Source organism: Prochlorococcus sp. MIT 1303, from assembly GCF_001631965.1.
GTDB classification, from domain to species: domain Bacteria; phylum Cyanobacteriota; class Cyanobacteriia; order PCC-6307; family Cyanobiaceae; genus Prochlorococcus; species Prochlorococcus marinus_D.
This window is the reverse complement of the sequence record NZ_LVHK01000037.1, coordinates 1-56,841: the sequence shown is the minus strand read 5'-3', so window position 1 is coordinate 56,841 and position 56,841 is coordinate 1. Positions and strand designations below refer to the sequence as shown.

The following is a 56,841-nucleotide window of genomic DNA, read 5'->3' as shown; positions in this document are numbered from 1 at the left end:
AAGGTCAATTTCGTTTTCTGCAACGACTTATTCGTCTGATTGATAGTTTTGCATGGCCTAAGACTGATGGTGACAATGCCTCCATCTCTTCGGCAAACTTGATCATAGATTCAGCTGATCTCAGTGAAGAAGAGATCAACATGAGAAGAGCTACTCACAAGGCGATAGAAGCAATAACTGAGGATTTAAGTGGTGACATTCAATTAAATACAGCCATCTCCGAACTCATGAAGCTATCCAACTCCTTGAGTGGAAAACTAGATAAGGTTCGTACTGAAGTGGCTGCAGAGGCTCTTTCAGTTTTAGTTCGATTAATGGCACCCTTTGCTCCTCACCTTGCAGAAGAGTTCTGGCTGAAGCTTCATGGGCATGGAAGCATCCATCAACAATCCTGGCCTGTAATCGACCCAAGCGCACTAGTACTCGAAACGATTGACCTCGTCATTCAAGTCAAAGGGAAGGTACGTGGAACAATCCAGGTTCCTGCTAACGCAGACAAAAAGACATTAGAAGAATTGGCCTTAAACAGTGACATCGCCGTCAAATGGTTAGATGGTCAACCGCCTAGACGGATCATCATTGTGCCAGGTAAGTTGGTGAACCTAGTGCCATAGAAATGATCAGCCTTTACTGAAACGTAGTGAAGTCGGAATTCCCCAATCACCTTCTGCAAGGTAACCACGCTTATTGGCAGTTAAATGCCTCATGATCCAAAAGATGGCTTCTTCTGACCCATCTCCAATCACTTGATGGATTTCTCCAACTGAACGGTCGACACCATCAGCAAGCAAGGCTTCAACTCGAGACTGCAAGTTAAGGATGGCAGCGGCCGCTTTCTTACCTGATTCCACTCCAGGCTGGTGATACGCATTAATATTGACAAGTTCACCATATAAACCAACTGCCCTCTCAAACAAAGCAACTAATGCGCCGAGTCGACGAGGATCAAATCGACGCATCGAAATACTGAGACTCTGACGACCTCCCTGACTGAGCGCTGCGCGAGTGCCTTGCAGGAAGCCATCGAGAAAATCACCTGGATGCTCATTGTTGATCGCCGGTATGTTCTCAACATCCTCAAGCACCTCAATAAATGTGGCGAAGAAATTGTCAACACCATCGCGTAATTGCTGCACATAAGCATGTTGATCAGTTGAACCTTTGTTGCCATATACAGCAAGGCCTTGATGAACAACATTGCCATCCCGATCTAGACGCTTGCCTAGCGACTCCATTACCAGCTGTTGCAGGTAACGACTAAAGACCTCAAGGCGATCTCTATATGGAAGTACAACCATGTCACGACGTCCAAGCCCATCTCCTGCAACAAACCATGCAGCGGCCATCAAAGCTGCTGGGTTGCTGTGCAGATCAGACACACGTGTGGCCTCATCCATTTGGGCAGCACCAGCAAGAAAATCGCGGGTATCACAACCAATCAATGCAGCCGGCAAAAGGCCAACAGCACTCGTGATGCTTGTTCTACCGCCAACCCAATCGAACATGTCAAAACGCTTAAGCCAGGATTCCTTCTGTGCAAGCTGATCTAACTGGCTATTGAGCATCGTCACGGCAACGGCCTGACCCGCCCAACGACCTCCCATCTCTTCGAGACGTTGACGAGCCTGCTCCATGCCGAGGTGTGGTTCAGGAGTCGCACCAGATTTGCTTACCGTGACAACCAAAGTCGTGCTCAGGGCATCTCCAAGATTGGCAAGAACGCGACTCATGCCATCAGGATCCACATTGTCGAAAAAATGGAATCGCAATCCCTGCTCTGCATTCTGAAGAGCACGAATCATTAATAAAGGTCCTAGGCCACTGCCTCCAATCCCGATCCAAAGCACATCGGTGAACTGTTTGCCATTGGGGGCTTTGATGAGGCCATTGACGATATTGCTGCCAAAGGTCTCAATCAGGTCAATTTCTTTGGCAATGTGATCACGGACCTCTTGATCAGGCGCCAGATGCGGCTGCCGCAGCCAGTAGTGGCCAACCATCCGCTGTTCATCAGCATTAGCGATAGATCCCTGTTCCAAAGCCTTCATGGCCTTGAAAGCCTGATCAAAGCGTGGCCCTAGCCGCTCAAAATCTTCTGCATTGATATGCATTCGGCTGATGTCCAGCCAAATTCCAAGATCGTTGTGATACCAAAGCAAATTGTTAAAGCGATGCCACTGAACCTGGGCATCGCTGGCGCTGAAATCCGGGAAACTCATCAGCTGATGCACGTCGCTCACAGCTCGAAACTATCCACGATCAAAACGCTTGCCCATTTTCTCAGACACTCAGGCTAACCTCGCGCGATGATCAAGACTCTTTTCAGACTCCTACAAACGCTCAAAAGAGGTCTTCGACTAACCAACTTTGTAGTCCTGGCTTCGCTTTTCCTGGTTCTCATGACAGAGAATCATGGCCGGCATGCAAGCCATACACGGCAAGCACCACCGCTGAATATTGCAACCGTTAATCACCTTGATCCAACCGATTTCACAGCAGAAGAGCTCAGATATCTTCAAAAGCGTTTCGGGGTCCATGGCCCTCAGACGCCTTTAGCTCAGTTGTTCACACGAGGAATTGATCACCTCCAGCCACTGCGAGCTCAGACAGTCAATCGACTGGATGGATTAAAACCTGCGATCGTGCGCGAGTCCAAGCGATACCGCATCAACCCAATGCTGGTCACAGCGATCCTTTTTGATGAAATTCAGCATTCAAAACCAGGCGAAGACATCCCTTTTGTGGCTCATTCCGGTCTAGTGAAGACCCATGGGCCAGCCCAATTAGGCATCTCTGAACTCATCCATCAAAAACGTTTGCCTCAGCATCCAACGGCAGAACAGATTTCAAGTGCACGTAACTTGCTCCTCAATCCAGAATCTAATATTGAGTTACTTGCAGGAAAGATTGCGCGTCTAAAGGATGACTTAGGCTTACCTTCTAATGCCTTAATCCAAGCTAGTCGCTCTTATAAACATGCCAAGGCGATCGCTACACTGGCTTATCTCCATAATGGCAAGCTTGACTATCCCGCAAGAATTCTTCGTTATATGCAAGATCCTGAACTACATGGTCTGATTTATTCCCAACGTTCTTCAGCCCAACTGCCCTTAATCTGAGGGACTGCTACTTACACAAAGATAACCAATCGCTGCCAGTCTTCGCTGTAGATTTGACCAATCAAAACTACGGGGATCTGATCGCTCACCTGCCAGATCAACATGCTGATGAGTAGTGATATTTTCTGGGGGAATATTGAAACGATCCATCCAGTCTGCCAAGACTAAAGCAAGAGAATCATATTGATTTTCGCTATAACCACTATGATTTAAATAGCCATTGCGACCATCCCATGGTGTCTCTAGGCTGACATGCAAAGCGAAGTTATTGACGGATCCGTTGAAGCGTGGATTTGTCACAACCCACTCACCAAGAAAAGCAGAATTCCCTGCTCCATAAGCTCTATTAATTGGGTCTACAACATCAATGATTCGTCCATCCAGGGTAATTAATGTGTGGTAGCTAACTTGATCTTCATCCTTCCGATGATAATCTTTAAATGTATAGAGTGCAGAATGATACGAATCCGTAGTCTCATGCAGAATCACGACACTAGGTGTTGGATCAATTCGACGACCATAAAGATCCCAGCGATATCTTTTACCATAATTGGATGAATCAATGACTACATTATGACGCTCAGTTGCTAGTTGCTCTTGACGGCGTTTAAGACTTTTCTTAAGGCCTTGATCGATATCAGAACATTGTTTTGAAAGTGGCGATGACCATGATATTGCCCGCGGCGGTTTTTGTTGACTTGTTGATGGCAGGTCTTTAGTTTTCTGATTGTATTCATCAGAGAATTGCCCAAGTCGTTCTAGACGACTTTGTAGGCTTTGACTTAATTTTGGCTGATTATCACGAATACTCTGCTTTGCATGCCAGATGAATATTGTCAAACCGCTAAGCGTAAGCATGACTACAATTAGGAATCGTTTAGTTTTGCTGCTCATAGACATAACCAGAGTGGTTAAATAATCTGAAACCATCGATCCCGTAGATTGCTTAACTCAGATGGTGCCTCAGAATCAATAATAATCTCCCAGTGATCAACTTGGGGCAAACCACTCGAAAGTTCAGTTTCACTAAGTCGTCCTCGTCTTGAATAGATTATCGATACAGGCTCTTCATTTGAGATAAGTTTGCATAAATCATCGACCTTACGCAATCGAAATCCACCGACAGCAAGCAATTCATCTCCAACGACAAGACCTGCATGATGGGCGGGACTAGACGGAGAAACTCGTGACACCAAAACAAGACCCTCTCGTTCAACTAAGGTAAGCCCTGTTTCTCTTTTGTTTGAATATCTCTCTTCAAACCTCAGTCCAAGATCTTTAACTATCGAAGTCAACGGGAGAGAGTCAGGTTGATCAAGCCATGCATCAACCTCATTCGCAGTATTGGGATCGAACTTGGCGATGGCAGCTTTGATGTCTAACCTTGAATAGCCTCGATGACTACGACCAAACTTCCGCCAAAGGTCACGGAGTACTTGCGTTAATGACGAGTTTTGTTGACGCAGGCGAACATCCAGGCAAAAGGCCATCGCAGCACCGAGCTTGTAATAGCTGACCTGTGAATCGGCACTAGCCGGTGTTGCTTTATATAATTTCACCCAGGCTTCACGTGAACTGTCAGCCAAGCTCTGTAATTGACGACCTGGGTTGATTAATAGTGGTGAAAACTCTAGAGATAAATCTTTTAGTAATGCTGAGCGATCGCTCAACCCAGCAAGGAATGGCAGGGTGAGGTCAAGGTAGCTAGTGATTCCTTCAGCGAACCAAAGTCCATCACTAATTACAGCTTGGGAATAATCATAAGGTCGATATTCACTGGGTCGAAGACGTCTCACATTCCATTGATGCAAATACTCATGCCCTATCAATTGTAGGAGCTTCCGATAACCATCAGGTTCAGTTAATTCACGCCAGGAATAATGCAAAACTGCGCCATAATCATGCTCAAGACCTCCATAACCAGTTTCTAACATATGAATCACTAATTGGTAGAGATCTCCAGCTGGGGGAGGTTCATCCATTAGACAACAGGTAGCTTTACAAACAGCGCTCACATCATTTACAAGGTTTGCCGGCCATCCCATAGGAGGATCGCCTATGCAGAGAAGTTGATGAGAATTTTTTTTGACAACAAAGGGCTGAGAAACGAAACAGCCAGCATGAACAGGAGCATCGACAAGATGATCAAAATCCTTAGCCCAGAGAGTTTCCTCTCCAGCTAGAGGAACGTAGGCATTCCAACCCGCTGGTAGGGCAAGGGTGAGGCAATGAGGAGTCCAACGCTGACCATCGATTTCCATCACAGCAGCCGCAAGACAAAGGGATGCAAACTCCGGATCTAAGTAGCAGGTCCGCACAGTGAGCTGTCGAGCCTCAATGACATAGCCAAGGGTGACAAGATCAAGAGTGTCTAGATCAGCCTTCCAACCACTTGGACCGATCCGTTGCACTTGACAATCATTTGAGGGTTGAGAAAGGCTCAGACTGTGGAGATGCTGAACATGGTCTCTAATGGTGTATGAGCCTGGGGTCCATATCGGCAGAGACCAGCTCTGACGATGTGTTCTTGGCTTCCATTTCAGGCTGACCTTAAAGGTCTGACTTGCCTTGTCACACAGATCAAGATGGACTTCAACAACCTCGACCACCTCACTCAACCTCAAAAACAAGCTCAGACGTTATGCAACAACTGTAATGGTCGTCGTAAAGGGTATCTTGACGGAAGATGTTCTGGATCATGGCCTTGAGCCATCTGCATGCTTGACTTTGTCAAAAAAAAATCATGGATCGCAGAAGGGGTTCCAATTGGAGGCTGAATATAGGAATTAGGTTGTTAATTGGATGTGCTTAGAGCATGCAGCTGGTCTTCTCGATCGTCAACAAGATGAACAACTTAGATAAAAAGGAGAATTGTCTGACCAGCGCTTCTTCGCATCCTCGTCAGAACAGTTGCTATGAAAAGGATGTGAAGCGATCGCTGATCTGGCCCCCCCCCCAGGCCAGCCCAAAATTCAACCCTCGCTTAAACCTTGGCGTGATGGCATCAGGGAATGGCAGCAATTTTGAAGCCCTGGTTAAAGCCATTCAAAATTCTCAACTTGATGCTTCTATTTCCATATTGATAGTTAACAACCCTAATTGTGAAGCACGTCGTCGAGCTCAACGACTAGGTGTGCCGTGTGTCATCCACGATCATCGTGAATTTAGTAGTCGAGAAGAACTGGATAAGGTCTTGGTAAAGACATTCACCAACCATGCTGTAGAAGGCGTGGTGATGGCCGGCTGGATGCGAATCGTCACCCCAGTCCTGATTACTGCTTTCCCGAATCGCCTTATTAATATTCACCCATCTCTGCTACCTAGCTTTCGCGGTTTAGATGCAGTTGGGCAAGCACTAAAAGCGAGAGTTCCTATTAGTGGTTGTTCCGTTCACCTGGTTACACCTCAAGTAGATGACGGTCCGGTGCTTGCGCAAGCTGCAGTTCCAGTCTTGAGCTCAGACGACCATCAGAGCCTCAGCGAAAGGATCCAGCGCATGGAGCATCAACTGCTTCCACTATCTGTTGCTCTTGCAGGCCAGAATTGGAGAAACGAAGCTCAAAATTAAGGGTAGAAGGTTAGTAAAGACATCCCTGTGGTTGGTGGCAATCCAGCCATCAGGTTTAGACATTGAACCCCTTGACCAGCTTGTCCTTTAATCAGGTTGTCGACAGCGCTCATCAAGACAAGCCGGCTGTTGCGGTTGTCGACCTGAACAGAAAGAACAGCTTTGTTGGAGTACTTCACCCACTTAGTCGCTGGATACGTTCCCACAGGAAGAACATCGATGCAGGGATGATGTCGATAGACCGCTTTAAGCACAGTTGTGCAGTCCTCAGCGGTCAATCCAGGATCTCTCAAGCGTCCATAAACCGTCGCAAGCAGTCCACGCACCATCGGTATGAGATGGGGTGTGAACTGAAGCTCAATCGGTTGTCCGGCAACCTCACTAGCAAGTTGTTCGATTTCTGATGTATGTCGATGCCCAACCACGCCATAAGGCATGATCGACTCCGAGGCCTCTGACAGAAGAAATTGTTCTTTGGCCACCCGCCCTCCACCAGAGGTGCCAGTCTTTGCATCGATAATCAAACCATCGTTTTCGATCAATCCCTGTTTTAGAAAAGGCAGCAAGGGCAACAGACTTGCGGTTGGGAAGCATCCTGGTGCAGCTACAAGATTTGCAACTGCAATGTCAGGTCCCTTCCATTCAGGTAACCCATAAACAGCCTCTCTACAAAGCTGAACATCATCTCGATTGAGGTTTTGAGCTTCATGGACATAAACTTGTTTCCATTGTTCCAGTGAGCGATAGCGAAAGTCAGCAGAGAGGTCTACAACCCGAACATTGCGCTTCAGCAGTTGCGGTGCTAACTGGCAGGCAAGTCCATTGGGAAGGCTGAGGACTGCGTAATCGGCGAATTCAGCGATCTTGTCAGGATCGGGAGATTGAACTTCAGGATCATCAGGGATGGGTAAAAAAGGGCAAAGCTCACTCCATCGCCTGCCGGCACTTCGTTCGCCGCCCAGGTAGGTGACATGGAGCTGAGGATGGTCCTCAAGCAATCTGATGGTTTGAAGACCGCCGTAGCCCGTAGCGCCGATAACCGCTACTCGGCTGCCTCGAACCTGAGAAATGTCAGAGGCTGGAGAGCGATGGGTACTTTCCATTGCCTTCATCGGACGCCGGCTGATCGTACTGGTGTCGATAATGAACCCAGTACGATCAGCCCTAAGGCTCTGAGGACTTTTCCTATACCCGCTGAATCGGTCGATATCCGCTTCGACGACATTTCTGACGCACTTGCCGCGATCCGAAACGGTGAATGCGTTGTGGTTGTTGATGATGAGCGTAGAGAAAACGAGGGCGACCTGATTTGTGCTGCTCAGTTCGCTACGCCTGAGCAAATCAATTTCATGGCAACAGAGGCTCGTGGTCTGATCTGCCTTGCGATGCAAGGCAGTCGCCTAGATCAACTTGACCTGCCACTGATGGTTGATCGCAACACAGATGCCAACCAAACGGCATTTACCGTGAGCATCGATGCAGGCCCTGAGAAAGGGGTTTCTACTGGTATTTCAGCGGAGGATCGAGCGCGCACGATTCAAGTTGCACTGCATCCGGAGACTCGTCCAAGAGACCTGCGCCGCCCAGGACATATTTTCCCACTTAGAGCGAGTCAAGGAGGTGTTCTCAAAAGAGCTGGGCATACCGAATCCGCCGTGGATTTGTCACAGCTGGCAGGACTTGCTCCAGCTGGCGTGATCTGCGAGATCCAAAACTCAGACGGATCAATGGCAAGACTGCCGCAATTGCAAAACTATGCGCGGCGTTGGGGACTAAAGCTCATCAACATCGCCGATCTCATTCGTTACCGTCTTGAGAACGAACGCTTTGTATACCGTCAAGCCACTGCCGAGTTACCAAGTCTCTTTGGCAGTTTTCAGGCAATCGGCTATTTAAATGGTTTGGATGGATCAGAACACATTGCTCTAGTCAAGGGCGATCCACGAGAACTGAAAGAACCAGTTTTAGTACGCATGCACTCCGAATGTCTTACGGGAGATGCTTTTGGATCACTGCGCTGCGATTGTCGCCCCCAACTTGAAGCAGCGTTGGCTCGCATTGAACAGGAAGGTGAAGGCGTAGTTGTTTATCTCCGCCAGGAAGGTCGCGGCATTGGTCTAATTAACAAATTAAAGGCCTATAGCCTTCAGGATGGTGGTCTAGACACTGTTGAAGCCAATGAAAGTTTGGGTTTCCCTGCAGATCTGCGCAACTACGGGGTTGGTGCTCAAATTCTCACTGACCTTGGCATTCACCGTTTACGCCTACTTACAAATAACCCACGCAAAATTGCTGGACTGGGTGGATATGGCTTACAAGTCGAAAGTCGTGTTCCCTTGGTGATCTGTCCTGGAGATCACAACGCCGCTTATTTAGCTGTAAAGCGGGAAAAACTTGGACACTTGATGGATGTTGGTAAATCAGAGCATCAAGCTCCAGAAGTTGGACCTTTTGTTGTAGTTGCCTGGGACGGTGAGGTGAACGCAGAGACGCTGGCTAAGCTGAGGACCCGTGCACATGATTGGGCCACAAACAATGAACTGGAGCTCATAGCAGAAAGCTCACCCCGTTTACTTGCCCTATGGGATCGCCCCCTCTTTGTATGGCGTGTATGTCCACGAGTCAAAACCTCTTCTGAGGTTTCATCAAATCCACTTAAAAAAGCATCGCTGGAGTTACTGCTTCAAGAATTGATTCAATGGTCAGGGAGCCGTAGGATTGGTCTTCTGCGTACTGACCGCGCTGAGCAAGCAATGCATCCTCCTCAGGATCTAAAGAGAGAAGAGCGGTCATTGGCAACACTATTTAAAGATGATTTTTCCCCACTAAAAGATTGGGATGCCTCTAGCTTTCCCAATCTGATCCTTTGGTCGTGAAAGAGACCAACTATATATTTCAATTCTCTTGAATGGTTACTTTATTGATCCTAGAGCCGTTCTTTAAGGCTAAGACCACATCGATGTTGGCAGCCTGACCGAAAACGGTATGCACACCATCTAGATGTGGCTGAGCATCATGGACGAGAAAGAATTGACTTCCACCAGTGTTCTTTCCTGCATGAGCCATAGAAAGAGAACCGGCGAGATGCTTTTTGCTATTTATTTCACAATTAATCGTATAGCCAGGTCCACCGGTTCCAGGCATCCCCTTTGCTCCCTCACGTGTATTTGGGCAGCCACCCTGTGCCATGAAACCATCGATCACACGATGGAAAGACAGACCATCATAGAAACCCTCTTTAACCAGCTTTGTGAAATTGGCCACCGTATTGGGAGCATCATCATCAAAGAGGTCCAACTCAATCAAACCAGCATCAGTGTCCATCAGGGCCTTGGTCACAGTTGGATGCTCAAAAAAATAGTCTAGTCAGTGAAGCCAACTTTCGCGACATCTCCTAGAAATATTAATTAAATCAAAGCAATAGAGTTAATTAAAATATTGACAGCATTCAACAAGGCATGGAACGATTCATGGGGAAGCTATCTATGCCATGTGAAGATATTCAATGCGCCTCGAATCTGTTATTGATTGCCATCTTCAACTTACCGAGTAGAACGATCTTATTATCTTGCTTTTAGCGAAGACTCAATTAAAATCAAGCAATGCAATTACCACAACTCGCCAAAGCTGTTCGCAATTGATTGTTTTGCTCAATCAGGAGTTTCTTGGCAGCCTGCGCATCTAAACTGCAAGTATGCATCAGTAGAGCCACTTTTACAGAGCCATCGCTTGCTTGAAGCAGCTCAGTTCCACGATCTCGATCAACATCAGCTAAATCATGCAGGATTCGCAAGGCACGATCCATCAGCTTGATATTGGTAGCAGCAACATCAACCATGCGATTTCCAAAGACTTTGCCAAGACGAACCATCGCACAGGTTGATAGAATATTTAGAGCCATCTTTGTTGCGGTACCGGCCTTCAAGCGCGTGGAACCTGTGAGTAATTCAGGGCCAGTCAAAAGACGAATATCAATGCTGCATGGCAACTCAGCTTGTTCTATAGGCACACATGAAATTGCAATCGCCAAAGCATTGATTTCCTTTGCGTAGGCAAGTCCTCCTTTGACATAAGGAGTCGTTCCCCCGGCCGCAATACCGACAAGACAATCAGCAGAGCTAAAGTCACGCTCCTGAAGATCCTTTTGCCCTGCCTGTTCAATGTCTTCGAGTCCCTCGGAACTTTTCAGCAAAGCTGCGCTCCCACCTGCAAGAACACCCTGAACAAGATCAGGATCGCTGCAAAAGGTTGGTGGGCACTCTGCAGCGTCAAGAACTCCTAGTCGTCCTGAAGTGCCAGCACCCAAATAAAAAAGGCGGCCCCCGCTTCGAAGCCGGTCCGTAATCGCTTCAACTGCCTCAATAAGTTCAGGTATAGCCGCTGCGACGGCACGTTGTGGCTCTCGGTCCTCTTCGCAGAAGAGTGTCACTAAAGACTCTGTGGTTAGTTGATCCAAGCATTCACTTTTGGGATTGACCTGTTCAGTCAACAGATGCCCTCGATCATCTGAAGGATGCAAATTGAGGTCTTCAAATACATTGGTCATGTTTAAATCAACCCTTCAAGCCGCTTGCGAATCTCTTCAAGATCTGTTGATTCAACATGCTGATCCAATCGATTGCCGTCTGCAACGGAACGATCCTCATCCTGCCAGTGACTCACATCTCGATTTGATTCTGGTGGAGCAAATAAAAGACGCTCCTCATCAGTTTTTGGCATAAAGCCAACCTCCACAAAACGAGCTTCATATCCGGCCTGGCGGCAGAAATCTTCCATCTCATCACGGCCAATCTCTTCAACAGTCGGTAAAGGAAAGTCTTGAGCCTCAAGAAGACCGGCATAACGCTCGGCATCATCAGCGTTTTCGAACATCAGCACAGCTGTCTTACCAGCAAGTTCGAGGGAATGAATACCCTCGTTGTCTTTACCGGCGTCATAGAGAAGGACGAACACGCGCATGTGGATCAGGCCAGACCGATGGGATCTCTCACTTGATTATCTAATTCAGCTTTATAGATTATCCGGATCAAGAGCCAATTCTTGAAGTCGTCGGTAGAGGGCTCGTTCGGCTTCAGCAAGTTCAGCAGGAATAACCACCACAATTTCAACCAATTGATCGCCTCTGCGTCCATCAAGCTCAAGTCCCCGTCCGCGAAGGCGCAATAAACGACCACTTGATGATGCTGGAGGCACTTGGAGTGTGACAGGACCAGACAGAGTTGGGACATCCACAGCACAGCCAAGCGCTGCATCAGGTGGAAACAACTCAAGGCGATAAAGCACACGAAGTCCGTCAATCCTCAGTCTGTCTTCTGTTTGAACCCGTAACTGAAGGAAGTGGTCACGTCCTCCAGGGGCTACGCCCACAAGACGTAACCGCCAACCATCGCCAGCCAAAGGCGGTGTATCAACCTCTACAAGAGTGCCGTCATCGAGCTCAAGATCCACTGAAGTTCCATAGAGGGCTTGCTCAGGGGTCAACTCGACCAACGTCTCGAGATCATCACTGGCCTGTACGGGAGGAGGAGGTGGTGGTGGAGACGTCGCAGGCCAGTCGACTTGTTCTGAGGGGAAAGGATCAGCAACGTCAACAGGCTGTTCATCTGTGCGCTCCAAACCGAGGACCACTTCGAGATACTCATCGAAAGTTGGAAAACCAACTGCGAAAGGATCAGCAATGGCTTGCTCTGTCGACATCGATCCCTGCCATGCAGCGCGACGTCTTGGATCACTGAGAACCGCATAGGCCTCATTAACCAATTTGAAGCGTTCCTCAGCGTGGCTGTCATTGCCATTGAGGTCTGGATGCCATCGCCGTGCTTCGCGACGGAATGCCCTTTTGAGCTGGGAGGCGTCACTGTCTGGAGAGACACCTAGCAAAGACCAGTAATCCGGTTTAGCGGTAGAAGTCATCGTCCCAGGGATTTAGCTCACGTCCCCTGTAGCTGCGTCGGCCGTCGGACGACCGGGCAGGGCTATTCCAAGGATCTTCATCCCAGTCATCATCAGAGAAGAGCTCATCTTTCAACGAGCCAAGAGTGTTGCGTATGCCCTGGAGTGGATTGGCGTCAGTACGCCGTTCTGATGAAATGCGTCGGTTCAAGCCAAAAAGGGCTTCCTGAAGTGAAGCAACAGCAAGCTCAAGTTCCTGTAGATCGTTCTGCTCAAGCAGGTCTTGCACATCGCGCATCGCTGTCTCTACAGCCCGCTGCTGCCGCTCAGCCCCATAGGGGCCGAGCTCCAATGCTGCATCGCGAAGTCTTCGTTCAGCTTGACCAACAAGTGTGAGTGCACCATTACGACGATCAATTGATGCACGACGACGACGATCTTCTCCTGCCTTCGCTTCAGCTTCGGCGAGCAAGGCTTGCAATTCCTCTTCGTTAAGGGTGGAACCTCCCTGAATATTCACAGATTGCTTGCGGCCTGTGGTGCGATCAGTTGCACTCACTTGCAAGAGACCATTGGCATCGATATCAAAGGCCACCTGCACCTGGGGAACACCTCTTGGTGCAGGTGGAATGCCAGACAAGCGAAAGCGACCCAAAGACTTGTTATCTGCTGCCAACTGACGTTCACCCTGCCAGACATGAATTTCAACAGACGATTGGTTGGCCTCTGAGGTGCTGAACACGTCGGATTGGCGCACTGGTATTGGTGTATTTCGTGGGATCAGCACTTTCATCAACCCACCAACGGTTTCAAGCCCTAGTGAAAGGGGAGTGACATCGTTGAGCATCAGATCTCGAAGCTCACCGGTGAGGATTCCGGCCTGAACAGCTCCGCCAACAGCAACGACTTCGTCAGGGTTGACTGATTGGCAAGGTTCACTGGCAACGAGAGTTCGCAGCAATTGCTGAACCATCGGCATTCTGGTGCCACCCCCAACAAGCACAACATCATCAACATCATCAGCAGACCAGCCAGAATCACGCAGAGCTGTCTGCACAGGATTCAGAAGACGGTCGAGAAGGTCGGGGCAAAGGCCCTCAAAAGTGGGGCGATCAAGGCTGGTCTCGATATGAAGAGGGCCATCAGGCCCCGTTGCGATAAAAGGCAAAGAAATCGGAGTACTAAGCACACCAGAGAGTTCCTGCTTCGCTTTTTCTGCTGCTTCAATCAAGCGTTGCAGTGCCTGGCGATCACGGCGTAAATCGAGGCCATGCTTCGTCTTAAAAGCTTCAGCGAGCCAATCAACAATGCGTTGATCAAAATCATTGCCCCCTAGTTGTGTATCACCACAAGTGGCCTTGACATCAAAAACACCATTAGCGACACGCATCAGTGAGACATCAAACGTCCCGCCACCCAAATCGAAGACAAGAACACGGCGTGCGGCACTGCGATCAAAGCCATAGGCCAATGCAGCAGCAGTGGGTTCGTTGAGGATCCGTTCCACTGTGATTCCAGCGAGCCTGCCGGCGTCACGAGTTGCCTGACGTTGGGCATCATTGAAATAGGCAGGTACTGTCACTACAGCAGCCTCAACAGGCTCTCCTAGATATGTCGCCGCATCATCCACAAGCTTGCGAATGATGCTGGCCACAAGTTCTTCGGGTGCATATTCACGCTCCGTTACTTGACAGGAGACACGCACGTTCCCCTGTTCATTGGCCCGGACGGTGTATGGAACAGAGAGACTGCTGTCCTCCATTTCATCCCAGCCTCGTCCAACGAAGCGCTTGAGATTGGCAAAGGTATTTCTTGGATTGAGCACCAACTGGCGACGTGCCAACTGACCGACAAGTAGCTCTGCATCTTTGCTGTAACCCACCACTGAGGGTGTGGTGCGACTGCCCTCCGCATTAGCGATCACTTGAGGGCGACCAGCCTCAAGTACCGCCACAACGGAGTTTGTTGTCCCTAGGTCTATGCCAACAATCCGCCCCATGGCCGCGTTTACTGAAGCTCCAAGGTAACGGCGAAAAGCACCCTAAACCAAGCCTTTTTAGCAATGTGGATGGCGGACTGTTAATGGCCTGTTAATGCAAAAGCACCCCTCTCAGGATTAGGTTTCTTATGTCTGTATTGCAGTGGTATGCCAACTGGTGTGCAGAAGGAGCTGTACGTGCTCAGAAGACGTCCAGCTTATGAAAAATTCGTCGACAGCAGCTTTAGAACTATCGCCATATCAATGGCATCGATGGTTGCACTGATACTTGTAGCGATCCTGATCGTTGTCTTTTGGGGGTCACTTGAGTCGATGGGGCGCTACGGGTGGAAATTTCTAGTGACATCAAATTGGAACCCTGTTGATGATGAGTACGGAGTGTTAACCGCCATCTATGGAACAGCGGTAACCTCATTGCTTTCACTATTAATTGCTATACCCCTAGGTGTTGGAACAGCAATTTTTATAACCGAAAGCTTCATACCTACAAGAGCTAAAAACATCATTGGAGTAATGATTGAACTACTAGCGGCCATTCCATCTGTGGTACTTGGCCTATGGGCAATCTTTGTAATGGAGCCGTTCCTAAGACCCTTGCTATCTTTCCTGTATATATATTTTGGCTGGATTCCTTTTTTTAGTACTCAGCCAATGGGGCCTGGAATGACCCCAGCGATCCTGATCCTTGTTGTGATGATACTGCCTATTATTACAGCTATTTCGAGAGATTCACTCAATCAAGTACCAATTAGCCTGCGTCAAGCAGCTTATGGGGTTGGAGCAACCCGCTGGAGCACGATCATTAATGTCATTCTACCAGCAGCAATTTCGGGCATTGCTGGAGGCGTACTACTCGCTCTGGGAAGAGCGATGGGTGAAACAATGGCAGTAACAATGATTATAGGAAATTCCAATAATTTTAGCTGGTCATTGCTTGGCCCAGGCAACACAATCGCTGCGATGCTAGCCAATCAGTTTGGAGAAGCAGATGGAACTCAGGTCTCATCACTTTATTATGCTGCATTTATTCTTATGGTGATAACGCTTGCGGTAAATATCGTTTCACAATGGATGGTCAAACGACTAAGTCTTAAGTACTAACATGAAATCAATCACTAGCGAAGCAACTTCAATAAGAGGGGATTTGTCCTCCAATCTTTACTACAAGCCCCGCTTAAGACGAAATAGAATTAATGCAATTTTTACACTATTATCGGGATTGTTTTCATTTGTAGCCATTCTACCACTAATTCTTGTCTTAGCCTATGTAATTTTCAAAGGAGCAACCAGATTAAGTATCTCTCTTTTTACTATGCTTCCGCCTCCCCCAGGACTCGATGGTGGAGGCATTGGCAATGCCATCTTGGGAACTATTATTGTCACTTGCATAGCCGGAATGATCGCTATACCTGTTGGAGTTGGTGGAGGTATCTATCTAGCCGAATATGCACGTGAAGGAGCATTCTCTAGATTTATTCGGTTTGGCACCAATGTTCTTTCAGGTGTTCCTTCTATCATCACCGGTGTCTTTGTCTACGATATAATTGTCTCTTCACGGGTCATTCTTGGTAGTTCATACAGTGCCATAGCTGGCGGAGTAGCACTCTCAATCCTAATGTTGCCAACAGTGATAAAAACCACTGATGAAGGACTAAAACTGGTACCAGACAATCTACGCAAAGGTGCACTTGGAGTAGGCGCCTCTAAATTTGTAACCATTACCCACATCACATTGCCAATGGCATTTACTCCAATCGCTACAGGAGTCGTTCTTTCAGTTGCTCGAGCAGCTGGTGAAACAGCACCATTGATTTTTACAGCACTCTTTTCATATTTTTGGCCTAGTGGTTCAGATGCTTTCTTCAATCCAATTGCGACACTTTCGGTTTTAATTTATAATTTTTCAACTCAACCCTATCAAGTCCAGAATGAATTGGCTTGGGCAGCTTCATTTATTCTTGTAGTATTCATTCTCGCGATGAATATCCTTTCACGCTGGATTGGCCACTTAACCTCAAAATGAGTCACTTACACAAGACTATTTCTACCTTGACGACTGAATTGCCTTCATTATTAATCGCGCGCTGATCCATGACAGCCACTTCCTCTCCACGGCCAAAGCAGATTTCAACTGATCCCTGCATATCACTTCAGAACGTCACTATAAGTTACAATGAATTTGAAGCTGTAAGACATGTTTACTGCGAGATACCCCGCGGCAAAATTACAGCTTTAATCGGACCCTCTGGATGTGGTAAATCAACAATTCTGCGATCTCTAAATCGCATGAATGACTTAATAGAAGGATGTTCTCTTACAGGTCGAGTGATGTTTGATGGAGACGACTTATATTCCCCAAATATCGATCCAGTCGAGGTTCGCAGACGCATCGGAATGGTATTTCAGCAACCCAATCCATTCCCTAAAAGTATCTATGAAAATATTGCATTTGGAGCAAGAATTAATGGATATAAAGGTGATATGAATGAGCTTGTTGAGCGCTCACTTCGTCAAGCAGCTGTATGGGATGAATGCAAGGATAAGCTTAAGGAGAGTGGCTGCTCTCTATCGGGTGGCCAACAACAAAGGCTATGCATAGCACGAACAATCGCTATTGAACCAGAAGTCATTTTAATGGATGAACCCTGTTCAGCTCTTGATCCTATTTCTACACTTAAAATTGAAGAGACAATGCATGAGTTAAAAAATAGATTTACCATTGTAATCGTCACTCATAATATGCAACAGGCTGTTCGAGTTAGTGATTTTACAGCTTTCTTCAATGCTGAGGCACAAGAGGGTGGATCAGGAAAAGTTGGTTATCTTGTTGAGTTCAATGAAACAGAAAAAATCTTCCATTCACCTGCTCAGGAAGCTACTCAGAATTATATTTCCGGCCGCTTTGGTTGAAGGTGTGATGGTATTTTTAAAGATACAAAGTTTATAGTTGCTTTGAAGTGGCGAGTAATAGTTATCAACTAATCTCTAGAAGCAGATAAAATTAAAACCTAAAAACTAGTCAGACACTACGAGACGGCATCAGACGGATGACAGCCCGAAAATGCTCGAAAACGAGTGCTATAAGAGCGTTCCAAAAGGAAGCCCATACCGCATCGGACGGTATCAGACTTCCTGTGAAACGGAGAGGGAGGGATTCGAACCCTCGATAGAGTTGCCCCTATACAGCATTTCCAGTGCTGCGCCTTCGACCACTCGGCCACCTCTCCAGCGGCTTTCTGGCCATCGCGAATCTAGCAGGGCTCTCCAGTTGTCCCATACATGACACCAAAACACAGAATCCCAGTCCACTAGCAACAAACGAGATGTCCTAACTTTGTGAGCACAAAGCAATCACTCCACTGGAAACGGAAACTCAGGATCAAGATGCGCTCTATGGACTGATGTTCAGAGGATCATTCAATCTATAAATGCCTGATGGCATCCCAAATTGATAGGTAGTGACGCTTGACACCTCTGAACTGTTCCCTTGCTGCTGAGCAAGCTGGCTTGAACGATGAAGATCTGGCTCGCCTTGCAGCGGTAGCGCGTAAGGCCTCTGAATGTGGTGGTGCCATTTTGATGGACCACTATGGACATCTTGAAAGCATCGAAACCAAGGGGCGAACTGGCGACCTTGTTACCAATGCAGATCTAGCCGCAGAGAAGTGTGTACTCGAATTTCTCCAGCATGAAACTCCTGACATTGCCGTTCTCGCAGAAGAAAGCGGATCATTTGCTGGCCAAGGCTCGCTTTGTTGGTGTGTTGACCCACTAGATGGAACAACCAATTTCGCTCATGGCTATCCGTTCTTCGCTACCTCGATTGGCCTCACTTGGCGGCAAACACCAATCCTTGGCGCCATAGCTGTGCCTTTCCTTAAAGAGATCTACTGGGCAGCCCCAAGCCTGGGTGCATTTTGCAATCAAAAACCGATCAAGGTTTCATCATGCAAAAGCCTGGTTGATTCCTTGCTTGTTACCGGCTTTGCCTATGACAGGCAAAACCGCTTAGACAACAACTACGCCGAATTCTGCTGGATGACACATCGAACACGTGGCGTGCGACGTGGTGGTGCAGCAGCAGTGGACATGGCTTTTGTGGCAGCTGGACGACTCGATGGTTATTGGGAACGCGGTCTTGCTCCATGGGATCTTGCTGCTGGAGTAGCCCTGGTGGAGCTAGCTGGAGGGCAGGTGACTGATTACCGCGGTAACACATTTGATCTGAATAGTGGCAGGGTGCTGGCCTGTCCGCCTGGAATGCAGAAGCTGCTTGTTGATCAACTCAGCAAAGTAAAACCCCTTGAAGCAGATTCATTTGGCGCTCCCGAACTCAGGGGCATGGGATCCTGAAGTCACTCCGAGAAAATCAGGGATGGCCCTGCAACCGGCAGCGGGTGCTCGCGATCTGAACCCCCAGCAGGTCGAGCTAAACCAAAAACTTAGCCAGCGACTTGCCGAGGTTTATCAGCTATGGGGCTACGACGAAGTCTCTCCTCCAAGGGTCGAGCGACTCGAAACCTTGAAAGCTGGTGGTGCTATTGCCAGTCAAGACATCGTGCGATTGGTGGCCGATGAACCCCTTGGTCTACGACCAGAGATGACAGCATCAATCGCCCGTGCCGCTTGTACAAGGCTTAGACAAAGACCTCGTCCCTTGAGGCTATGGGCTGCAGGAACAATTTTTGAAAGCCGTACTGCTGATGAAGGAAGCCTTTGCATCGAAGAAAACCTTCAAAGCGGTGTAGAGCTCTTCGGGGTCGAACCCATCAATGCGGAAATGGAACTTCTTTCCCTGCTGTTTTCAGCAGTGGAGACTCTCGAACTGAGTAAACAACACCAGCCTCGTTTACTCGTTGGCCACACAGCATTAATGGATCTCATCACGCTGCCATTTCAAAACGATCTACGCGAAAAAATAAGAACAGCATTGATCCACTACGACCGCCTTGCTCTTGAAAACCTGCAACTGCCGAATGATCAATTCGAGCGCCTCCTCCATCACTTGGAGTGCCGTGGTGAACCCCTAGACGTGCTCGAACGCTTATCAGGCCTATTTGGAACTCAGCAAGCACTCAATAACCTGCAAAGGCTATTTGAGCAGATGGGTCCACTGGCCGCTGATCAGGGGATTGACCTGCAACTGGATCCAACCTTTCAGCCCCATTTTGAGCTCTACACCGGGCTGGTGTTTCAGTTGGTATGTCAAAGCGATGCGGCACCTGTCGTGATTGCTCGTGGGGGGCGTTACGACAACCTTGTAGCTCGTTGCGGTGCCAAAGGGCTTCAAGCAACAGGGGTCGGCTTTAGTTTCGCGATAGACGATATTCGTGAACTGCTTACCAAGGAGATCAAAGCGTCTGAAGCTGTTAAATCAACCCTTGTTGCCTACGGCGAGCAAGCAACGCTGGAACATGCACTCAAGCGTCAGAGTCACTGGCACAAACAGGGTCAGCGTGCCGTTGTTGAACTTGAAGCCTGTCGCGATCGTGAAGAAGCCTTCAGCCGTCTAGCAGATCGGGGCTGTAGCACACTGGACTGGTTAGATCATTAGGATCTCGATAATCTCGTCGTCCGATCTGCAAGGCCATGCCACACAGCATCGTGACAGAAATTTGTGAAGGGGTTGCTGACTGTGCGCAGGCATGCCCTGTCGGCTGCATTCAACCTGGTCAAGGCACAAACGACAAAGGAAGAAATTTCTATTTGATTAATTTCGACATCTGCATTGATTGCGGTATCTGCCTCCAGGTCTGCCCTGTAGAAGGAGCTGTCCTTCCCGAGGAGCGACGTGACCTACAGCGAAGCAGCTGAGTTAATCACTAGGTACGGTCACCCCACCTAAAACCAGCTTGAGACCTGAGGCAAAGACTCCCTAAGGTCAAATCCTAAACAGTGAAACCAATGACTGTGCTGGAAGAAGGTCAGATCCAGATTCACACCGAGAATATTTTCCCGATCATCAAGAAAGCCGTTTATTCCGGCCACGAGGTTTTCTTGAGGGAGCTAGTCAGCAATGGCGTCGATGCAATAAGCAAAAGACGTATGGCAGCGATGGCAGGTGACTGCAGTGAAGGTGAAGAAGGAGTGATTGATATCAAGATTGACCGAGAAGCAAAGACACTCACTATTTCTGACAACGGAATCGGCATGACAACCGATGAAGTTAAGAAGTACATTAATCAGGTTGCCTTCTCAAGTGCAGAAGACTTCCTTGAAAAATACAAGCAGGAAAGTGACGGAATTATTGGTCATTTTGGGCTAGGTTTTTATTCTTCTTTCATGGTGTCGAAACATGTAGAGCTAGTCACTAAGTCTGCTTGTTCCGAGAGTAAAGCTATTCGTTGGAGTTGTGATGGCTCACCAAGATTTAACATCCAAGAGGCCGAACGCAATGAAGTAGGAACCGATGTCATCCTTCATCTAATGGATGAAGAGTTGGAATACATCGAGCCAAGTCGAATCCGTACTCTAATCACAAAATACTGTGACTTTATGCCTATTGAGGTAAAACTCGAAGGCGAGTCAATTAATAAGCGAAATCCACTTTGGAGGCGCAACCCAAGAGAAATCACTGATCAGGAGTATATCGAACTCTATAATTATCTATATCCATTCCAAGGTGATCCTCTCCTATGGGTACACCTAAATACTGATTACCCCTATAACCTTCAAGGTATTCTCTATTTCCCTCGCATTGGTGGTCGCGCAGATTGGGAAAAAGGTGAGATAAAACTCTACTGCAATCAGGTATTTGTCAGTGATTCGATTAAAGAAGTAGTACCACATTACCTCCTTCCCCTAAGAGGTGTGATCGACTCACCTGACATTCCACTTAATGTCAGTCGTAGCGCATTACAAACAGACAGACGTGTTAGATCTATTGGCAATTTTGTTGCAAAAAAAGTTGCCGATCGACTGCGAGGGTTAAAGGCGGATCAACCACTTTTTTATGCTGAAGCATGGGATGCGTTAGCACCCTTCGTCAAAATAGGATCAATGGAAGATGAAAAGTTTGCTGATCAAGTTGCCGATCTAATCATGTTTGGCACGACTGCTCTAGCATCAACAGAAACAGATGGGGCCACTCCAGATCCAATTCCTTGTGGGGAAAAAGCCTTTACTACGCTGAGTGGATACCAAAGTCGTCTGAGTACAGAAGCAAACAATCGCATTCTTTACTGCACGGATGAAGTCGCCCAAGCGAGTGCCCTCAGCTTATGGACATCACAGGGTGCTGAAATTCTTAAAACCGAAACGTTTATAGACAGCCAATTCCTTCCATGGCTTGAAGCTCGTCATAACGACCTCCGATTCCAGCGCGTTGATGCTGAACTGGATGACACTCTTAAAGACGACAAACCTGAACTAACTGATCAGGAAGGAGAGACCAAGTCTGAAAGCCTGAGAACTCTAATGAAGCAAGCACTAAATAACGACAAGGTGACCATACAAGTACAAGCACTTAAGGGAGATAACGCACCTCCAGCAATGATTTTGCTGCCAGAACAGATGCGACGTATGAACGACCTTGGTGCTCTCATGGACCAAAGGCTGCCAGGTCTTCCCGAGCATCATGTCCTTCTTGTCAATCGTCGTCATCCACTTGTCGAAGGACTTTTGAAACTCAAATCTGGATCCGTGCTGGTCAGCACTTCAGGTGTGTCTCCAACCGAAACCTTGGCACAAGGCTTAGCCCGTCACCTATACGACATGGCTCGCCTCGGTGTAGGAGGTTTGGAGCCCAATGAACTTGCTGGTTTCCAAAGCCGTAGTGCTGTGTTAATGGGACAGCTGATGGATCGAGCTTTTTAAACGAGCGGAGGATTTGATAAAATCTTTGTTTGGGTTCAGCACCCTAGCTCTGTAGAGGATCAAGACATGTCCAGGGTGTGTCAGCTCACTGGAACTCGCGCCAACAACGGCATGGCTGTGAGCCATTCCCACATCCGCACAAAGAAGCTTCAACAGGCCAACCTGCAGCAGCGACGCCTCTGGTGGGCTGAAGGGAACCGTTGGTTGAAACTACGTGTAAGCACCCGTGCACTTAAAACCATCCAAAAAAAGGGTCTCGGTGTCTATGCCAAATCGTTAGGGATTGACCTGAACAAGATCTAATCACTAAATAATTCAGCAAACTAGTTACCATCAAGATGCTGGGGCATGGCATTAACTTGTCTGAAATTGCTAAGCATGCATAGAAGTGCAGAAAATAACCATCTGATAACGATTGCTACTGTCGACTCATACTCAGTCAAGGATTGGGCAGAAGAGCAAATGAAAAGTTTGGTTGATAAAATAGAAGCTACGCAACCATGAAGAGAAGGACATTTTGGAAAATAGCTCTTCTGTTCTCTTTGACCAGCGTTGCACTATTTGCAAGCTGGGCCCTGAGCACTCGCCCTATTCAGATCAACATCTTGATGCCAGCTCCATTTGCTGAGTCAACAACTGATCTGGTCCAACAATTCAACAAAGATCATCACGGCAGGATCCAACTTCAGGTGACTCGAGGTCCACTTGAAACAGAAGCAGTATCTGATTTAGCCATCAGCAGTCTGCTTTTAGGTAAAAGTCCTTTCGATGCACTTTTAATTGATGTAACTTGGTTGCCGAAATACGCCGCCGCAGGATGGCTTATTCCCTTGGATCCATGGATCGATCAACAACAGATTGATTCCATTGCTCCGGGGGCAATGCTTGGAAATAATTTCGACGGGAAACTGTATCGATGGCCGCTTGTGGCTGACATGGGATTGCTTTATTGGCGGACTGATTTGATGAGTGAACCACCGCGTACCCCTGAGGAACTCATTAAAGTTAGTCTTAAACTCCAAAAAGAAGGCCGTGTTGCTAATGGCTATGTCTGGCAAGGCCGTCAATATGAAGGCTTAAGTTGTGTATTTCTAGAAGTTCTTGACGGATTTGGAGGACAATGGCTTGAAGCCGAAACTGATAATGTTGGCCTCGACAGCTCCGCAAGTCTTAAGGCTGCAAGTTGGTTGCGTGAACTGATTAGCAGTGGAGTGAGCCCCGAAGCAGTGATCAACTATGCCGAAAATGAAGCTCTTCAAGCCTTTAAGTCTGGAGATGTTGCGCTAATGCGTAACTGGCCTTATGCCTGGGGAGAACTTCAGAAGCCTAACAGTGATGTTAGAGGCAATGTTGGCGTAACCACGATGGTTGCTACCGCAACCAATCGATCCACATCAACCCTAGGCAGCTGGGGCTTCTCGATCCTCAAGGGCTCATCAAATCCTCAAGCTGCAACAGAGGCCATTGCCTTCCTTACATCAACATCTGCACAAAAGAAACTGTTCTTGAACGACAGTTATACCCCAACCAAAGCAGAACTATTCAAAGACCCAGAACTGTTCTCAAAATCACAAATTCTTCCGGAGCTTGCTAAAGCCCTACAAAGCACTGATCAACGTCCAGCAACCCCTCTTTATGCACAGATTAGTGATGTATTACAACGAAGCCTGAGTTCAGTTTTAACAGGCCAATCTAGCGTTAGTGATGCAATGTCTAACGCCCAAGCAAACACCGAGAAGATTCTTATGGCGGCAAGAGAAACTAAATGATCCACTTGCTTCTAGTCCCGGCAGCTCTATTAATTGCCTTCGTCTTTGGTATCCCTCTACTTCGTTATTCCTGGTTGAGCTTCCATGCTGATTCAGTCCTCACAGGCTTAGTTCCGATTCCCAATCATGGTGCGAATTGGATTCGCCTACTGCACGACCAACGCTTCTGGCAAGACACCTATCAGACAGCCCGCTTCGCAACTGTTTCAGTCAGCCTAGAACTATTACTTGCTATAGCGATAGCCCTCTTACTCGATCAGCGTTGGCGTGGTCGAGGTGTAGTAAGGGCCATAAGTTTGCTTCCATGGGCACTGCCAACGACTGTAATGGCTCTTGGCTGGCGTTGGATCTTTAATACACCTTACGGCCCTATTGAACAATTCGCAGAACTGATTGGACTACAACCTCTAAACATCCTTTCGAATCCAAATATCACCTGGCTTGCCACGGTTGTTGGTGATGTTTGGAAGACCACGCCTTTTGCTGCTCTGATTCTTTTGGCTGGCTTGCAAACCATTCCCAATGATCTCTACGAAGCATTCTATCTCGAAGGTGGCCGTCCACGTGCCGCACTATTTCAGATCACCTTGCCGCTCTTGCAACCTTATTTACTCCTTAGTCTTTTATTTCGCCTTGCGCAGGCCTTCGGCGTTTTCGACTTGATTCAGGTGATGACTGGTGGGGGTCCGGCAGGAAGCACGGAAAGCCTTGCTTTATATGCTTATTTAAATGCAATGCGATTCCTCGATTTTGGCTATAGCGCCACCGTAATGATCAGCGGGTTTCTTCTACTTGTTATTGCCTGTTTGCTTGTTTGGCTGATCATCAAACAGGCCAGCCATTGGCGAGAGGCAATGAAATGATTCGTCAGCGAAATCTTTGGATCACTGTTCTCCTGCTTTGGTCTTTAGCGCCTCTGCTTTGGCAGCTCTATACATCTTTTTGCACCCATGAAGCTCTTCTACAACCATTGGCTGAGCATAATCAGCGTTGGACACTTGACAACTATCGCCAGGTATTGACAGCCAGCCCTCCCTTCTGGCGTTATCTATTGAACAGTGTCATCGTTGGCATTAGCTCAACAGGATTAACCCTACTGATAGCCATTCCAGCCGCCTATTCTCTTTCAAAAGTCTCGCAAAATGTTGCCAGAATGGCCAAATTTATACTGCTTGGTGCGGCTCTATTTCCATATGTGCTGCTTTTTTTGGCGTTATTAGAACTTGCAAGGAGTTTCAACCTCGGAAACAATTTGCTTGCGCTCAGTCTTCCCTACGCTGGCTTGTCGATGCCCTTGGCTGTGTTGCTGCTTTTATCAGCCTTCCGTGATCTACCTTCTGAACTAGATGAAGCCGCGAGGCTTGAGGGTTTGGACTTATGGCAGAGATTGCGCTGGGTATTAATTCCCCTAATAGGTCCTGCAACCGCAAGCACTGCCATCTTGGTCTTTCTCTTCTCCTGGAACGAATATCCAATCGCATTGACCTGGATTAGTAGAGCTGATCTGCTCACACTTCCTGTTGCCATAGCAAGAATTGCAGGTTCATCGGTCTACTCAATTCCCTATGGCGCTTATGCAGCTGCCACCGTTCTAGGTGCTCTGCCACTCTTGTTACTCGTGCTCATCTTTCAGCGACAGATCGTTTCCGGTCTGACACAGGGAGCAATTAAAGGATGAATCTTGTTCTACAAAACATCGGTCGCCGTTTCGGTAGAAACTGGATTGTTCGTCATCTAGACCTTGTAGTGGGCGAGGGTGAATGCCTTGCCCTACTTGGACCAAGTGGATGTGGCAAGAGCACCACTCTCAGGCTGATAGCTGGACTAGACCAGCCCAACGAAGGTTCGATCACTATCGCTGGCAGGGATGTCACGACGGTATCCCCTGTCGACCGACGCATCGGCATGGTGTTTCAGAGCTATGCATTATTTCCCCATCTCACAGTTTTCGCCAATCTTGCACTTGGTCTTGAGGTTCGTGGAATAGGTGCCAGTGATCGCAAGCAACGAGTGGCATCTGTTCTGGCATTAATGCAATTAGAGGATCTTTCAGAGCGACATCCGGCAGAACTCTCAGGTGGGCAACGTCAAAGAGTGGCCCTCGCCAGAGCCCTGCTCAGAGATCCTCTGGTGTATTTACTTGATGAGCCAATGAGCAATTTGGATGCTCAACTGCGCGAAGATCTGCGACCTCAGTTACGCCATTTGATTCTTCAAGGCAGTCAGCCCGTTATCTACGTCACACACGATCAACATGAAGCCATGGCCATGGCACATCGAATTGCCGTAATGCGAAATGGAAAGATAGAGCAAATCGGTACTCCCCAAGAGCTCTACCACAATCCATTATCACTCTTTGTGGCCAGCTTTATAGGACGCCCCCAGATCAACCTTCTGCCAGCAGAATCAGGCATTATCAAAGCAATTCGACCAGAACATCTTCAACTAAGTTCAGAAGGGATTCCTTGCCGTCTTGTCTACAGGGAGTGGCTGGGAACATCCCAGTTGCTCATTCTTGAGAGCAACAGAGGTCCACTAAGGATGCTTTGCGCTAGCGATATCGCAATTCCTGAGACCATAAAGCTCAATTGGTCCCCAGAAAAAGAACATCAATTCGATGCCAGTTCAGGAGGAAGATGCAGACAATAGTTCACGCGATTTTATTCGCAAAGGATATCCAGTATTGTGTTGATCAATAAATTCATATGTTATTGCTATGGCTAATAATAATCAAAGAAGTGAAGCGTAAACATTAATTAAAGACCTTGTCTAGTATCTTGCTGTGTTGAGAAGCTTGTTTGCGGATTGCTTCGATCTTTCCAAGGTCAGGAGAAACATCTAAGGCCTGCCTCCATAGTCCAGCAAGCAAACGAATATCAGGCAACGATTGCAAATCAGTAAAGGGCACATTCGCCATCAAGGCTGCAGATGAAACTTTCGGGTCGTAGCTGAGTGCCACTGTGGGACTACCAGCCAATTGGGCCAGGATGAGTGCATGCAGTCGCATGGGGAGAACCAATCTGGCCATCGAGAACTGATTCATAACATCTGTTAGTGAATCAAATGCAAAGCAATGACTTCTTGATCTCAAGCTGGAACTGATCAGTCCTTGTCTATCTAGTTGTCGGAATAGCTGTTCATCCTGACGTTGATGAAAAGCAAGCCAATGAACTGGAGCATCAATATCACTAAGGATCATCTCAAGGGCTTGGAGCAAATGCTGCCAGCCAAAGCGATCAAGCATTGACGTGGGACGCCAACAAAGCACAACTGCTTGGCCACCCTCCCAGCTCCTAGAGGGAAGCTGCCAAACTGGATCTGGTGCCATCAACATCGGTGAGGGTAGGCACCATTGCTGAGCAAGCTCAAAAGACTCTGGATCTCTCCAGCTGATCGCCTGCACCCTACGTAGGACTCTCCTAACCATCCATCGACTAAAGCGATGACGTAATGGCCCCAGGCCCTGGCCCCAAAACACAACAGGAACACCACGTTGTTGGGCGATCACAATCAAGATCAGGTAGTAGATCAGGCTCTTAAAACTCGTGCTGTCCTGCAGCAAGCTGCCGCCACCAAGAATCAAACCTTGAACTTGAAAAAGTGCCCTAATGGTCTCCAGCAATGAGCGTCGGTTAATGACTTGAGCCTTCGGAGCTAAGCCCTTAATCAAATTTGAATCATTTGCCGTGATCCAAGGCTGCAAATGTGAGGGAAGCTCCTGAAGTAAAACCTGCAAAAGAGCATCATCGCCAAGGTTGTGCTCGCCGTAGTAGCCGCATAACAGCACTGCCTTGCATTGCTTTGCCTGAACTGCCATAGCCAAGCAATAGCTGCATCAAACATTAACGGCGACGAAGCCTCCCTAGGCTGCTGCCATCGAGCGAATCACGTGCACGCCCTATCTCTAGGAACTTGGTGGATCCACCTCGCATCCTTGTTCGAATGGATGCTTGCGATTGTGCTGGTGGTGCAATGGGGGAAAAGGAACCAAAGCAGGGCAATGTCCTGGTTGGCTCTAGCAATGCTCCCCAACTTGGTGAGTGCCATGACAGCCATCACCTGGCATATTTTTGACAACAGCAAAGCCCTTAGCGGAATTGTTGTGCTCCAAGCTTGGCTGACGCTGATTGGCAACTGCTGTTTGGCCGCAGCCACCTGGAATTTGTTGCGTTCAGAACGACAGCAATCATGATTTTTGCCACTTCTACTGAGATTTTGAACTCCCTCATTGAGATGGACCCAGGTCCTCTATATGGCCTTTCTTTAATTCCCTATCTCGGTTTCCTGTGGTGGGCTCAACAGAGCAAGAGCTTGCCAAGACTATCCATCTGGGGATTCCGGCTCACTCTTCTTTTTGTGTTTATGACAATCATTTTTGCGATCCTGGCTGATCAAATTTATGGACTTGAACTGGTTGAAGTTGATGCTTTCCATGGGGCAGCAGAAGCCTTTCTGGTGCTAAGCGATGCCCTCGTGGTTTTGGGATTTATCCGTGCTGGCCAACAACAGGTGGTGAAAAACTCTTAAGAGGTATGGCTTCTCTGCCAAGAACTGCGATCAATGTCGGACAATAAGGCGTCGCTTCCACGGTCTAAATGTTCACGCACCTCCTGGCTGCTGCAGCTCCTTCCACATTCACCTGGTCGCCTGCGGTGGGCATGGTGATGATCGCTTGCAACGTGCTCGCATTTGTCATTGCTAAGGCCAACATCGAACACCAAAATGAAGGGTTCGACATGCCTAACAACAAATTCTATGGAGGCATGAGCCACGCCTCCGTTGTCGGATCCCAATGCTTAGGCCACATCCTTGGCATGGGCACAATCCTCGGATTAGCTTCACGCGGCGTTCTCTGAACAGCACTAGGGCTGGCGAATTCATCGCCAGCCCATTAAATAAGGAAGAAGACGGAGTCCGTAGCGCTCAAAGCGGTATTCGAACAACAATCGGCTCAGATCTTCAGCGCTGACTCGCATTGACAGCCCATTAATCAATCGAGCCAAGCGTCGATCGCCTTTTTGATCGCACAAACCCCACCATGTTCGCTTTGCCAAGCGACCTGAAAGATTCCAGCGCCAACCCAAACGAAGACGCAGGAGCCGTTCAAATTGCATCAAGACCTTGCTGTCTTTGTCTTGATTTGAGCTGGATGGATGACAGCAGGCTTCAACAAGCAAAGGAGTAAGCACCTCTGCACTAACGAGAGCATGACGGATGCCTTCTCCGCCGAGCAAATTGGCAGTACTAATAGCGTCGCCAACTCCAACAATCCTGCCAACAACGTGAGCTTCACTGCGCCTTAAGCTGCTGCGCAAGATTCCGCCATGTCTATCGATAACTGGTAGCTGATCAAGCTGGTTCTTGATAAGCAGGCGGTTCAAGATGCTGCTCATCGGTTCGAGGCATTCCTTCAGTGGTGGAGGCAGACGGCAAACTCCTACCTTCAACTGATTACCAGCCATGGGAAAAATCCAGCCATAACCATGTTGGATCCACTGGCATCCCAAAAAAAAACAAACCCGGTCACGCCAAAGAGCTGTTGTTTTTTGATCACCCTGCAGGATCCACTCAACGCCAGCCCCTTCAAGCATGCAATCGGTATCAGAAGGCTTGGATGCTGAAGTTGAACCCAATAAAAGGCGGCGATGACCTGTGGCATCTACCACCCAGCTCACTCTCCTTGTCTGACACAAGCCATTTGGACCAATCAATTCAACGTTTGCGCCGTCATTGACCGTAAGAACGGAGTGAACACGCCAACCCAATAAAAATTCAACACCTGCGTCTATAGCTTGCTGCCAGAGCTTGTGACGTAGCGAGCCGAAGTTGAGAACCACACCAAGGTCATGTTGAGACCACCATTGATGTTGAATTCCATCTGGATCCACCAATTGCCAGCCATTCCAATGGCTGGCAATTGCTTCAACAGGAATGCAGAGATCAGACACCGCCTGGATAGGGATGGCAGCACTAGAGAAAGCATTCTGATTGGCTTCTCTTAAGCGTTCAACAAGAGTTACCGCAATCCCCTGGCTAGCAAGTCGTTGTGCAAGCCGAGCTCCTGCTGGCCCTGCACCTGCAACCAAAACAGTCAATTGATCAGGTTGACAGGGCCTGCGGTGCTTCCTGCCCTACAAGAGAAGGCTTCGAATTCAAGCAAAAGTGTTGTTGAATTCGTTCAGACATCTGTGTTGGGGTGAGCCCCAGCGCTTCCCGGCTCTGTTGGGGACTGGCATGGTCTACCAATTGATCAGGGATTCCAATTCGGAACGTTGGAACCAAGACATCTTGATCACTAAGGGACTCAACCACAGCTGCACCAAAACCACCCGCAAGAGCACCCTCCTCCATCGTGACGACACGACCGATACGACGGGCTAACGGATGAATCAAGGCTTGATCAAGTGGTCTTAGGAAGCGAGCATTGATCACAGTGGCCTTGACACCTGCTTCCTGCAACAGCTGAGCTGTGATCATTGCAGCAGGCACCATCACTCCATAAGCAACGATTAAAAGATCATCACCTTCACAAAGCACTTCGCCTCGACCAATTGCCAAAGGCTCCCAGCCTTCATCAAGCAGAGGCACTCCCTCGCCTGATCCTCTTGGAATACGGAGAGCTGCAGGGCCTTGATGCTGAAGACATGTCACCAACATGCGTTGAAGTTCAGCCTCATCCTTGGGCGCCATCACGGTGAAATTAGGAATAGCGCGGAAATAACTGATGTCGTACTGACCCTGATGGGTCGGTCCATCAGCGCCAACAATGCCTGCGCGATCCATCACAAAGGTCACTGGTAGGTTCTGAATCCCCACGTCGTGGATTAATTGGTCGAAGGCGCGCTGCAGGAATGTGCTGTAAATCGCCAGCACAGGCTTGAGCCCCTCACAAGCCATCCCAGCAGCAAGAGTTACAGCATGCTGTTCAGCGATACCTACATCGATGTATTGCTCAGGAACAGCCTTTTGCAGGAGGTCAAGGCCAGTACCTGTGGCCATCGCGGCTGTGATCCCAACGACAGTGCTGTCCTGCTTACAAAGCTTGATGAGCGTCTCGCCAAACACCTTGCTGTAACTCGGTGGTTTCTTTCCTTTTGAGGGAAGAGCTTTACCAGTAATTAGATCAAACGCTGATTGGGCGTGATAGCCAACTTGATCTGCTTCGGCATAGGGATAGCCCTTGCCTTTGGTCGTAACTACATGAACGAGTACAGGGCCACCAACCTTGTGAGCCGTCTCAAAGGTTCGAACCATGCGTTCAATGTCGTGGCCATCAATAGGGCCCATGTAGGTGAAGCCAAGCTCCTCGAAAACAGCCCCTACCTTCGGGACGGACAATCGGCGCATACTGCCCTTGAGCAGGTCGAGTTCGGCAGGCAGTTCCCCTCCCATGAAAGGCAGACTCTTGACCCTCTCCTCGACGCTATCCGAGATGAACTGCACAGGCGCACTGTGGCGCATGCGGTTTAGATGGGTCGACAACGCTCCTACTGGCGGAGAAATCGACATATCGTTGTCGTTGAGAACAACCAGAAAAGGTGTGTTGGGCATATGGCCGGCATGATTAATCGCCTCTAGTGCTATACCGCCAGTAAGAGCCCCATCACCAATTACAGCTACGCATTTGAACGATTCACCACGACGCTCACGAGCAACGGCCATGCCGAGTGCTGCTGATATCGAGGTGCTGGCATGGCCGGCACCAAAATGATCGAAAGAACTTTCACAACGCTTCAGATAGCCAGCGACACCACCCTGCTGACGCAAGGTATTGAAGTTGCCATATCGACCAGTAATCAGCTTGTGAGGATAAGCCTGATGGCCAACGTCCCATACAACTCGATCATGATCTAGATCAAGAGTTTGATAAAGAGCAAGGGTGAGTTCAACAACACCGAGCCCAGGCCCCAAATGACCTCCACTGGTGGACACCACCTCAAGATGGCGTTCCCGTATCTGACGTGCTACATCCTCAAGCTCGGCAATGCTCAAGCCATGAAGCTGATTCGGATGGGTTAACTCGCTCAGACGCATTCGCGTTCCTGTCCCACTCCAACCCATTCAATCTAGGTCTTCTCAGCTATAGAACGGCGAATGCAACCCTGGCAAGTGCAAACAGTTGCCGGATCTGAATATTGCAAGACTGGCGTGATGGACGATTATCTACAGAGGATTCTGAGGGCGCGTGTCTATGACGTAGCCCATGAAACCCCCCTGGAACTGGCAAAAAACCTCAGTCGCCGTCTTCAGAACAAGATCTGGTTGAAACGTGAGGACCTACAGCCAGTCTTCTCCTTCAAGCTTCGTGGTGCGTATAACCGCATGTCCCTTCTCAGCAAAGAGGAGTTGCTGCGTGGCGTGATTGCTTCAAGTGCTGGAAACCACGCTCAGGGAGTGGCACTGAGCGCCTCTTATCTCAATTGCAGAGCTGTGATTGTGATGCCGATTACCACACCCGAAATGAAGGTACGGGCAGTCCGTGCTCTTGGCGCTGAAGTCGCACTTCATGGAGAGACCTACGACGAGGCCTATCAAGAGGCCATGCGTCGAAGTGAAAAAGATGGCCTCACGTTTATCCACCCGTTTGATGATCCAGAGGTGATTGCTGGGCAAGGGACGATTGCTCTAGAAATCCTGCGCCAGATCCAAGATCCACCAGATGCAATCTATGTCGCAGTTGGCGGTGGCGGACTGATCGGCGGGATTGCCACTTATGTCAAAAGCTTGTGGCCGCAAGTCGAAATTATCGGTGTCGAGCCCCACGACGCTGCAGCAATGACGCTCTCTCTTGAAGCTGGTGAACGTATTCAACTGCCAAAGGTTGGCCTATTTGCCGACGGAGTCGCTGTACGTCAAGTAGGAAAACACACCTTCTCATTAGCTCAGATGCACGTAGACGCGATGGTGACGGTAAGCACTGATGAAATCTGTGCAGCGATCAAAGATGTTTTTGAAGATACCCGCTCAATTCTTGAACCAGCTGGCGCACTGGCAATTGCTGGCATGAAGGCAGATATCGCCAAACGTGATCTTCAAGACCGCACTCTTGTGGCCGTGGCCTGTGGCGCAAACATGAACTTTGAACGGCTCCGTTTTGTCGCCGAAAGAGCAGAGCTAGGGGAAGAAAGGGAAGCAATACTCGCGGTGGAGATCCCAGAGCAGGCAGGCAGCCTGAGAAAGCTCTGCAACGTCCTAGCGGGAAAAAATCTCACCGAATTCAGTTACCGAATGGCAGAGGGGGATAGAGCCCAAATATTCATCGGGGTACAGGTTTTAGACCTTAATGATCGAACCAAACTTTTAACGCGACTGCAATCGTCAGGATTCCCATGCCTTGATCTCAGCAACGACGAGCTGACCAAAGGGCACCTTCGTCACATGGTGGGTGGTCGGCTTCCTGCCTCAGCAAAAACCCTTTGCCGAGATGGATGTCGCGAACTGCTCTATCGCTTTGAGTTCCCTGAGCGCCCAGGAGCTCTTATGACCTTTGTTAGTGCCCTTCACCCCGAATGGAGTATCAGCATCTTCCACTACCGCAATCACGGAGCAGATGTCGGCAGGATCGTTGTAGGTGTGTTGGTCCAGGACAACGAAATGAAAAATTGGCAGCGCTTTCTTGACGATCTGGGCTACCCAAACTGGGAAGAAACCAACAACCCCGCCTACTGCTTATTTCTGGGTGCACAGACCGTTTGATCGCGGTAACTTGGCATATTCCATAGCAGGGCCTGCCATGGCCACCGATTCCCCAGCTCAAGAGAGGGATGAGGTCTCCAGCTTCTCCTTACCAGCACGTTTAGAGGCCATTCTTTATTTGAAGGGTCGCCCTGTAACGCTCAAAGAGATGGCAGAGCTAGCCAATGAGAATGAGGATCTGATTGAGCAAGCTCTACTTGCGCTGATGGCAGGCTATGCACAGAGAGATACAGCCTTAGAGATCCAAGAGAACAATGGTCGATATAGCCTTCAATTGTGTCCAGGCCTTGGAGAGCTGGTCCACCACCTTTTACCCGTTGATCTTTCCATAGCAACACTCAGAACCCTAGCCACCATTGCCCTGAAAAAAAGAATTCTTCAATCGGAGCTGGTCGATTTACGGGGATCAGGCGCCTACGACCACATCAAAGAACTCGTTGCTCAGAACTTCATCGAACGCAAACGACAGAGCGAGGGCAGGTCTTATTGGCTCACGCTCTCTGAAAAGTTCCATCGAACCTTCTCAGTACTTCCTGATTTAGGTACAGCCGAACCTTCTCAGGTTGCATAGAGTTCTATAGAAGCTTGAGTGACTCCATGAACGCGCTGGAAATCCTGTCCGAGGTTATACAAGTGCTCGTCCAGGCAATTGGGATTTATTCGTTCGTACTGATCGTCCGCATACTGCTGACCTGGTTTCCCAATGTCGACTGGTCAAATCCAATACTAAGCAGCATCAGCTCAATCACTGACCCATACCTCAATATCTTTCGAGGTTTGATTCCTCCCATAGGTGGCATAGATCTCTCTGCGATCCTGGCAATATTTGCCCTGCAAATCATGCAGGGATTGCTTACAAACACTTCTCAACTCGCTTTTAATGCTGGAATGAGCTATTACAGCTGATCTAGCGGGTACTCCGCAGGGATCACGGCCTTGGTTCCCCATAAAAGGCCAGGCTCTACAGCTTGTTCAAGCGGTAGCAGCTCATCATCGTCTCCAGCACGAGTACGAACAGGAGCATTGAATCCCTTTACCTTTGCACCCTTCACTTGTAAAGGCTCTGGAGTTCCTGCCGGAATCGCCAACCGCACTGCAAAAGTACTTACGCCAGGTTGGACGTCGCCAATAGAACCAACGCGAGAACGGTTTGGCAAAACAGGTTCACCACTTGGATCCAAGATCTGAGCAAAAACATCACTATCAATCACGGCAGAATTGCCTGGATTGGTCACCTCACCTGAAAGTACATAGCAACTGGCACCGATAGGCCTAGTGAGGATTGGCTGCGCACCTGGATCCTTTTGATCACAAGCATCGATACTCAACTGATCCACACTGAGGGTTGCCGCTAAGGCTTGATCACTGAAAACCAGATTAAAAACCAGTAAAACTGCACTGAGCACTACCTTTAAGATGGAGCTTTGCAAAAAATTCTTCTTCATCGTTGATCACCGCTCCCTGAGATCTGGCCACGTGATGCCCTGCTTGCCAGCTTATCGAGATTGGCTTGTGCCACATCTTCTAAATCAAAGCCCAGCTCACTAGCCAACTGGGCTACATACCAAAGCACATCTCCCAACTCAAGCTTGATTGCTTGGCGCGTATCCAGGTCAAAAACACCTTGTTGATCGCGAAGGACCTTCTTGACCTTGTCCGCGACTTCGCCTGCCTCACCTGTGAGCCCAAGGGTTGGATAAATCGGGTTCTGACCCACATTCGGATAACGGGCCGTAGCTCGAGCTCCATGCTGGTAATGATTAATGTCCATAGAAAATCATTGGCAACGCTGTCAATAACTACGTTTTGAGGCCTGGATGGTAGTTTCCGCGATGTTTCAGGTCCCGTTGATGGCCCAGATCGATCTGACACGACGGACCAAAATCGTTGCCACCATAGGTCCGGCAACCGAGACCGCCGAACGAATCCGAGAACTCGTTCAGGTAGGTGCTACCACCTTCCGGCTGAATTTCTCACACGGCGACCATGACGAGCACGCCAAGCGCATCTCCACCATCCGCCAGGTCTCTGATGAATTGGGGATGCACATTGGCATTCTTCAAGACTTGCAAGGCCCCAAAATTCGCCTGGGTCGTTTTGATAAGGGGCCTATCACTTTGGCCAATGGCGATCCCTTCGCACTGACCTCCAAACAAGTTCAATGCAATCAGTCAGTGGCAACCGTCACTTACGACAAGCTTGCAGACGAAGTCACGACCGGCAGTCGAATCTTGCTTGATGACGGTCGAGTGGAGATGAAAGTCGTAAAAATCGATCAAAGCGAACAAACCTTGCACTGCATCGTCACAGTGGGAGGGGTGCTCTCAAATAACAAGGGAGTGAACTTCCCTGATGTACAGCTATCGGTTCGCGCCCTTACAGAGAAAGATCGCCAAGATCTCGCCTTTGGACTCCAGCAAGGGGTGGACTGGGTCGCACTGAGCTTTGTGCGCAACCCTTCGGACATGAAAGAGATCCGCAAACTCATCGGGGATCATGGGCACAGCACCCCAGTGATCGCGAAGATCGAGAAATTTGAGGCGATTGATCAAATCGATTCAATCCTTCCTCTCTGTGATGGAGTCATGGTTGCAAGGGGGGACCTAGGCGTTGAGATGCCAGCAGAAGAGGTGCCTCTACTGCAAAAGGATTTGATTCGCAAGGCCAACAGCCTTGGAATTCCAATCATCACAGCCACCCAAATGCTCGACTCGATGGCCTCGAGCCCGAGGCCCACCAGAGCAGAAGTGAGTGATGTAGCAAATGCGATCCTTGATGGTACTGATGCAGTGATGCTCTCGAACGAAACCGCTGTAGGAGACTATCCAGTGGAGGCGGTTCAAACGATGGCCACCATTGCCAGACGGATTGAACGGGACTATCCACAGCGTCCAATCGAAACTTATCTTGCCAGCACCATTTCCAACGCGATTAGTTCAGCCGTAAGCAGCATCGCCAGTCATCTCAACGCGGCAGCAATCGTGCCACTAACTGAAAGTGGTGCCACTGCCCACAACGTCAGCAAATTCCGCCCAGCAGCGCCAATTTTGGCCGTAACCAACGAATTGGCTGTAGCAAGAAAACTTCAATTGGCATGGGGTGTCACCCCACTGCTTGTCCCAACCCAGAAAAGCACCACTGCAACCTTCAGTGCTGCAATTGCTGTTGCCCAGGAATTGGGTCTTCTCAAAGAAGGAGATCTAACAATTCAAACTGCAGGAACCCTTGCTGGCGTGAGCGGGTCCACAGATCTTGTCAAAGTAGGAATTGTCAGTGCAGTGCTTGGCCAAGGGGTCGGTATTGGCAATGGAACCGTTAGCGGCAAGGTCAGATTTGCTTTCTCCCCAAACGACTCAACAAAAATTGAACCAGGGGAGATTCTGGTCATTCATGAAACAAGCGATGACTATCTGGATGCAATAAGAAAGTCTGCAGGAGTGATTACAGAACAAGAAGGAGAGGAATCCCACGCAGCCATGATCTCAAAACGCCTAGGGATTCCGTTCATCATTGGGATAGCACATGCCACGAGAAACCTGCTTGAAGGAGAGGTGGTAACAATGCAGCTCAGTAATGGCAAAGTTCATCGTGGCACAGGCGGCAAGCTGCCAATGAAGCTCGACTCAATGCTCTGAGGGTTCATGAATAGCTCACTTCCGCTCATCGAAACGGTGAGCATGGCGTTCTCAACCCTTAAAGCCAATCGCCTACGGAGTCTCCTGACAATGCTCGGCATTGTGATCGGCAATGCTTCTGTCATCACCCTGGTAGGAGTTGGCAGGGGGGCTCAGAATCTGGCTGAGTCTCAACTAAGCAACCTGGGCGCCAATGTGTTGTTTGTGGTGCCTGGCAACAACGACACTCGTCGTCGCGGGGTGGCCTTTCCGCGAAATCTCGTGATCGAAGATTCAGATGCAATCGCTGAGCAAGTTCCAAGCGTGAAAGAAGTTGCCCCGCAGATCAGCTCAAGCGAGGTGATTCAAGCGGGTGCCCAAAGTGCTACGAGTTCAATCTCTGGGGTGACCCCAGCGTTTCTACCAGTGCGCAACTTCGAAGTAGCTCGTGGAAGATTTATTAGTGATCTTGATCTTCGTAGCGCACGCAAAGTGGTTGTGATTGGTCCCGACCTTGTCAACAAACTCTTTCCAACGAGTGCGGCAGTCGGTAAGACACTACGAATTAAGGATCAATCCTTTGAAGTGATCGGTGTAATGGCTCCTAAAGGCGCGGTGTTTGGAAACAATCAAGATGAAAACGCTTACATTCCGCTCACAACAATGGTGAGCCGGCTCACGGGCAGAGATCCAACCTATGGCGTCAGCCTTAGTTTTATCAGTGTGGAAGCCAAGAATGAAGAAAGCACGGGGGCTGCAAAATTCCAGATCACCAACTTGCTCCGTCAACGACATCGAATCCTGCGAGATGACGACTTTGCAGTTCGATCACAGAAAGATGCCCTCAGCATCGTCAACACAATCACCGGAGGACTAACCCTCATGTTGGCAGCAATCGGTGGGATATCGCTGCTAGTAGGAGGAATCGGAATCATGAATATCATGCTGGTTGCGGTCAGTGAACGCACTGAGGAAATCGGACTAAGGAAGGCCCTAGGAGCTCGTAATAGCGATGTATTGAGCCAATTCCTGATCGAATCACTCGTTCTTGCAAGCTTTGGTGGCGTCATCGGCACAGCTGTAGGTATTGGCGCCGTCACAACAATCGGAGTTTTGACCCCTCTCCCGGCATCAATCGGAATAAGCGTCGTTCTAATCACAGTCACTCTCTCTGGATCAATTGGTTTGATCTTCGGTGTTTTGCCCGCCAGACGTGCAGCAAGACTTGACCCAATCGTTGCCCTCCGACGCTTGTAAATCCTTTTTGATTTTCAGAGAATAGGCAAAGCTAAAAGGTGATAGCAATCACAACTCCCCAGCTGCGAAAACAATGAATTCAAGCGCCTAACGCAAGCAAAGCAGGTTGATGGGGATTGATGACTGAATCAGCCAACGGGTTCTTTCTCTAAAAAACGGTTTTTAGCTCAAAGATTTTGGTTGCTCAAAGCAGCATCTAAAGCGGAAGTGGGAATCTGAGCTCAAAAGCTGAGGACGATGGTGCCTGAAGAAGATCTAGCAACCAACGACCTAACCATCGACACCGTTACAGTCAGTGAACCATCCTCTAGCAGATGAATCAACGCTGGCGTCTCATTGCTCTCTGGTTGCTGCCCATCGGTGTTGCCTTACTGCTCGCCTGGCAAATTTTAGGAAATGGCAAGCTCACAGGAGAGCGGCCGAGTAACACCACTCTGGCTCCGCGCAATGCTGCGGTTACGCGGATGAGCTACGGCCGCTTCCTCGACTATGTGGAAGCAGGAAGGGTCACAGCCGTGGACATTTACGACGGTGGACGGAATGCAGTAGTTGAAGCCGTAGATCCCGAACTCGACAATCGCGTACAAAGATTAAGAGTTGATCTCCCCGGTCTTGCCCCAGAGTTAATCAATACACTCAAAAACGAGGGGATCAGTTTCGATATTCATCCTGCTCGTACCACTCCGCCGGCGCTTGGCTTATTAGGCAATCTCCTCTTCCCGCTGCTCCTCATTGGCGGCCTAATTCTGCTGGCCCGTCGATCCAGCTCAATGCCTGGCGGCCCCGGGCAGGCAATGCAGTTCGGTAAGACAAAAGCCCGCTTCGCAATGGAAGCTGAAACTGGAGTCAAGTTTGATGATGTTGCAGGTGTAAGTGAAGCAAAACAGGATCTTGAGGAAGTGGTGACATTCCTGAAGAAACCCGAACGCTTCACCTCGGTAGGTGCTCAAATTCCAAGAGGTGTTCTGCTGGTAGGGCCTCCAGGTACTGGCAAAACCCTGCTTGCTAAAGCAATTGCAGGAGAAGCAGGTGTTCCCTTCTTCTCACTCTCTGGTTCGGAATTTGTAGAAATGTTCGTTGGTGTCGGCGCGAGTCGAGTCCGAGATTTATTCAAGCGGGCAAAAGAGAACACACCCTGCCTAATCTTTATTGATGAAATTGATGCCGTAGGCCGACAACGTGGTGCCGGAATAGGTGGCGGGAATGATGAGCGAGAACAAACTCTCAACCAACTCTTAACAGAAATGGACGGATTTGAAGGCAATAGCGGAATCATCATTATTGCAGCAACAAACCGTCCTGATGTACTGGATTCTGCGCTGATGCGACCAGGGCGTTTTGACAGACAAGTCAGTGTGGATTCACCAGATATCAAAGGAAGACTTGCAATTCTTGAAGTGCACGCACGTGACAAGAAACTTGAAGAAGATCTTTCCTTAAAGAATGTAGCCCGACGCACACCTGGATTCACCGGGGCAGACCTTGCCAACCTACTTAATGAGGCGGCAATCCTCACAGCTCGACGTCGTAAAAAGGCTATCAGCCTTGATGAAATTGACGATGCCGTTGACAGAATCATCGCGGGCATGGAAGGGCGCCCACTCACTGATGGACGTAGCAAGAGATTGATCGCATACCACGAAGTTGGGCATGCACTAATAGGAACATTAGTTAAAGATCATGACCCTGTCCAAAAAGTGACTCTGATACCACGAGGTCAGGCTCAGGGTCTGACATGGTTTTCTCCGGATGAAGAGCAAATGCTGGTGACTCGTGCCCAACTCAAGGCTCGAATCATGGGAGCACTAGGAGGCAGGGCAGCAGAAGATGTTGTTTTTGGCGATGCAGAGATCACAACAGGTGCAGGTGGTGACATCCAGCAGGTTGCATCCATGGCACGCCAAATGGTGACACGTTTTGGCATGAGCGATTTAGGACCAGTCGCTCTGGAGAGCGGAAATCAAGAAGTATTTATTGGACGTGACCTGATGACTCGAAGCGAGATCTCAGATGCAATATCCCGCCAAATAGACGAGGCAGTTCGGGAAATGGTTAAGCATTGCTATAGCGAAACTGTAAAAATCGTCAAGCAACATCGTGAAGCTATGGATAGACTCGTTGAAATCCTCATCGAGAAGGAAACCATAGACGGAGAAGAATTCCTTTCAGTAGTAGCAGAATTTACATCTGTTCCAGAGAAGGAAAGAAGCATACCTATCATTCAGGGCTAATAGAACTAGCAGCTAAATAATAATCATTCAAGAAACCAAGCATCAGCGAATAGATCCTTGCAATGCATGGCTCCTAATTGTAAGAGGAAATCTTTATTTTTAGAATAAAAAGGATTTTGATAGCAAGCTTAGGCAGGAAAACTATTTTTTATAATTATGAACAAATCAATCGATTCCTTCAGGGTAAATCGATTGATAAATATCTATTAGAAACTATTTTGCCATGCAATCCTTACCTATCACAAGGCAGCCTTGTCAATTGACTGAATGAACGGGACGCTTATCGATCACACTATCGACAAGTCCATAACCAACAGCTTCTGTGGGAGACATGAAAAAGTCTCGGTCGGTATCTTCTTGAATTCTCTCTAGAGGTTGACCTGTACGATCTGCTAATACACGGTTCAATCGATCCTTAAGGAAGAGAATCTCATCAGCCTGAATACGAATATCACTCGCTTGCCCTCTGGCACCACCAAGCGGCTGATGAATCATAATTCTAGAATGTTGCAAACTGCTGCGTTTACCCATTGCTCCCGCGCAGAGAAGGAACGCTCCCATACTTGCTGCAAGCCCTACACATACGGTTTGAACATCTGGCTTGACATGCTGCATCGTGTCAAATATTCCAAGCCCATCATATACTGAACCTCCTGGTGAATTGATATACAAATAGATATCTTTTTCAGGATCTTCCGCCTCTAAGAATAACATCTGAGCGACAATTCGATTTGCCGAATCGCTTGTCACAGGCTCGCCAAGAAAGATGATCCGTTCACGCAAGAGGCGCGAATAAATATCGAAGGCCCTTTCCCCACGGCCCGACTCTTCTATCACAATCGGGATCATGCTGCTCTGCTCGGTTTTCACGATCTTAACGGCGCCGTGAGCAGCGCTATGGTCAGTTGCGAAAAGGTGGGGAAAGCACTTGAGTGACCGAAAGACCATTGCTGACAGCAAACGTGCGTTTAATCATGATTTCCCTCATGTCATCCCCTCGCTGTACAGACGTACAACAGATGAACTTCTTGTCGAGCTGCATCTCCTAAGCCACCAGAAGCATTTCCACCCTGACGCGCTCTTTGCTATTGGCCTTAACCAAGTTTTTGATGTCTTCACCCGTGGTTACCGACCAGAAGCTCACGTCAAGACCTTGTTCGATGCACTATGTCGAAGCTGCGGCTTCGACCCAAATGCTTTGCGCAAGCAGGCCCAAAAAACTCTTGAGTCGGTCCGTGGTCACGATCTTGAGGAGGTCCAAGGATGGATCCAACAACAAGGCAAAGGGGCTCCTGAAGCTCTCGCCCAGGCATTGCGTAATACTGGCAGCACCTCCTTTCATTACACACGCCTAATGGCTGTGGGGTTGCTCAGCCTTCTCACATCTGTCCAAGGTGATGAAACCTCTGATCCTGAAAAACTGAGCCAAATCGCCCATGAACTAAGTGAATCAGTTGGATTCTCCAAAGCCAGAGTTGAAAAAGATCTGAACCTCTACAAGTCCAACCTCGAGAAGATGGCCCAGGCTGTAGAACTAACTGAACAAATTCTTGAATCTGAACGTCGCAAGCGGGAACAAAAGGAATCTGCAAAACTCAACACTGGACCATCAGACCAAATGTCTCAGGGAGTTGAAGCTTGTTCCAATATCAGCTGACCTGACATCCACCACCAGTCTGTTTTCTTGAGTTTGGCACCCCGCAAATAACTTAGGTTCATCGTTAACAAATTAGCCTGTTTTACGGGGGCTGGCCAGAATCCATTAAGTAAACCTAAACGATACAAACCAGCTGTATCAGCAGACAGTTTCATGACCTCAGGATGGACTAGTTCGATAGGCTTATTAGAGATTTCAGTCAGCATGGGTGAGTCGCCAAGAGCAATGCCAAAACGGATAGGTTTTCCATTTTGTTTTTGCCAAACCCACCCACCAACAACTCTCTCACCATCCGAGTAAGTTTGGCGCCAGAGCGTAAGGCCTGAGAAGGCAACATCAGTATTTTGATCTTTTTGGACAACAGTTTTATCTTCTTTAATGAATTCTCGCGCCTCCAGATGTTGACTAACAGTATCGATGACTTGTTGCCATCGTGAGGAGCCTTCTGGTAGTTCAAGTTGGATTTGAATGCTGGCTTGAAAAGGGCCTTTAGGTTGCTTGCCTAAGCTAAAATCAAGTGGTAATGATGCGACTCTCAACCTTAATTGCTGATTTATGCCATAGTTCTTATCAAGGGAATCCTGAATAATCTGCTTAGAAAGCAAACTGCCAAAAAGCAAGTCCATACTCTTCACTTGCATATTCAGGAGAGCCTGATCTGTATCAGGTCTCGCTGCTAATTTGATAGCCATAGGGCGATACTGAAAAGGGCTGGCATCGATGCCAACTGGAGCCAAACCAAAAGGACGATAACCAACAACTCCTTGCCATTTGAGTTGATTACGGTCCAATCGCAATGACAAACATCCATGGCGTGAAATCTGCAGGAGAGGTGCCATGGCTCCACTCACTGAAGCCAAGCCATCGGGACTCCAGGTCACCGCTGGCCCATGTTGTAGAACGGAATTGCAAAAACGCTGTAAAGACGATTGACCAGCAGAAGAATGGACAAATCCTTCATCAAGGCTTTGGAGTAGCTGTTGACGATGCAAGCCATCTGAAGCGATGACAACCATGTCATCAAGACGCTTAAAAGCAATGCTTGAATTAACACTCATCGGCCAAAGGATTTCTGGCAGAAGCAAATAAGCCTCGCCATCATTTGCCCACGCCTGCCACCAGAGACCCCGACCCTGACGTCGCCAAAGCTCCTTGGCCAGGTTCATCCCAAGGCGGTCCTGCCATAGACGCGGGGCTTGGCGTTGCGGATCTCCTCGAAAACTCTGGATCAACGTCATCTCTGTCATCAACCGAGCAAGTGTCCCTAACCTGTCTGTACGGCTTGACGACAGATGCCCCTTTAAAAGCAGGAGAACGATCGTTGGGATCAAAAGCAGCGAGAAAATCCCCGCCGAACTGACAGGAAAGCGACAAGGGATGTAGACAATCGTCTTCAGCCTTAAAAGGCCTAGGGAATGCTGAGACATCCAATCACCCTTTCCCTATGGAAGCTGGGGGTCAACCTTTCTCATTTGTCTTTTTGCGACGACGACGATCAAGCCGATCAATGACTGAAAGATAGACAACCGAAATGGTCACAAAGGCCAAAAGGATGACAGCTGCTCCAGCGAGAAGCTGATTTGTCCCTAGGCTTTGGAAAGCCTCAGGCACCTCAGAAGTTCAGTGAACCGTCGCCATTACGTCCCCACACGACCATGGCGATAGAGAAACTGAACACAGCCGCCAGTGAGGCCCAGGCGAGAGTGAACAACATAGAAGACGCAATTCAGATTGACTTAGCCTGTTAAGGCTTCAACCATTTTACACGTCAAAGCCTTTCATCAGTCATGACGTTCGCGACTCCTGGTACTACGCCACTTCTTGAACGTGCCAAGCAAACTCAGAGGTATCCGCAAGCCCGCGTGATCGTGCTCAACGATGATGTAAACACCTTTCAGCACGTTGTCGATTGTCTGCGAAGGATCATTCCAGGCATGAGCGAGGAGAGAGCCTGGAATCTTGCGCATCAAATCGACGGTCAAGGTTCAGCTGAGGTCTGGTGTGGGCCACTTGAGCAGGCCGAGCTCTATCACCAGCAACTGTCTGGGGAGGGGCTAACGATGGCACCACTTGAACGGTGCTGAAACAGGGCAAAACTGATCAACGTTCAATACAGCACAGTGAACTTGTTCCTTTTTGCAAGACTGATAAAAGGCTCGTCGAGCAGCAACGGCAAAAATATTGAGGGCTCAATGCCTAGGGGAATGTGCATTGAAAAAATCTTTGAAGCGTTAATATAATAAATTACGATTGATCAACTTAAAAGTAACAGATCCTGCCATAAAAAGAAAAGTATCGACAACCCAAAGAACATTGATAATTCAACTTCCATAAGCAAATACAAGGAAAATCAGTAAAGACTCATTTTTAAAAATCTAAAGATGATAATGCTCTAATGGCACCATAACCCATGGCTCGATAGCCATCAACAAATAGTGAAATAAATCAAACTCTCTGAGCACAAAATACTAACTTTGGCAATTAAAAGCCGAGTCACGCTTAAAAGCTAAATCGTAATATAGTTGTTGAGGGATTGCTCAAAGGAAGAACTATCCTTAACTTTTGGATTTATAATATACCCAGAATATATCTGGGCTTTGAATGAACATACTAGCAAGAGCGAGGAAAATGAAATCGAGCCTATAGACTCAATTAAAAGGGTTAGACCCCGCTCCCTTACATAGAACACAACCACGCCAGGGTGGATAGACAACGGGTGAATCTCTTCGCCATAAACCTTGCGGGGAGGGCTTTGCCTGGGAGCAAAAGTAGACTGATTGGGTTCGAAACCACCGCAAGCAAAAATAAAGGATTTAAGTATCGCGTCTCAAACAGAGCTGCTTTCTTCTTGAAACTTTGGCTAGTTTCAATCAATTACAGCGAAAAAGTTGCGATGGGCCGAGTTGTAATCACGCACAGCACCTACGTAGAGGGTCTCATTCCTTGGTTGAAGGCACTTTCAGAGGAGAAGAACATTCAAACGATTACACCAGCCGTCATCCGACGCGTCAAAGGTCATTGTCCAGAACTTCGCCTCAGAATTACAACGCCGATCAAGGGTGGTTTCAAACTGGTTGCCAGACTTGGCAGCTCAGCTCAGGAGGTTTTTGTAGTCACCAAACTGGACGAAGCATCATTATTGAAACGACTTAATCACAGCCGTCCTGGCGTTCAAAAGAGGTGAACCGCCATGCCGTGCGAGCCCCAGTGTTCGACCTGGAAGAACCAGAAGGGGAAGCAAAGTGGGGCTTCGTTTCCGGAAGCAAGTCCGGTCTACGTCACCTTCACGACAGTCTCCCCAAATCGAAAGAGAGTCAGATCAGAGCACTAGAAAAAGGCCGTCACCAACACAGCAGTTCAAGCAGAATTTAAGCGCAAACGGTGTCCTGCGTCGGCCAGATTGAGCGAATATGCTTTAAGGCAGTTTCCGCCTCGAGCTGACGGCTGGGCGCATCAACACCATGAAGCAGCACGGTCACATGACCGAGCTTGCGTCCTGGAGTTTCACAATCTTTTCCATACCAGTGCAAATGGAAGCGATCACAACTACGCAGCTTCGCTAGGCGCTCATCTAGAGAGGACTCAGCCCCTTTTTGCAAACCTAGAAGGTTCACCATTAAAGCGCCAGGTGAATGGAGATAGGTTGCAGGCACTGGCAAGCCCGCCGCGATACAAAGTTGTTGATCAAACTGGCTGCTGCTGCAGGCTTCGATCGAAAAATGTGCGGAATTATGAGTGCGAGGTGCAACTTCATTGACCTGTAGTCCCTCTGGTCCGTAGAAAAATTCAACAGCAAGCACGCCCACGTAATTGAGCTCTGTTAGAAGAGAAGCTGCCATGTTGTAGGCCATCATTTCCACAGCATGATCAACACTCGCAGGTGCAATCACCCAATCACACACCTGTTGGAACTGATGAGTCTCAGCAAGTGGCAGGCTACGAACACGGCCCTGAGCATCTCGACTAACAACAATGGCTAATTCCTTTTCGAACGCCACCCAGCTCTCAAGCAGCCATTGAGTTGGATCCACTGAGCGCAGAAGTTGCGATAAATCCTCGACACTCTTGAGAACCTTGGTTCCTTTGCCGTCATATCCCCACCGGCTTGACTTGGCCATCACCGGAAAGTTCCACTCCGTAGGAAGCTCGGGCTGATCAAAAGAAATCGAACTCAGCAAAGTCCAATCAGGGCTAGGAAGATCAAGCTCACGAAGCAACTGACGCTGCGAGATTTTGTCGACCAATGGAGCAAGCGCAGTAAGAGACGGAGAAAAACACACCCCTTGTTGTTCAAGGGGAATCAGAGCTTCAATATCGACCCATTCGTTCTCAAACGTGACGCCACAACAGCCCTGCACGAGCTTGCTAGTAGCTTCTACATCCACTGGGTCGGCCAAGACAAGTCGAGTTGCTTCAACAGCAGCTGGATCGATGGCCGATCCCGACTGCACGACAACATCCACAGCGCGTCTTTTTGCTGCTTGCGCCAACATCTGAGCCAACTGACCACCACCGACGACCCCAATCATTGGGCTTGTAACGCTGCTCATGCAGAGAGAATCAACCACGCAATCCTGCAAGCATTGCATCCCAACAAAATAGAAATTTCAGAGCAAGCCCTGATCGCCAGCGAAGGTCAAACGCACAGCAGTGAGCAACAAGACCAAAAGGAAAAGCGCCAAGCCCACCGTGCAGGCATAACTGATCTCAAGCTCAGCAAACGCCTGGTCGTAAACGTAGTAAACAAGGGTTCGAGTGGTATCGGCGGGTCCCCCCTGAGTCATCAAGAACACTTCTTCGAACACTTTTGTGGCCGCAATCGATGAGACCACCGCAACCAAGGTCACGTAAGGCCGCAACAACGGAAGTGTGATGTCGATGTGTTTGCGCAGGCCATCACTGCCATCAAGTTCGGCTGCCTCATAAAGCTCTTTAGGAATTCCTTGGAGCCCAGCAAGAAATATCACCATGTAATAACCAAGCCCCTTCCACAGGGTTACCAGCATCACTGCCGGGAGTGCCAAGAATGGATTCGTGAGAAAGCCGATCGGCACGAAATCTGTGCCAACAAAGGCGGAAAGCCAGCCATTGATAAGACCGTTCTCTGCATAAAGCCAACGGAATGCGATGGCCGCAACCACAATCGACACGAGCACGGGTGTGTAGAACGCACCGCGTAAAAAATGAATACCTGGTAATGAGCGGTTCAACAACACCGCCAGTGCAAGAGAACCCAAAACAATCGGTGGAACCACCCCAATCAGGTAGATCAAAGTATTGATCAGCACCTTAAAAAACATCGGATCACCAGCAAGACGTCGCAGGTTGGCCAAACCCACAAAGACAAGGGGTTCTGTAACGTCGAGACCTGTTTTGGTGAAGCTCATCACAAGAGCCATCAGCGCTGGTATCAGCACCGACAAGCTGAGCAGGACGAGCGCAGGCAAGAGGAATACCCATGCCGCGAGAGTGGTCCGCCAAGACTGTCGTAATCCCCGAAACAGAGGGCCAGCCATCACCACAATGCCTGTACTGACAGGAGATTACGTGGGAGCGTTTGATACCACCCGGCAAACTGAGATCAGCAGACTTGCTCTTTCATGTCCGCTTTCGTGAATATCGACGCCCAACGCATCCCCGTAGCACTGAGCCACCAGCCCTACGAGGTGGTCATTGGGGGTGAAGGCTTGCGGGGTGTTGGTAAGGAGCTTCGCCGTGCTGGGCTGAAAGAGGGCATCAAGGTATTGGTTGTAAGCAATGCTGATGTTGCTGAGCCATATGGTGATCTTTGCCTCCAAAGCCTTAGGGAGAGCGGTTACAGGCCCACTCTGCTGGTGATCGAGGCCGGAGAAGATCAAAAGACGCCAGTGAGCGTGGCGTTAATTCACGATGCAGCCTATAAAGCAAAGCTAGAAAGAGGATCCTTGATGGTTGCTCTTGGCGGTGGGGTCGTGGGCGACATGACTGGATTTGCAGCAGCCACTTGGCTAAGAGGTATCTCAGTTGTGCAACTTCCTACAACCCTTCTGGCAATGGTGGATGCCGCGATTGGTGGCAAGACAGGCGTCAATCACCCGGGCGGGAAAAATCTGATCGGAGCATTTCACCAACCAAGGCTTGTATTAATCGATCCCTCAACTCTGAAAACATTGCCGGAACGTGAATTGCGGGCAGGGATGGCCGAGGTGATCAAATACGGTGTGATCGGTGATTCAGCACTTTTTCAACTCCTAGAAGACATTCAAGAACTGAACACACCATCACAACTCAATCAAGACCTTCTGGAGAAAATTCTCGAACGTTCAGCACTCGCGAAGTCGAGAGTGGTGAGCTCAGATGAACGAGAGGGCGGGCTGCGCGCCATCCTTAACTACGGGCACACCTTCGGGCATGTGGTGGAAACGCTCTGCGGCTATGGAACCTGGCTGCATGGTGAAGCTGTCGCCATCGGCATGGTGGCCGTTGGGGAGCTGGCGGTGTTGCGACAGAGCTGGAACAGGGATGATGCCAACAGGCAAAAGTCTCTGATCGCAAAGGCAGGTCTGCCGATTGCTTGGCCCAAGCTTGATCCAGAGGAGGTGCTGTATACCCTGCAAGGGGATAAAAAGGTCAAAGATGGAAAGCTTCGCTTTGTGATTCCCACCGGCATTGGCAACGTCGAAATCAAAAATGACGTAAGCAGAGAAGAAATCCGAAAATGCCTATCAGAGCTCAGCTAACTGGTTCCTCTAGGAACCGGCAGCGAAATTCACTGACCTCGGCATCAACAGAAGGTTTGGGCCTCAACTCAAATGCCAACCAACGAAACTCTCCCAAACCGGCTGGATCAACAAGACGCAACAGTGCTTCCCTTCTATTGAGGGCAGCAGAGAGCTGACTGGTAGGAAGACTTTGGAGAGCATGAAGCCTCTCTGCCAAGCCAAGTGCCAAGAGTGCTTGCCCCTGTCGAGACTCACCGAGAAAGGTCCAACCCTGCTGTTCGGCCTGGTGTTGAAGAGTTTCGATACACAGATGTGCAGTGAGATCCCACAGACCGGGATCTTGAAGTAATGCGCCACTAGCTCTCTGCTGGCGATAAGCCATCAGAGTTCCGCAGGGTCTCATCGCGCTGTAATAACGACGGGCCTCGAGGGCATAATCGATGATTAGTAAGGGGCCGTAAAGCAGAGCAGAGGCAGCCTGACTCAACCACGATTTCAGTTCACAATGCCATTCACTGCACCAACCATCAGCAGCATCAGGAGGGGGAATCTGAATGCCCCAAAACATTCGGGCCTCAGTTAAAGCTGAATGCAAAGCATCTGTAAGAGAAAGCTCAGTGAAGCGAAGCTGCGCAACCGAATCGACGTTCTCAAGACAAACACCCTGACGCCATAAACGTTGATCGCGCCACACCAACCGCTCCACCGGCAGAGCATCCAACATTTCATGAGCAAGCATCACGCCGATAGCGGGAGCTTGAGCCAACTCATCAAGACTTCGCCAGTGAATCGGCACAGTGGTAACAGATTTCAGTCGCTCTCGTTGTCGCTGGGCCATGGCCTTATTGCTCTCCACCAAAACCAGTTCCAGTCTTGGTATCAGCGCTGGGCAAAGATCCTCCAGGGCGGAGATCAGATCAGCACTTAAATCGCCTTCACCAGGACCCACCTCTATCAACGATAGAGGCCTTCCCTTGTCAACACGCTGCTGAAGTTGCTGGAACCAATCAGCCAGTTGCATGGCCAAAAGTTGAGCAAAGTCAGCGCCTAAGGAAGGAGAAGTCGCGAAATCACCCTGGCGACCAATATGAAGCTGACCGGAGGCATAGGCCCCATAGACCTGGTCATGCAAGGCCCAGTCCATGTACTGATAGAAGCTGATGCTTCCTCCCGCCTGAACTATTCGATTGGCCAACCAAGCTGGACAAGGCACAGAGCAGAGATCCATTAGAGAGAATGCCTGTCACTGAGACAAGCCCATGGGAGCACATCAGAGGCAAAGACCCTTTAAAAGCCTGCTGGCATGTTTGATTTGCTTGCTGTGTTGCGCAGGATCGGTTTACGCCTATGACAACCCTGAACTACTTCCCCAGCAGCAAACACCAGTGATTGATCTGGCGAAGGTCTTCAGCGAAGGCCAACTCACCAACCTGGAAAAATCACTAGACGATTTTGAAACGAGAACAGGCTGGAAATTACGTGTACTGACCCAATATGAAAGAACTCCTGGGCTTGCAGTTCGAGAATACTGGGGGCTTGATGAACGTAGTTTGCTGGTTGTCGCCGACCCACGCGGTGGAAATCTGCTCAACTTCAACGTGGGTGATGCGTTATATGCACTGATGCCTCGTACCTACTGGGTAGAGCTGCAAACCCGCTATGGAAACCAGTTTTACGTGAAGGATCACGGCGAGGACATCGCCATCCTCGATTCACTCAATGCCGTAGAAACCTGTTTGGATCGAGGTGGTTGTCAATTTGTTCCCGGGCTGCCATTGGAGCAATGGTTGTTGACATTCACCACATCACTCATTGGTGGTTTGGTTGCTGGCTTTGCTTCCTACCCCAGGAAAGAAGGTGAACTGATCGCTTGGCCTTGGTTATTGCTCGCTTCCCCGCTGTGGATCATGTTGTTTGGAATCTTCGGGATTGCCCCTGTCGTATCGCGAACTAGCGATCTTCTACCGCTACTGCGCAACGGGCTGGGCTTTTTGGGAGGAGCTGTAGCGGCATACGTTGTTGCTCAAGCAACATTGGGGGGTAGGCAAAAGCGAGAGTCAGAGCCTTAGCTTCAATTGATATCAGCGGCTTTGAATGCTGCAAAGAATTGTGGGGGGGGTGCAGACAGGTCTCCTAGCTGCGTCATTACCAGGTTCAGCAAGATCTTGACGGCGCTGATCCCTAATCGACCTGAGCTGAGCCAAGTTGAACTTGTAGAAACCAAGCAAGCTGGCAAAACGTTTTACAGGCTGACCGTAGTAACTCCTCCCGCTCAGAGTGGGGAATGAAGCCCATTCAGGCGCAAGTTTTGCTGCTAATAGAGGGGTCATAAACCCTGAATCGGTAAGCCCTAAAGCCTTGCGACGTTGAACAAGAAAGAGCGCCCCCTGATCCTGAACTTCTGGACCGAAACCACGCAAACCAAGGCTGCGCGTGACCATGTCCCAGGTAAAAGGCATGAATTGATAAGCCCCTGCAGCTGCACTTGCGTAACGAGAGGAGTAAATGACTCGATTGGGATGTCGATCGAGTGAGGCCATGAGGCCTCCACCAAACATCACTCGATAGCCAAGGTCATGTCCATTCTTCCAGGTACCTTCGGCAAAGCGAATGGTGTTGAGAAGGGCCCGACGTTCCGGGGTGATCACAAATGGCAATGCTGCTGAGGAAACCTCTTCTGGAGTACTTAGCGACTGGGAACGTACTGTTAGCTCAACAGAGGGAATTGAAACAGGGGGAGGGATAGGGATATTGATTACTTGCGCTGCTCCAGTTGCAGTTGCTTGCGCTGCTCCAGCTGCTATTGAGAAAGGGAGAAAACCAGCTGCGACTGCTGAGAGAAGACGATAGACAGTCGATGCGGGAACGATCATTCGTTGCATTCAGAGAACAAAAAACCTTGGACTGGGGGAAGGTTTGGGCAATTCCCAGAAGCGAATGGGAGTTGCCGATGAGCCAAGGGTGACTATTAAACCAAATTATTTAACAATCGGGTTGACTTTGACGAAGCTAGCCCGAAGGGACAGTCCGCGTATGCCGGTGCGCGAATCGTCCACACGTGACAACTGTTCAGTTGGGGGCAAAGATCGCTGAAATCCAAGTTGAAGAATCAGCGTTGTACAAATTGAACGATCTAAGGTTTTTGATTAGTAATTCTGATTAAGCGGCCAGTTCAACTACAGCCCTTGCTGCCGCCATCGATCCATCGACTTCCAGCGGTTGCTGAGCCGCTGGTATCAAGGGTTGATCTAACTCCCATTCTCCAAGCTCGAGGGACTCGCGCTCAAGCAGCCGATGGGCTGCATGACTTTGCAAGCCGTTGATCAGCGCCCTGGACTCTGCAAAGCCTTCTCGAAGAACCACATGGAGACCGACACCCAAGCTGATGGCTTCACAGAAACTGCTGTAACCAGGCTTCCCAAGGTGCCTAGAGCAGTAAGGAAGAGCATCGACAACTCGAATTGACCTGGGTAGATAGAAAACATTGCCAGGTGATTGCTTGCTCAGAAAAGTGCCAACAGATCGTGGTTTGGGCATCAAAAAGAGATGATCAGGCCAGCGTTGGAACAACTCTGAGTCGAGCGCCAAACCCAGCCCGCCAAATCCCACCATCACGATTGGACCTTTAAAAGATTCAAGTTTCTGCTGGAGTCCTAGCGGTAGTGATCGAGGTGAAGACGCAGTTATGCCAAGGCTCTGTTCAGGCAACCCCCAGTCCATTGCAAGAGAGAATGGGCAACGTAACAACTTCTGCCCACGTGAGTATTCAGCTGCCGCAGCTTCAGCGTGGGTAAGAAAAGAATCACCAAGAGGAGCGTAGATCTCATCCCAACCAAAGTTGCCCATCCATACCAAAGGAACGCCAAGCTGATCAGCTAACTCAGCGGCAGCTGGTGGAATGTCAGCAAGTACAAGCACCGACATGTGTTGAGACTGGATCCAAGAGACCTCAGCCGCAATCTGGGCAGGAATGTGTTGTTCAAGTTCCTGCAAAGCCTTGAGAGTGGCTATTTGGTCAATGGCTAAGGCATTCGCCTGAACCATGCCCACATCCCAGCGCAGTTTGCGGTGTTCGAAAGGGACACCTTGGAGCGCAAGGTTGAGGAATTGGAAGTCCACATCCGTGCTCACTACCAAGCGCCATTGCGGCTGAAGGCGATGCAGTTCTATAAGTACAGATGCCTGGCGTGCTGCATGCCCATAGCCATGGCTGCTCAAGCAGAGGTAAATCAGCACTGTTTCACCAATGGTGTTGCTCTTTCAAACAGAATCTGTTCATAAGCCAAGGATGAATCTGGAAGAAACCAACGGTGGCTCACCTGGCTTAGCTGTCCATCAAGAAACTCGACCCAGGAAAAGTGACACAACTGACGACCAGAGGAATCACTGCCACGCCGCGGAACACAAGCAGCATTGAGAAAGACAGTGCCAAAACGATCCTGAACGCAGGTTTGCCGCAAACCTGTTCCGCATTTTAGATCGTGATGCATGTGGCCAAAGACAACCAGATCTGGCACCCGATCCTTACGGATCCGATCAAGGGCCATCGCAAGATCCTGATCACCCCAATCGAGAGCGGGTACTTTCCAATCGCGACCACAAGGGCTTTGAGCATCTGAGCCGAGGCCCGTCGGACCGGAATGAGCCAATATTACTAATGGCCATTGGGATGGTGCCTGTTTAGCAGCGGCCTCAATCCGATCAGCAGATTCACTCGCCGACATTGGGCCAAAGATCGCCTGAACGGCTTTGGCAAGCTGAAACCCACCACCAGCACTACAAGGGCGGGCCCCAACGACAGCAATCGGTGGAGACTGCCATTGGCGCAAACTCCAACCGCAATGACGGTCACCTAATAACGTCAATTGACGTTGGAGGACTTCGCCACTGTGATCACGTCCGTGGTCATGATTACCAAGAATGACAGCTGTCGGCAGAGGAAGCTGTTGTATTGCTTTGACCAACTTGAGATCCCCTTCGCTGAGATCACCTACAAACAGCACAGCGTCTGGCTGAAGTTCAGTCAGTAAATACTGATCATCAGGTGTCCATACACCATGGAGGTCTCCAACGATGGCGAGGCTCTGGTTTAACAGGGCAAATGTCTAGGCTATGGCCATACTGCCCTAGATGGTCCGAATGACCGCTGTTTGCACCGCCAAGACGGTCTCTCCAGTGCCATCAACTAGAAAAGAATTCAAGGGTGCCATTGCTGAGCTACGCAGAGAACTCAATGCCGTGATCCTGGCTCACTACTACCAGGATCCAGAGATACAAGATATCGCCGATTTCATTGGCGACTCCCTGGAACTCTCACGTAGAGCTGCTAGCACAAATGCTGATGTGATCGTGTTCTGCGGGGTGCACTTCATGGCAGAAACAGCAAAGATTCTCAGCCCAGAAAAAATTGTATTGCTACCAGATCTCGAAGCGGGGTGCTCCCTTGCTGATGACTGCCCAGCAGATGAGTTTGCAGCTTTCAGAGACAAGCACCCAGACCACATTGTGGTGAGCTATATCAACTGCACAGCTGCTGTTAAAGCCCAAAGCGATCTCATCTGTACAAGTAGCAACGCTGTAGCACTTGTAAGTCAATTACCCAAAGATCGACCAATCCTATTTGCACCTGATCAAAACCTGGGCAGGTGGGTTGAAAAGCAGAGCGGAAGAAAACTGACGATCTGGCCTGGACGCTGCATGGTGCATGAAACATTCAGCGAAGAAGCTCTGCTGAAACTAAAAATGATGCACCCTGAAGCAAAGGTAATAGCCCATCCTGAGTGCCTAGAAAATCTGCTAGAAATAGCGGATTATGTTGGCTCTACGAGCAAATTACTTGAATTTACAGAGATAAGCCCATGCACAAAGTTTATCGTACTAACAGAGCCAGGCATCCTGCACCAGATGAAACAGAGGATGCCAAACAAAGAATTTATGGATGTTCCAGGTATTGACGGTTGCAGCTGCAATGAATGCCCTTATATGAGACTAAATACACTAGAAAAACTCTGGAGATGCTTAAGCACAATGAAGCCATCAATAGAAATTGAAGAGGGAGTACGTCAAAAGGCGCTTATTCCGATTCAACGCATGTTAAACATGAAAGCAAAATAAATTACTACACGATACAAACAAAATGATTAAGGTCTAAAGGGACAATAAAGATATTAGATATTGAGAATAAATGCGTTTAATGCGTAAACTTAAGCATTGATCCCTTGATTAAATCCCATGGCAATAGGCCACCATTGTTCTATTCGATCTGGAGATCCATACCAGGAGTTCCCAAATAGACCACCATGGGCTGTATGTTCAAGGACTAGTTTTCGTGATTGAAGAAGCAATGCGGAACTAAGCGGTACTAATCCATCCCCAGGCGATTGAGGATCACCTGAGATACTCTGGTAAGAATTTGCTGCGCTACGCTTTGCAAACTGGCTAGCATATGGCGTGTCTAGTAATAAGCGGCCAGCGACTGAAATATAATCGACTTCATGTGAGAAATAACAAGCCGGATAGCGTTTATCAACAAGGGCGCGTAGAGGTGTAGCACGAACAGCTTGATGAGGACTGCCAAGCATCACTAAGCGATTACATCTTAGATGACCTGCATAGACACGACCAGAAAAGGGTTGATCTCCAAGATAGAGACGTAGCATTACACCTCCAGAACTATGACCAATAAGTGTCACCTTTCCGGTATGGGACAGAGACTGAAGATCTTGAACAATTGCATCAACACGATCAAGGAGTCTTCGCCAGCCTATGGCCCATGAAGTGAGCAGCCAATCAAATTTGGATGAAGGTACGACCCTTACAATCGAACCTTGATGGTTCTGAATCCAGCCAGCCAAGGATGCATAGGCCTCATCTGTGATCAAGAAACCGCCAAGGATTAAAACAGGTTGATTAGGATCGACTGGTTGCATGGAGTAACTTAATTAGGGAGAGGAGCAATGATTGAGATAAGGTGCCTGTTGCAAGATGCATAAAAGTATTTAAACAGGTGCAGATAGTATAAAAAATGAAAAGTTAGTAATAATCATGAAAAATCAAAGGTGATCAAAGCTGATCTTGGTAAATACCAAGTGTTACTCCTCCAAATATTAATATAGCGATAAGTAGGGGGAAGATCATAAAGCTCTTATCATTAATTGGTAGTTGCAAAATTATAATCGTAAACCCAACTAAAGCTGAAGTGAAATATCCAATGGCAGAGGAGGTGAGAAGGAAATCTGAGATTGGGAGACTCAAGCCAGGCACGATTAGAATCCTGCGAACAGACTTTAAACCAAAAATCGAAGTTAACATTGTAACAAGTAACATTAGCCCTAGCAAGACCCACCAAAGAGACTGTTGATTATAAAGAAGCCACCATGAATAACAAGACAGCAAAAAGGTTATCGAAGCAATGAGGCGAAAGAAAATAGATTGCTTCATTCTTTCAATTTATAATAAATTACTCTATACGGAAGAGGTTTTTTATTCAAATTCAAATCAAATTTAACAGAGTAGAATCATCG

At 48.8% G+C, this 56,841-nt stretch carries 57 protein-coding genes, 1 tRNA gene and 1 other RNA gene (1 of these 59 only partly in view); 32 read left to right on the top strand and 27 right to left on the bottom strand.

Translation table 11 applies throughout. The features are described from left to right. Positions 1-614: the final stretch of a leucine--tRNA ligase gene (gene leuS, locus PMIT1303_RS04320; RefSeq protein ID WP_063397661.1), read on the top strand. The gene continues 2,023 nt to the left of window position 1, outside the view; 614 of the gene's 2,637 nt are visible here — the last part of the coding sequence; its start codon lies beyond the left edge, outside the window; its stop codon occupies positions 612-614. A gap of 6 nt (positions 615-620) precedes the next feature. On the opposite strand, the gene PMIT1303_RS04315 is transcribed toward leuS, so the two are convergent. Then, positions 621-2,219, bottom strand: a complete 1,599-nt coding sequence (locus tag PMIT1303_RS04315; protein WP_063397683.1) for a glucose-6-phosphate isomerase — start codon at positions 2,217-2,219, stop codon at positions 621-623. A gap of 87 nt (positions 2,220-2,306) precedes the next feature. Between PMIT1303_RS04315 and PMIT1303_RS04310 the strand changes: the two genes are divergently transcribed. After that, entirely contained in the window at positions 2,307-3,119 is an 813-nt protein-coding gene (locus tag PMIT1303_RS04310) for a hypothetical protein (protein ID WP_063397660.1), read from the top strand. Here PMIT1303_RS04310 and PMIT1303_RS04305 read toward each other — a convergent pair. Together PMIT1303_RS04305 and PMIT1303_RS04300 are read right to left on the bottom strand one after the other, a co-directional pair. After that, positions 3,111-4,049 carry an N-acetylmuramoyl-L-alanine amidase gene (locus PMIT1303_RS04305; RefSeq protein ID WP_063397659.1) on the bottom strand — a complete coding sequence of 313 codons (939 nt, stop codon included), beginning with the start codon at positions 4,047-4,049 and terminating at the stop codon, positions 3,111-3,113. The genes PMIT1303_RS04310 and PMIT1303_RS04305 overlap by 9 nt on opposite strands. After that, entirely contained in the window at positions 4,031-5,728 is a 1,698-nt protein-coding gene (locus PMIT1303_RS04300; protein WP_063397682.1) for a PDZ domain-containing protein, read from the bottom strand. The genes PMIT1303_RS04305 and PMIT1303_RS04300 overlap by 19 nt, the downstream gene beginning before the upstream one ends. Before the next feature lie 236 nt (positions 5,729-5,964). On the opposite strand from PMIT1303_RS04300, the gene purN reads away from it, so the two are divergent. Beyond that, on the top strand, positions 5,965-6,687 hold the full coding sequence (gene purN, locus PMIT1303_RS04295) for a phosphoribosylglycinamide formyltransferase (protein ID WP_369818704.1): 723 nt from the start codon (positions 5,965-5,967) through the stop codon (positions 6,685-6,687). Here purN and argC read toward each other — a convergent pair. Continuing rightward, positions 6,684-7,790, bottom strand: coding sequence for an N-acetyl-gamma-glutamyl-phosphate reductase (argC, locus tag PMIT1303_RS04290; protein ID WP_063397657.1), 1,107 nt, complete (start codon positions 7,788-7,790; stop codon positions 6,684-6,686). The two genes, purN and argC, sit on opposite strands and share 4 nt — an antisense overlap. On the opposite strand from argC, the gene ribBA reads away from it, so the two are divergent. Then, on the top strand, positions 7,671-9,563 hold the full coding sequence (gene ribBA / locus PMIT1303_RS04285; RefSeq protein WP_231901313.1) for a bifunctional 3,4-dihydroxy-2-butanone-4-phosphate synthase/GTP cyclohydrolase II: 1,893 nt from the start codon (positions 7,671-7,673) through the stop codon (positions 9,561-9,563). The two genes, argC and ribBA, sit on opposite strands and share 120 nt — an antisense overlap. Positions 9,564-9,582: 19 nt before the next feature. Here the strand turns inward: ribBA and PMIT1303_RS04280 are convergent, their stop codons facing one another. The 5 genes from PMIT1303_RS04280 to dnaK form a co-directional block, all read right to left on the bottom strand. Continuing rightward, entirely contained in the window at positions 9,583-10,011 is a 429-nt protein-coding gene (locus PMIT1303_RS04280) for a peptidylprolyl isomerase (RefSeq protein ID WP_063397680.1), read from the bottom strand. A gap of 271 nt (positions 10,012-10,282) precedes the next feature. Beyond that, positions 10,283-11,233 (bottom strand): N-acetylmuramic acid 6-phosphate etherase, encoded by a 951-nt coding sequence (murQ, locus tag PMIT1303_RS04275; protein WP_063397656.1) that lies wholly within the window; start codon positions 11,231-11,233, stop codon positions 10,283-10,285. A gap of 2 nt (positions 11,234-11,235) precedes the next feature. Then, positions 11,236-11,646 (bottom strand): DUF3110 domain-containing protein, encoded by a 411-nt coding sequence (locus tag PMIT1303_RS04270; protein ID WP_063397655.1) that lies wholly within the window; start codon positions 11,644-11,646, stop codon positions 11,236-11,238. Positions 11,647-11,697: 51 nt separating this feature from the next. Continuing rightward, positions 11,698-12,600 (bottom strand): DnaJ domain-containing protein, encoded by a 903-nt coding sequence (locus PMIT1303_RS04265; RefSeq protein WP_063397654.1) that lies wholly within the window; start codon positions 12,598-12,600, stop codon positions 11,698-11,700. After that, positions 12,584-14,578 carry a molecular chaperone DnaK gene (gene dnaK / locus PMIT1303_RS04260; RefSeq protein ID WP_063397653.1) on the bottom strand — a complete coding sequence of 665 codons (1,995 nt, stop codon included), beginning with the start codon at positions 14,576-14,578 and terminating at the stop codon, positions 12,584-12,586. The genes PMIT1303_RS04265 and dnaK overlap by 17 nt, the downstream gene beginning before the upstream one ends. Before the next feature lie 147 nt (positions 14,579-14,725). Here dnaK and pstC point away from each other — a divergent pair, with 147 nt between their 5' ends. The 3 genes from pstC (at position 14,726) to pstB (ending at position 17,488) form a co-directional block, all read left to right on the top strand. After that, positions 14,726-15,679, top strand: coding sequence for a phosphate ABC transporter permease subunit PstC (gene pstC / locus PMIT1303_RS04255; protein ID WP_011130080.1), 954 nt, complete (start codon positions 14,726-14,728; stop codon positions 15,677-15,679). Between the two features lies 1 nt (position 15,680). Continuing rightward, a complete protein-coding gene (gene pstA / locus PMIT1303_RS04250; RefSeq protein WP_063397652.1) occupies positions 15,681-16,601 on the top strand; it encodes a phosphate ABC transporter permease PstA in 921 nt (306 codons plus the stop codon). Positions 16,602-16,669: 68 nt separating this feature from the next. Then, complete coding sequence (gene pstB / locus PMIT1303_RS04245) at positions 16,670-17,488, top strand: phosphate ABC transporter ATP-binding protein PstB (protein WP_063397651.1); 819 nt, start codon at positions 16,670-16,672, stop codon at positions 17,486-17,488. 230 nt (positions 17,489-17,718) lie between these two features. Here the strand turns inward: pstB and PMIT1303_RS04240 are convergent. Next, a tRNA-Ser gene (locus PMIT1303_RS04240) sits at positions 17,719-17,805 on the bottom strand. On the opposite strand from PMIT1303_RS04240, the gene PMIT1303_RS13960 reads away from it, so the two are divergent. From PMIT1303_RS13960 to PMIT1303_RS04195, 10 genes are all read left to right on the top strand, one after another. Continuing rightward, complete coding sequence (locus PMIT1303_RS13960; protein ID WP_156486899.1) at positions 17,773-17,910, top strand: hypothetical protein; 138 nt, start codon at positions 17,773-17,775, stop codon at positions 17,908-17,910. The two genes, PMIT1303_RS04240 and PMIT1303_RS13960, sit on opposite strands and share 33 nt — an antisense overlap. 133 nt (positions 17,911-18,043) lie before the next feature. Beyond that, a complete protein-coding gene (locus PMIT1303_RS04235; protein ID WP_063397650.1) occupies positions 18,044-18,931 on the top strand; it encodes an inositol monophosphatase family protein in 888 nt (295 codons plus the stop codon). Positions 18,932-18,953: 22 nt separating this feature from the next. Then, the gene (locus tag PMIT1303_RS04230) at positions 18,954-20,132 is read left to right on the top strand and encodes an ATP phosphoribosyltransferase regulatory subunit (protein ID WP_063397649.1); all 1,179 of its coding nucleotides are present in this window, start codon (positions 18,954-18,956) and stop codon (positions 20,130-20,132) included. A 35-nt stretch (positions 20,133-20,167) separates the two neighbouring features. After that, positions 20,168-20,392: a ferredoxin family protein gene (locus PMIT1303_RS04225; protein WP_063397648.1), complete on the top strand. Its 225-nt coding sequence runs from the start codon at positions 20,168-20,170 to the stop codon at positions 20,390-20,392. Positions 20,393-20,482: 90 nt separating this feature from the next. Then, entirely contained in the window at positions 20,483-22,393 is a 1,911-nt protein-coding gene (htpG, locus tag PMIT1303_RS04220; RefSeq protein WP_063397647.1) for a molecular chaperone HtpG, read from the top strand. Positions 22,394-22,459: 66 nt separating this feature from the next. Continuing rightward, entirely contained in the window at positions 22,460-22,696 is a 237-nt protein-coding gene (rpmB, locus tag PMIT1303_RS04215) for a 50S ribosomal protein L28 (RefSeq protein WP_011130073.1), read from the top strand. A gap of 197 nt (positions 22,697-22,893) precedes the next feature. Continuing rightward, positions 22,894-24,162 carry an ABC transporter substrate-binding protein gene (locus tag PMIT1303_RS04210; RefSeq protein WP_063397646.1) on the top strand — a complete coding sequence of 423 codons (1,269 nt, stop codon included), beginning with the start codon at positions 22,894-22,896 and terminating at the stop codon, positions 24,160-24,162. Then, positions 24,159-25,025 (top strand): carbohydrate ABC transporter permease, encoded by an 867-nt coding sequence (locus PMIT1303_RS04205; protein WP_063397645.1) that lies wholly within the window; start codon positions 24,159-24,161, stop codon positions 25,023-25,025. Before PMIT1303_RS04210 ends, PMIT1303_RS04205 begins: the two co-directional genes overlap by 4 nt. Further along, a complete protein-coding gene (locus PMIT1303_RS04200) occupies positions 25,022-25,840 on the top strand; it encodes a carbohydrate ABC transporter permease (RefSeq protein ID WP_063397644.1) in 819 nt (272 codons plus the stop codon). The genes PMIT1303_RS04205 and PMIT1303_RS04200 overlap by 4 nt, the downstream gene beginning before the upstream one ends. Continuing rightward, positions 25,837-26,811 (top strand): ABC transporter ATP-binding protein, encoded by a 975-nt coding sequence (locus PMIT1303_RS04195; protein WP_063397643.1) that lies wholly within the window; start codon positions 25,837-25,839, stop codon positions 26,809-26,811. Before PMIT1303_RS04200 ends, PMIT1303_RS04195 begins: the two co-directional genes overlap by 4 nt. 103 nt (positions 26,812-26,914) lie before the next feature. Here the strand turns inward: PMIT1303_RS04195 and csaB are convergent, their stop codons facing one another. Then, positions 26,915-27,979, bottom strand: coding sequence for a polysaccharide pyruvyl transferase CsaB (csaB, locus tag PMIT1303_RS04190; RefSeq protein WP_063397642.1), 1,065 nt, complete (start codon positions 27,977-27,979; stop codon positions 26,915-26,917). 72 nt (positions 27,980-28,051) lie between these two features. Between csaB and PMIT1303_RS04185 the strand changes: the two genes are divergently transcribed. From PMIT1303_RS04185 to psaK, 3 genes are all read left to right on the top strand, one after another. Continuing rightward, the gene (locus PMIT1303_RS04185) at positions 28,052-28,354 is read left to right on the top strand and encodes a DUF2499 domain-containing protein (protein WP_063397641.1); all 303 of its coding nucleotides are present in this window, start codon (positions 28,052-28,054) and stop codon (positions 28,352-28,354) included. A gap of 41 nt (positions 28,355-28,395) precedes the next feature. Further along, positions 28,396-28,689, top strand: a complete 294-nt coding sequence (locus PMIT1303_RS04180) for a DUF3593 domain-containing protein (protein WP_369818702.1) — start codon at positions 28,396-28,398, stop codon at positions 28,687-28,689. A gap of 68 nt (positions 28,690-28,757) precedes the next feature. Beyond that, entirely contained in the window at positions 28,758-29,018 is a 261-nt protein-coding gene (gene psaK / locus PMIT1303_RS04175; protein WP_011130065.1) for a photosystem I reaction center subunit PsaK, read from the top strand. 21 nt (positions 29,019-29,039) lie between these two features. Here psaK and PMIT1303_RS04170 read toward each other — a convergent pair whose 3' ends face one another. Both PMIT1303_RS04170 and dxs read right to left on the bottom strand, forming a co-directional pair. Next, the gene (locus tag PMIT1303_RS04170; protein WP_063397640.1) at positions 29,040-30,257 is read right to left on the bottom strand and encodes an NAD(P)/FAD-dependent oxidoreductase; all 1,218 of its coding nucleotides are present in this window, start codon (positions 30,255-30,257) and stop codon (positions 29,040-29,042) included. Positions 30,258-30,261: 4 nt separating this feature from the next. Continuing rightward, positions 30,262-32,196, bottom strand: coding sequence for a 1-deoxy-D-xylulose-5-phosphate synthase (dxs, locus tag PMIT1303_RS04165; RefSeq protein ID WP_063397639.1), 1,935 nt, complete (start codon positions 32,194-32,196; stop codon positions 30,262-30,264). A gap of 117 nt (positions 32,197-32,313) precedes the next feature. On the opposite strand from dxs, the gene ilvA reads away from it, so the two are divergent. The 3 genes from ilvA to PMIT1303_RS04150 are packed head-to-tail and all read left to right on the top strand — an operon-like array spanning position 32,314 to position 34,764. Continuing rightward, positions 32,314-33,858 (top strand): threonine ammonia-lyase, biosynthetic, encoded by a 1,545-nt coding sequence (gene ilvA / locus PMIT1303_RS04160; protein WP_063397679.1) that lies wholly within the window; start codon positions 32,314-32,316, stop codon positions 33,856-33,858. Positions 33,859-33,895: 37 nt separating this feature from the next. Further along, a complete protein-coding gene (gene scpB / locus PMIT1303_RS04155) occupies positions 33,896-34,429 on the top strand; it encodes an SMC-Scp complex subunit ScpB (protein ID WP_063397638.1) in 534 nt (177 codons plus the stop codon). A gap of 26 nt (positions 34,430-34,455) precedes the next feature. Further along, entirely contained in the window at positions 34,456-34,764 is a 309-nt protein-coding gene (locus PMIT1303_RS04150; RefSeq protein ID WP_231901311.1) for a YggT family protein, read from the top strand. Here PMIT1303_RS04150 and PMIT1303_RS04145 read toward each other — a convergent pair. Both PMIT1303_RS04145 and PMIT1303_RS04140 read right to left on the bottom strand, forming a co-directional pair. Continuing rightward, complete coding sequence (locus PMIT1303_RS04145; RefSeq protein WP_063397637.1) at positions 34,755-35,303, bottom strand: hypothetical protein; 549 nt, start codon at positions 35,301-35,303, stop codon at positions 34,755-34,757. The genes PMIT1303_RS04150 and PMIT1303_RS04145 overlap by 10 nt on opposite strands. Beyond that, a complete protein-coding gene (locus PMIT1303_RS04140; protein WP_011130058.1) occupies positions 35,300-35,629 on the bottom strand; it encodes a nucleoside triphosphate pyrophosphohydrolase family protein in 330 nt (109 codons plus the stop codon). The genes PMIT1303_RS04145 and PMIT1303_RS04140 overlap by 4 nt, the downstream gene beginning before the upstream one ends. A 79-nt stretch (positions 35,630-35,708) precedes the next feature. Here PMIT1303_RS04140 and pyk point away from each other — a divergent pair, with 79 nt between their 5' ends. The 3 genes from pyk (at position 35,709) to ftsH (ending at position 40,960) form a co-directional block, all read left to right on the top strand. Further along, positions 35,709-37,493, top strand: a complete 1,785-nt coding sequence (gene pyk, locus PMIT1303_RS04135; RefSeq protein WP_063397677.1) for a pyruvate kinase — start codon at positions 35,709-35,711, stop codon at positions 37,491-37,493. A gap of 6 nt (positions 37,494-37,499) precedes the next feature. Then, positions 37,500-38,729: an ABC transporter permease gene (locus tag PMIT1303_RS04130; protein ID WP_011826179.1), complete on the top strand. Its 1,230-nt coding sequence runs from the start codon at positions 37,500-37,502 to the stop codon at positions 38,727-38,729. A 314-nt stretch (positions 38,730-39,043) separates the two neighbouring features. Next, complete coding sequence (gene ftsH, locus PMIT1303_RS04125) at positions 39,044-40,960, top strand: ATP-dependent zinc metalloprotease FtsH (RefSeq protein WP_063397636.1); 1,917 nt, start codon at positions 39,044-39,046, stop codon at positions 40,958-40,960. Between the two features lie 255 nt (positions 40,961-41,215). On the opposite strand, the gene clpP is transcribed toward ftsH, so the two are convergent. Further along, entirely contained in the window at positions 41,216-41,830 is a 615-nt protein-coding gene (clpP, locus tag PMIT1303_RS04120) for an ATP-dependent Clp endopeptidase proteolytic subunit ClpP (RefSeq protein ID WP_071817942.1), read from the bottom strand. Between the two features lie 58 nt (positions 41,831-41,888). Between clpP and psb29 the strand changes: the two genes are divergently transcribed. Further along, complete coding sequence (gene psb29, locus PMIT1303_RS04115; protein ID WP_063397635.1) at positions 41,889-42,617, top strand: photosystem II biogenesis protein Psp29; 729 nt, start codon at positions 41,889-41,891, stop codon at positions 42,615-42,617. Here the strand turns inward: psb29 and PMIT1303_RS04110 are convergent. The 3 genes from PMIT1303_RS04110 to petN are packed head-to-tail and all read right to left on the bottom strand — an operon-like array spanning position 42,584 to position 44,331. Beyond that, positions 42,584-44,044 (bottom strand): hypothetical protein, encoded by a 1,461-nt coding sequence (locus PMIT1303_RS04110; RefSeq protein ID WP_063397634.1) that lies wholly within the window; start codon positions 44,042-44,044, stop codon positions 42,584-42,586. The two genes, psb29 and PMIT1303_RS04110, sit on opposite strands and share 34 nt — an antisense overlap. Positions 44,045-44,075: 31 nt before the next feature. After that, the gene (locus PMIT1303_RS13760) at positions 44,076-44,228 is read right to left on the bottom strand and encodes a hypothetical protein (RefSeq protein ID WP_197459768.1); all 153 of its coding nucleotides are present in this window, start codon (positions 44,226-44,228) and stop codon (positions 44,076-44,078) included. Between the two features lies 1 nt (position 44,229). Further along, on the bottom strand, positions 44,230-44,331 hold the full coding sequence (gene petN, locus PMIT1303_RS12770; protein WP_011826186.1) for a cytochrome b6-f complex subunit PetN: 102 nt from the start codon (positions 44,329-44,331) through the stop codon (positions 44,230-44,232). A 73-nt stretch (positions 44,332-44,404) separates the two neighbouring features. Between petN and clpS the strand changes: the two genes are divergently transcribed. Both clpS and PMIT1303_RS04100 read left to right on the top strand, forming a co-directional pair. Further along, positions 44,405-44,701 (top strand): ATP-dependent Clp protease adapter ClpS, encoded by a 297-nt coding sequence (clpS, locus tag PMIT1303_RS04105; RefSeq protein ID WP_011130051.1) that lies wholly within the window; start codon positions 44,405-44,407, stop codon positions 44,699-44,701. 809 nt (positions 44,702-45,510) lie between these two features. Continuing rightward, positions 45,511-45,801, top strand: a complete 291-nt coding sequence (locus tag PMIT1303_RS04100) for a DUF2103 domain-containing protein (protein WP_063397676.1) — start codon at positions 45,511-45,513, stop codon at positions 45,799-45,801. On the opposite strand, the gene ssrS is transcribed toward PMIT1303_RS04100, so the two are convergent. From ssrS to PMIT1303_RS04085, 3 genes are all read right to left on the bottom strand, one after another. Next, positions 45,796-45,979, bottom strand: a non-coding RNA gene (ssrS, locus tag PMIT1303_RS04095) — 6S RNA. The two genes, PMIT1303_RS04100 and ssrS, sit on opposite strands and share 6 nt — an antisense overlap. Positions 45,980-45,985: 6 nt before the next feature. Beyond that, positions 45,986-47,167, bottom strand: coding sequence for a 5-(carboxyamino)imidazole ribonucleotide synthase (locus PMIT1303_RS04090; RefSeq protein WP_231901308.1), 1,182 nt, complete (start codon positions 47,165-47,167; stop codon positions 45,986-45,988). A 57-nt stretch (positions 47,168-47,224) separates the two neighbouring features. Further along, positions 47,225-48,133, bottom strand: a complete 909-nt coding sequence (locus tag PMIT1303_RS04085; RefSeq protein WP_063397674.1) for a carbohydrate ABC transporter permease — start codon at positions 48,131-48,133, stop codon at positions 47,225-47,227. An 84-nt stretch (positions 48,134-48,217) separates the two neighbouring features. On the opposite strand from PMIT1303_RS04085, the gene aroB reads away from it, so the two are divergent. Beyond that, complete coding sequence (gene aroB / locus PMIT1303_RS04080) at positions 48,218-49,336, top strand: 3-dehydroquinate synthase (RefSeq protein WP_063397633.1); 1,119 nt, start codon at positions 48,218-48,220, stop codon at positions 49,334-49,336. Here the strand turns inward: aroB and PMIT1303_RS04075 are convergent. Next, on the bottom strand, positions 49,329-50,546 hold the full coding sequence (locus tag PMIT1303_RS04075; RefSeq protein ID WP_063397632.1) for a class I SAM-dependent methyltransferase: 1,218 nt from the start codon (positions 50,544-50,546) through the stop codon (positions 49,329-49,331). The two genes, aroB and PMIT1303_RS04075, sit on opposite strands and share 8 nt — an antisense overlap. Positions 50,547-50,577: 31 nt before the next feature. On the opposite strand from PMIT1303_RS04075, the gene PMIT1303_RS04070 reads away from it, so the two are divergent. After that, the gene (locus PMIT1303_RS04070; RefSeq protein ID WP_063397631.1) at positions 50,578-51,387 is read left to right on the top strand and encodes a TPM domain-containing protein; all 810 of its coding nucleotides are present in this window, start codon (positions 50,578-50,580) and stop codon (positions 51,385-51,387) included. A 12-nt stretch (positions 51,388-51,399) separates the two neighbouring features. On the opposite strand, the gene PMIT1303_RS04065 is transcribed toward PMIT1303_RS04070, so the two are convergent. The 3 genes from PMIT1303_RS04065 to PMIT1303_RS04055 form a co-directional block, all read right to left on the bottom strand. Next, positions 51,400-52,200: a glycoside hydrolase family 104 protein gene (locus PMIT1303_RS04065; RefSeq protein WP_063397630.1), complete on the bottom strand. Its 801-nt coding sequence runs from the start codon at positions 52,198-52,200 to the stop codon at positions 51,400-51,402. Between the two features lie 277 nt (positions 52,201-52,477). Next, positions 52,478-53,554: a hypothetical protein gene (locus PMIT1303_RS04060; RefSeq protein ID WP_063397629.1), complete on the bottom strand. Its 1,077-nt coding sequence runs from the start codon at positions 53,552-53,554 to the stop codon at positions 52,478-52,480. Further along, a complete protein-coding gene (locus PMIT1303_RS04055) occupies positions 53,548-54,393 on the bottom strand; it encodes a TIGR04168 family protein (protein WP_082824432.1) in 846 nt (281 codons plus the stop codon). The genes PMIT1303_RS04060 and PMIT1303_RS04055 overlap by 7 nt, the downstream gene beginning before the upstream one ends. A gap of 55 nt (positions 54,394-54,448) precedes the next feature. On the opposite strand from PMIT1303_RS04055, the gene nadA reads away from it, so the two are divergent. Then, on the top strand, positions 54,449-55,432 hold the full coding sequence (gene nadA / locus PMIT1303_RS04050) for a quinolinate synthase NadA (protein WP_197459767.1): 984 nt from the start codon (positions 54,449-54,451) through the stop codon (positions 55,430-55,432). An 89-nt stretch (positions 55,433-55,521) separates the two neighbouring features. Here the strand turns inward: nadA and PMIT1303_RS04045 are convergent, their stop codons facing one another. Next, positions 55,522-56,247: a triacylglycerol lipase gene (locus tag PMIT1303_RS04045; RefSeq protein WP_063397627.1), complete on the bottom strand. Its 726-nt coding sequence runs from the start codon at positions 56,245-56,247 to the stop codon at positions 55,522-55,524. Positions 56,248-56,841: the final 594 nt, after the last annotated feature.

Coding starts and splice junctions, on each gene's coding strand:
- PMIT1303_RS04315 (WP_063397683.1), bottom strand. CDS start 2,219: ATGAGTTTCCCGGATTTCAGCGCCAGCGATGCCCAGGTTCAGTGGCAT.
- PMIT1303_RS04310 (WP_063397660.1), top strand. CDS start 2,307: ATGATCAAGACTCTTTTCAGACTCCTACAAACGCTCAAAAGAGGTCTT.
- PMIT1303_RS04305 (WP_063397659.1), bottom strand. CDS start 4,049: ATGGTTTCAGATTATTTAACCACTCTGGTTATGTCTATGAGCAGCAAA.
- purN (WP_369818704.1), top strand. CDS start 5,965: ATGAACAACTTAGATAAAAAGGAGAATTGTCTGACCAGCGCTTCTTCG.
- ribBA (WP_231901313.1), top strand. CDS start 7,671: ATGGTCCTCAAGCAATCTGATGGTTTGAAGACCGCCGTAGCCCGTAGC.
- argC (WP_063397657.1), bottom strand. CDS start 7,790: ATGGAAAGTACCCATCGCTCTCCAGCCTCTGACATTTCTCAGGTTCGA.
- PMIT1303_RS04280 (WP_063397680.1), bottom strand. CDS start 10,011: ATGGACACTGATGCTGGTTTGATTGAGTTGGACCTCTTTGATGATGAT.
- murQ (WP_063397656.1), bottom strand. CDS start 11,233: ATGACCAATGTATTTGAAGACCTCAATTTGCATCCTTCAGATGATCGA.
- PMIT1303_RS04270 (WP_063397655.1), bottom strand. CDS start 11,646: ATGCGCGTGTTCGTCCTTCTCTATGACGCCGGTAAAGACAACGAGGGT.
- PMIT1303_RS04265 (WP_063397654.1), bottom strand. CDS start 12,600: ATGACTTCTACCGCTAAACCGGATTACTGGTCTTTGCTAGGTGTCTCT.
- dnaK (WP_063397653.1), bottom strand. CDS start 14,578: ATGGGGCGGATTGTTGGCATAGACCTAGGGACAACAAACTCCGTTGTG.
- pstC (WP_011130080.1), top strand. CDS start 14,726: ATGCCAACTGGTGTGCAGAAGGAGCTGTACGTGCTCAGAAGACGTCCA.
- pstA (WP_063397652.1), top strand. CDS start 15,681: ATGAAATCAATCACTAGCGAAGCAACTTCAATAAGAGGGGATTTGTCC.
- pstB (WP_063397651.1), top strand. CDS start 16,670: ATGACAGCCACTTCCTCTCCACGGCCAAAGCAGATTTCAACTGATCCC.
- PMIT1303_RS04230 (WP_063397649.1), top strand. CDS start 18,954: ATGGCCCTGCAACCGGCAGCGGGTGCTCGCGATCTGAACCCCCAGCAG.
- PMIT1303_RS04225 (WP_063397648.1), top strand. CDS start 20,168: ATGCCACACAGCATCGTGACAGAAATTTGTGAAGGGGTTGCTGACTGT.
- htpG (WP_063397647.1), top strand. CDS start 20,483: ATGACTGTGCTGGAAGAAGGTCAGATCCAGATTCACACCGAGAATATT.
- rpmB (WP_011130073.1), top strand. CDS start 22,460: ATGTCCAGGGTGTGTCAGCTCACTGGAACTCGCGCCAACAACGGCATG.
- PMIT1303_RS04210 (WP_063397646.1), top strand. CDS start 22,894: ATGAAGAGAAGGACATTTTGGAAAATAGCTCTTCTGTTCTCTTTGACC.
- PMIT1303_RS04205 (WP_063397645.1), top strand. CDS start 24,159: ATGATCCACTTGCTTCTAGTCCCGGCAGCTCTATTAATTGCCTTCGTC.
- PMIT1303_RS04200 (WP_063397644.1), top strand. CDS start 25,022: ATGATTCGTCAGCGAAATCTTTGGATCACTGTTCTCCTGCTTTGGTCT.
- PMIT1303_RS04195 (WP_063397643.1), top strand. CDS start 25,837: ATGAATCTTGTTCTACAAAACATCGGTCGCCGTTTCGGTAGAAACTGG.
- csaB (WP_063397642.1), bottom strand. CDS start 27,979: ATGGCAGTTCAGGCAAAGCAATGCAAGGCAGTGCTGTTATGCGGCTAC.
- PMIT1303_RS04180 (WP_369818702.1), top strand. CDS start 28,396: ATGGACCCAGGTCCTCTATATGGCCTTTCTTTAATTCCCTATCTCGGT.
- psaK (WP_011130065.1), top strand. CDS start 28,758: ATGTTCACGCACCTCCTGGCTGCTGCAGCTCCTTCCACATTCACCTGG.
- dxs (WP_063397639.1), bottom strand. CDS start 32,196: ATGCGTCTGAGCGAGTTAACCCATCCGAATCAGCTTCATGGCTTGAGC.
- ilvA (WP_063397679.1), top strand. CDS start 32,314: ATGGACGATTATCTACAGAGGATTCTGAGGGCGCGTGTCTATGACGTA.
- scpB (WP_063397638.1), top strand. CDS start 33,896: ATGGCCACCGATTCCCCAGCTCAAGAGAGGGATGAGGTCTCCAGCTTC.
- PMIT1303_RS04150 (WP_231901311.1), top strand. CDS start 34,456: ATGAACGCGCTGGAAATCCTGTCCGAGGTTATACAAGTGCTCGTCCAG.
- PMIT1303_RS04145 (WP_063397637.1), bottom strand. CDS start 35,303: ATGAAGAAGAATTTTTTGCAAAGCTCCATCTTAAAGGTAGTGCTCAGT.
- PMIT1303_RS04140 (WP_011130058.1), bottom strand. CDS start 35,629: ATGGACATTAATCATTACCAGCATGGAGCTCGAGCTACGGCCCGTTAT.
- pyk (WP_063397677.1), top strand. CDS start 35,709: ATGGCCCAGATCGATCTGACACGACGGACCAAAATCGTTGCCACCATA.
- PMIT1303_RS04130 (WP_011826179.1), top strand. CDS start 37,500: ATGAATAGCTCACTTCCGCTCATCGAAACGGTGAGCATGGCGTTCTCA.
- ftsH (WP_063397636.1), top strand. CDS start 39,044: ATGAATCAACGCTGGCGTCTCATTGCTCTCTGGTTGCTGCCCATCGGT.
- PMIT1303_RS04110 (WP_063397634.1), bottom strand. CDS start 44,044: ATGTCTCAGCATTCCCTAGGCCTTTTAAGGCTGAAGACGATTGTCTAC.
- petN (WP_011826186.1), bottom strand. CDS start 44,331: ATGTTGTTCACTCTCGCCTGGGCCTCACTGGCGGCTGTGTTCAGTTTC.
- clpS (WP_011130051.1), top strand. CDS start 44,405: ATGACGTTCGCGACTCCTGGTACTACGCCACTTCTTGAACGTGCCAAG.
- PMIT1303_RS04100 (WP_063397676.1), top strand. CDS start 45,511: ATGGGCCGAGTTGTAATCACGCACAGCACCTACGTAGAGGGTCTCATT.
- PMIT1303_RS04090 (WP_231901308.1), bottom strand. CDS start 47,167: ATGAGCAGCGTTACAAGCCCAATGATTGGGGTCGTCGGTGGTGGTCAG.
- PMIT1303_RS04085 (WP_063397674.1), bottom strand. CDS start 48,133: ATGGCTGGCCCTCTGTTTCGGGGATTACGACAGTCTTGGCGGACCACT.
- aroB (WP_063397633.1), top strand. CDS start 48,218: ATGTCCGCTTTCGTGAATATCGACGCCCAACGCATCCCCGTAGCACTG.
- PMIT1303_RS04075 (WP_063397632.1), bottom strand. CDS start 50,546: ATGGATCTCTGCTCTGTGCCTTGTCCAGCTTGGTTGGCCAATCGAATA.
- PMIT1303_RS04070 (WP_063397631.1), top strand. CDS start 50,578: ATGGGAGCACATCAGAGGCAAAGACCCTTTAAAAGCCTGCTGGCATGT.
- PMIT1303_RS04065 (WP_063397630.1), bottom strand. CDS start 52,200: ATGCAACGAATGATCGTTCCCGCATCGACTGTCTATCGTCTTCTCTCA.
- nadA (WP_197459767.1), top strand. CDS start 54,449: ATGGTCCGAATGACCGCTGTTTGCACCGCCAAGACGGTCTCTCCAGTG.
- PMIT1303_RS04045 (WP_063397627.1), bottom strand. CDS start 56,247: ATGCAACCAGTCGATCCTAATCAACCTGTTTTAATCCTTGGCGGTTTC.